The 57,671-nt window shown below is 43.4% G+C and carries 51 protein-coding genes (1 of these 51 running past the window's edge); 26 read left to right on the top strand and 25 right to left on the bottom strand.

From position 1 onward, the window contains the following. Nucleotides 1–274: 274 nt before the first annotated feature. Genes AB6735_RS20850 through ileS form a run of 3 tightly spaced genes read right to left on the bottom strand, consistent with a single transcriptional unit; the run spans nucleotide 275 to nucleotide 4,657 of the window. Nucleotides 275–880 (bottom strand): lipoprotein signal peptidase, encoded by a 606-nt coding sequence (locus AB6735_RS20850; RefSeq protein WP_370997992.1) that lies wholly within the window; start codon nucleotides 878–880, stop codon nucleotides 275–277. Beyond that, a complete protein-coding gene (locus AB6735_RS20855; RefSeq protein ID WP_166092596.1) occupies nucleotides 881–1,264 on the bottom strand; it encodes a TraR/DksA C4-type zinc finger protein in 384 nt (127 codons plus the stop codon). Continuing rightward, entirely contained in the window at nucleotides 1,265–4,657 is a 3,393-nt protein-coding gene (ileS, locus tag AB6735_RS20860) for an isoleucine--tRNA ligase (RefSeq protein ID WP_370997993.1), read from the bottom strand. Between the two features lie 72 nt (nucleotides 4,658–4,729). On the opposite strand from ileS, the gene AB6735_RS20865 reads away from it, so the two are divergent. Continuing rightward, entirely contained in the window at nucleotides 4,730–4,933 is a 204-nt protein-coding gene (locus tag AB6735_RS20865; protein WP_370997994.1) for a hypothetical protein, read from the top strand. 60 nt (nucleotides 4,934–4,993) lie between these two features. After that, the gene (locus AB6735_RS20870) at nucleotides 4,994–5,194 is read left to right on the top strand and encodes a hypothetical protein (protein ID WP_370997995.1); all 201 of its coding nucleotides are present in this window, start codon (nucleotides 4,994–4,996) and stop codon (nucleotides 5,192–5,194) included. On the opposite strand, the gene AB6735_RS20875 is transcribed toward AB6735_RS20870, so the two are convergent. Next, nucleotides 5,191–5,967, bottom strand: a complete 777-nt coding sequence (locus tag AB6735_RS20875) for an SDR family oxidoreductase (protein WP_370997997.1) — start codon at nucleotides 5,965–5,967, stop codon at nucleotides 5,191–5,193. The two genes, AB6735_RS20870 and AB6735_RS20875, sit on opposite strands and share 4 nt — an antisense overlap. A 286-nt stretch (nucleotides 5,968–6,253) precedes the next feature. Continuing rightward, entirely contained in the window at nucleotides 6,254–8,590 is a 2,337-nt protein-coding gene (locus AB6735_RS20880; RefSeq protein ID WP_370997998.1) for an RND family transporter, read from the bottom strand. Between the two features lie 596 nt (nucleotides 8,591–9,186). On the opposite strand from AB6735_RS20880, the gene AB6735_RS20885 reads away from it, so the two are divergent. From AB6735_RS20885 to AB6735_RS20895, 3 genes are read left to right on the top strand one after another with little or no spacing between them, the layout of a single operon-like run. Further along, nucleotides 9,187–9,804, top strand: a complete 618-nt coding sequence (locus AB6735_RS20885; RefSeq protein ID WP_370997999.1) for a hypothetical protein — start codon at nucleotides 9,187–9,189, stop codon at nucleotides 9,802–9,804. 11 nt (nucleotides 9,805–9,815) lie between these two features. Further along, on the top strand, nucleotides 9,816–10,460 hold the full coding sequence (locus tag AB6735_RS20890) for a hypothetical protein (RefSeq protein ID WP_370998000.1): 645 nt from the start codon (nucleotides 9,816–9,818) through the stop codon (nucleotides 10,458–10,460). A gap of 5 nt (nucleotides 10,461–10,465) precedes the next feature. Next, nucleotides 10,466–11,047 (top strand): hypothetical protein, encoded by a 582-nt coding sequence (locus tag AB6735_RS20895; RefSeq protein WP_370998001.1) that lies wholly within the window; start codon nucleotides 10,466–10,468, stop codon nucleotides 11,045–11,047. Between the two features lie 420 nt (nucleotides 11,048–11,467). Here the strand turns inward: AB6735_RS20895 and AB6735_RS20900 are convergent, their stop codons facing one another. Then, nucleotides 11,468–12,253, bottom strand: coding sequence for a lytic transglycosylase domain-containing protein (locus AB6735_RS20900; RefSeq protein WP_370998002.1), 786 nt, complete (start codon nucleotides 12,251–12,253; stop codon nucleotides 11,468–11,470). Between the two features lie 231 nt (nucleotides 12,254–12,484). Here AB6735_RS20900 and AB6735_RS20905 point away from each other — a divergent pair, with 231 nt between their 5' ends. Then, the gene (locus AB6735_RS20905) at nucleotides 12,485–13,918 is read left to right on the top strand and encodes a pseudouridine synthase (RefSeq protein WP_370998003.1); all 1,434 of its coding nucleotides are present in this window, start codon (nucleotides 12,485–12,487) and stop codon (nucleotides 13,916–13,918) included. Nucleotides 13,919–14,283: 365 nt separating this feature from the next. Next, the gene (locus tag AB6735_RS20910) at nucleotides 14,284–15,420 is read left to right on the top strand and encodes a lactonase family protein (protein ID WP_370998004.1); all 1,137 of its coding nucleotides are present in this window, start codon (nucleotides 14,284–14,286) and stop codon (nucleotides 15,418–15,420) included. 100 nt (nucleotides 15,421–15,520) lie between these two features. On the opposite strand, the gene AB6735_RS20915 is transcribed toward AB6735_RS20910, so the two are convergent. The 3 genes from AB6735_RS20915 to AB6735_RS20925 form a co-directional block, all read right to left on the bottom strand. Beyond that, nucleotides 15,521–16,006 carry a hypothetical protein gene (locus tag AB6735_RS20915; protein ID WP_370998005.1) on the bottom strand — a complete coding sequence of 162 codons (486 nt, stop codon included), beginning with the start codon at nucleotides 16,004–16,006 and terminating at the stop codon, nucleotides 15,521–15,523. A gap of 158 nt (nucleotides 16,007–16,164) precedes the next feature. Then, nucleotides 16,165–16,752 (bottom strand): non-canonical purine NTP diphosphatase, encoded by a 588-nt coding sequence (locus AB6735_RS20920; protein ID WP_370998006.1) that lies wholly within the window; start codon nucleotides 16,750–16,752, stop codon nucleotides 16,165–16,167. Between the two features lie 75 nt (nucleotides 16,753–16,827). Next, on the bottom strand, nucleotides 16,828–17,451 hold the full coding sequence (locus AB6735_RS20925) for a hypothetical protein (protein ID WP_370998007.1): 624 nt from the start codon (nucleotides 17,449–17,451) through the stop codon (nucleotides 16,828–16,830). Nucleotides 17,452–17,632: 181 nt separating this feature from the next. Here AB6735_RS20925 and AB6735_RS20930 point away from each other — a divergent pair, with 181 nt between their 5' ends. Next, nucleotides 17,633–19,102, top strand: a complete 1,470-nt coding sequence (locus tag AB6735_RS20930; RefSeq protein WP_370998008.1) for a peptidylprolyl isomerase — start codon at nucleotides 17,633–17,635, stop codon at nucleotides 19,100–19,102. Between the two features lie 10 nt (nucleotides 19,103–19,112). After that, on the top strand, nucleotides 19,113–20,075 hold the full coding sequence (locus AB6735_RS20935) for an AAA family ATPase (RefSeq protein WP_370998009.1): 963 nt from the start codon (nucleotides 19,113–19,115) through the stop codon (nucleotides 20,073–20,075). A 548-nt stretch (nucleotides 20,076–20,623) separates the two neighbouring features. Here the strand turns inward: AB6735_RS20935 and AB6735_RS20940 are convergent. Then, a complete protein-coding gene (locus AB6735_RS20940) occupies nucleotides 20,624–21,487 on the bottom strand; it encodes a hypothetical protein (RefSeq protein ID WP_370998010.1) in 864 nt (287 codons plus the stop codon). 290 nt (nucleotides 21,488–21,777) lie between these two features. On the opposite strand from AB6735_RS20940, the gene AB6735_RS20945 reads away from it, so the two are divergent. After that, nucleotides 21,778–22,452, top strand: a complete 675-nt coding sequence (locus AB6735_RS20945) for a hypothetical protein (protein WP_370998011.1) — start codon at nucleotides 21,778–21,780, stop codon at nucleotides 22,450–22,452. 1 nt (nucleotide 22,453) lies between these two features. Here the strand turns inward: AB6735_RS20945 and cysS are convergent, their stop codons facing one another. The 5 genes from cysS to mutL all read right to left on the bottom strand — a co-directional run bounded on the left by cysS (nucleotide 22,454) and on the right by mutL (nucleotide 28,665). Continuing rightward, nucleotides 22,454–23,917: a cysteine--tRNA ligase gene (gene cysS / locus AB6735_RS20950; protein WP_370998012.1), complete on the bottom strand. Its 1,464-nt coding sequence runs from the start codon at nucleotides 23,915–23,917 to the stop codon at nucleotides 22,454–22,456. A gap of 134 nt (nucleotides 23,918–24,051) precedes the next feature. After that, nucleotides 24,052–25,164: an endonuclease/exonuclease/phosphatase family protein gene (locus AB6735_RS20955; protein WP_370998013.1), complete on the bottom strand. Its 1,113-nt coding sequence runs from the start codon at nucleotides 25,162–25,164 to the stop codon at nucleotides 24,052–24,054. After that, nucleotides 25,154–26,032 (bottom strand): rhomboid family intramembrane serine protease, encoded by an 879-nt coding sequence (locus tag AB6735_RS20960; protein ID WP_370998014.1) that lies wholly within the window; start codon nucleotides 26,030–26,032, stop codon nucleotides 25,154–25,156. Before AB6735_RS20960 ends, AB6735_RS20955 begins: the two co-directional genes overlap by 11 nt. Before the next feature lie 35 nt (nucleotides 26,033–26,067). After that, entirely contained in the window at nucleotides 26,068–26,784 is a 717-nt protein-coding gene (locus tag AB6735_RS20965) for a rhomboid family intramembrane serine protease (RefSeq protein WP_370998015.1), read from the bottom strand. Nucleotides 26,785–26,808: 24 nt separating this feature from the next. Next, a complete protein-coding gene (gene mutL, locus AB6735_RS20970; RefSeq protein WP_370998017.1) occupies nucleotides 26,809–28,665 on the bottom strand; it encodes a DNA mismatch repair endonuclease MutL in 1,857 nt (618 codons plus the stop codon). Nucleotides 28,666–28,902: 237 nt separating this feature from the next. Between mutL and AB6735_RS20975 the strand changes: the two genes are divergently transcribed. From AB6735_RS20975 to AB6735_RS20990, 4 genes are all read left to right on the top strand, one after another. Beyond that, the gene (locus tag AB6735_RS20975; RefSeq protein WP_370998018.1) at nucleotides 28,903–30,534 is read left to right on the top strand and encodes an amidohydrolase; all 1,632 of its coding nucleotides are present in this window, start codon (nucleotides 28,903–28,905) and stop codon (nucleotides 30,532–30,534) included. After that, a complete protein-coding gene (locus AB6735_RS20980) occupies nucleotides 30,521–32,344 on the top strand; it encodes a serine hydrolase domain-containing protein (protein ID WP_370998019.1) in 1,824 nt (607 codons plus the stop codon). The genes AB6735_RS20975 and AB6735_RS20980 overlap by 14 nt, the downstream gene beginning before the upstream one ends. A gap of 55 nt (nucleotides 32,345–32,399) precedes the next feature. Then, entirely contained in the window at nucleotides 32,400–32,813 is a 414-nt protein-coding gene (locus tag AB6735_RS20985) for a hypothetical protein (protein ID WP_370998020.1), read from the top strand. Between the two features lie 144 nt (nucleotides 32,814–32,957). Then, on the top strand, nucleotides 32,958–33,473 hold the full coding sequence (locus AB6735_RS20990) for an OmpH family outer membrane protein (protein ID WP_370998021.1): 516 nt from the start codon (nucleotides 32,958–32,960) through the stop codon (nucleotides 33,471–33,473). Nucleotides 33,474–33,634: 161 nt separating this feature from the next. On the opposite strand, the gene AB6735_RS20995 is transcribed toward AB6735_RS20990, so the two are convergent. Next, nucleotides 33,635–35,614 carry a thiamine pyrophosphate-dependent enzyme gene (locus AB6735_RS20995; RefSeq protein ID WP_370998022.1) on the bottom strand — a complete coding sequence of 660 codons (1,980 nt, stop codon included), beginning with the start codon at nucleotides 35,612–35,614 and terminating at the stop codon, nucleotides 33,635–33,637. Nucleotides 35,615–35,673: 59 nt separating this feature from the next. Here AB6735_RS20995 and AB6735_RS21000 point away from each other — a divergent pair, with 59 nt between their 5' ends. Further along, nucleotides 35,674–36,525: a DUF4198 domain-containing protein gene (locus tag AB6735_RS21000; RefSeq protein ID WP_370998023.1), complete on the top strand. Its 852-nt coding sequence runs from the start codon at nucleotides 35,674–35,676 to the stop codon at nucleotides 36,523–36,525. Nucleotides 36,526–36,644: 119 nt separating this feature from the next. On the opposite strand, the gene AB6735_RS21005 is transcribed toward AB6735_RS21000, so the two are convergent. Further along, a complete protein-coding gene (locus tag AB6735_RS21005) occupies nucleotides 36,645–37,688 on the bottom strand; it encodes a hypothetical protein (RefSeq protein ID WP_370998024.1) in 1,044 nt (347 codons plus the stop codon). A gap of 534 nt (nucleotides 37,689–38,222) precedes the next feature. Between AB6735_RS21005 and AB6735_RS21010 the strand changes: the two genes are divergently transcribed. From AB6735_RS21010 to AB6735_RS21045, 8 genes are all read left to right on the top strand, one after another. Then, complete coding sequence (locus tag AB6735_RS21010; RefSeq protein WP_370998116.1) at nucleotides 38,223–39,182, top strand: AAA family ATPase; 960 nt, start codon at nucleotides 38,223–38,225, stop codon at nucleotides 39,180–39,182. Between the two features lie 134 nt (nucleotides 39,183–39,316). After that, nucleotides 39,317–40,198 (top strand): DUF58 domain-containing protein, encoded by an 882-nt coding sequence (locus tag AB6735_RS21015; RefSeq protein WP_370998025.1) that lies wholly within the window; start codon nucleotides 39,317–39,319, stop codon nucleotides 40,196–40,198. Next, nucleotides 40,195–41,175, top strand: a complete 981-nt coding sequence (locus tag AB6735_RS21020) for a BatD family protein (RefSeq protein ID WP_370998026.1) — start codon at nucleotides 40,195–40,197, stop codon at nucleotides 41,173–41,175. Before AB6735_RS21015 ends, AB6735_RS21020 begins: the two co-directional genes overlap by 4 nt. Further along, nucleotides 41,172–42,173: a VWA domain-containing protein gene (locus AB6735_RS21025; protein ID WP_370998027.1), complete on the top strand. Its 1,002-nt coding sequence runs from the start codon at nucleotides 41,172–41,174 to the stop codon at nucleotides 42,171–42,173. Before AB6735_RS21020 ends, AB6735_RS21025 begins: the two co-directional genes overlap by 4 nt. A gap of 76 nt (nucleotides 42,174–42,249) precedes the next feature. After that, the gene (locus AB6735_RS21030; RefSeq protein ID WP_370998028.1) at nucleotides 42,250–43,290 is read left to right on the top strand and encodes a VWA domain-containing protein; all 1,041 of its coding nucleotides are present in this window, start codon (nucleotides 42,250–42,252) and stop codon (nucleotides 43,288–43,290) included. Continuing rightward, nucleotides 43,287–44,048, top strand: a complete 762-nt coding sequence (locus tag AB6735_RS21035) for a tetratricopeptide repeat protein (protein ID WP_370998029.1) — start codon at nucleotides 43,287–43,289, stop codon at nucleotides 44,046–44,048. Before AB6735_RS21030 ends, AB6735_RS21035 begins: the two co-directional genes overlap by 4 nt. 205 nt (nucleotides 44,049–44,253) lie before the next feature. Beyond that, entirely contained in the window at nucleotides 44,254–46,077 is a 1,824-nt protein-coding gene (locus tag AB6735_RS21040) for a BatD family protein (RefSeq protein ID WP_370998030.1), read from the top strand. A gap of 106 nt (nucleotides 46,078–46,183) precedes the next feature. Next, the gene (locus AB6735_RS21045) at nucleotides 46,184–46,933 is read left to right on the top strand and encodes an SH3 domain-containing protein (protein ID WP_370998031.1); all 750 of its coding nucleotides are present in this window, start codon (nucleotides 46,184–46,186) and stop codon (nucleotides 46,931–46,933) included. A gap of 150 nt (nucleotides 46,934–47,083) precedes the next feature. On the opposite strand, the gene AB6735_RS21050 is transcribed toward AB6735_RS21045, so the two are convergent. After that, nucleotides 47,084–47,974 carry a PfkB family carbohydrate kinase gene (locus AB6735_RS21050; protein WP_370998032.1) on the bottom strand — a complete coding sequence of 297 codons (891 nt, stop codon included), beginning with the start codon at nucleotides 47,972–47,974 and terminating at the stop codon, nucleotides 47,084–47,086. 321 nt (nucleotides 47,975–48,295) lie between these two features. Between AB6735_RS21050 and AB6735_RS21055 the strand changes: the two genes are divergently transcribed. After that, nucleotides 48,296–48,697 (top strand): EthD family reductase, encoded by a 402-nt coding sequence (locus AB6735_RS21055; RefSeq protein ID WP_370998033.1) that lies wholly within the window; start codon nucleotides 48,296–48,298, stop codon nucleotides 48,695–48,697. A gap of 129 nt (nucleotides 48,698–48,826) precedes the next feature. On the opposite strand, the gene AB6735_RS21060 is transcribed toward AB6735_RS21055, so the two are convergent. The 3 genes from AB6735_RS21060 to AB6735_RS21070 all read right to left on the bottom strand — a co-directional run bounded on the left by AB6735_RS21060 (nucleotide 48,827) and on the right by AB6735_RS21070 (nucleotide 52,321). Next, complete coding sequence (locus tag AB6735_RS21060; RefSeq protein ID WP_370998034.1) at nucleotides 48,827–49,564, bottom strand: heavy-metal-associated domain-containing protein; 738 nt, start codon at nucleotides 49,562–49,564, stop codon at nucleotides 48,827–48,829. A 105-nt stretch (nucleotides 49,565–49,669) separates the two neighbouring features. Further along, on the bottom strand, nucleotides 49,670–50,230 hold the full coding sequence (locus AB6735_RS21065; protein WP_370998035.1) for a helix-turn-helix domain-containing protein: 561 nt from the start codon (nucleotides 50,228–50,230) through the stop codon (nucleotides 49,670–49,672). 150 nt (nucleotides 50,231–50,380) lie between these two features. Further along, nucleotides 50,381–52,321, bottom strand: coding sequence for a von Willebrand factor type A domain-containing protein (locus AB6735_RS21070; RefSeq protein WP_370998036.1), 1,941 nt, complete (start codon nucleotides 52,319–52,321; stop codon nucleotides 50,381–50,383). 160 nt (nucleotides 52,322–52,481) lie between these two features. Here AB6735_RS21070 and AB6735_RS21075 point away from each other — a divergent pair, with 160 nt between their 5' ends. Then, nucleotides 52,482–53,054 carry an RNA polymerase sigma factor gene (locus tag AB6735_RS21075; protein ID WP_370998037.1) on the top strand — a complete coding sequence of 191 codons (573 nt, stop codon included), beginning with the start codon at nucleotides 52,482–52,484 and terminating at the stop codon, nucleotides 53,052–53,054. Next, complete coding sequence (locus AB6735_RS21080) at nucleotides 53,044–54,468, top strand: carboxypeptidase-like regulatory domain-containing protein (protein ID WP_370998038.1); 1,425 nt, start codon at nucleotides 53,044–53,046, stop codon at nucleotides 54,466–54,468. The genes AB6735_RS21075 and AB6735_RS21080 overlap by 11 nt, the downstream gene beginning before the upstream one ends. 129 nt (nucleotides 54,469–54,597) lie before the next feature. Here AB6735_RS21080 and AB6735_RS21085 read toward each other — a convergent pair whose 3' ends face one another. The 4 genes in view from AB6735_RS21085 to AB6735_RS21100 are tightly spaced (at most 47 nt apart) and all read right to left on the bottom strand, a layout consistent with a single transcriptional unit that may run on beyond the window. Continuing rightward, nucleotides 54,598–55,332, bottom strand: coding sequence for a DUF4197 domain-containing protein (locus tag AB6735_RS21085; RefSeq protein ID WP_370998039.1), 735 nt, complete (start codon nucleotides 55,330–55,332; stop codon nucleotides 54,598–54,600). Nucleotides 55,333–55,367: 35 nt separating this feature from the next. Continuing rightward, complete coding sequence (locus AB6735_RS21090) at nucleotides 55,368–56,378, bottom strand: anion permease (protein ID WP_370998040.1); 1,011 nt, start codon at nucleotides 56,376–56,378, stop codon at nucleotides 55,368–55,370. Between the two features lie 20 nt (nucleotides 56,379–56,398). Next, complete coding sequence (locus AB6735_RS21095) at nucleotides 56,399–57,049, bottom strand: DUF47 domain-containing protein (protein ID WP_370998041.1); 651 nt, start codon at nucleotides 57,047–57,049, stop codon at nucleotides 56,399–56,401. Between the two features lie 47 nt (nucleotides 57,050–57,096). Next, nucleotides 57,097–57,671, bottom strand: partial view of a sensor histidine kinase gene (locus AB6735_RS21100; RefSeq protein ID WP_370998042.1) — the 3' portion only. 490 nt of this gene lie beyond the right edge of the window; the window shows 575 of its 1,065 coding nt (coding positions 491–1,065); the start codon falls outside the window, past its right edge; its stop codon occupies nucleotides 57,097–57,099.

Genomic DNA, 57,671 nt, shown 5'->3' on the forward strand with positions numbered 1-57,671 from the left:
TGTAGAAAATAATTGTAAAAATTTGGTGTGCCCCGTAGCGGGCTACCCCTCCTGTCATTTGATGGGCTATTACTCTCTTGAGGGAGGGAATCGCACGGCTCCGCCTTTTTTTTACCTCCTTGTTGTCATCTCGAAGGTACGAGGAGAGATCTTCTACGCGAAGTAATTGAGCGCAAAAGATTTCTCCCTCCGGTCGAAATGAAATTATTAGAGATATAAATAACAAAAAAGCCGCGTTAAGCGGCCTTTCATATTCTTAGTAAAATTTAAATCTCTATTCTTCTACCATTTCACTGTTAGGGCTGTTCACTTCGGGTACTTCATGTTTGAAATAGTGTTTCTGAAATATCAGGATCATAATAACACCTACACAAATAGAGGCATCGGCCAGGTTAAATATTGGTCTGAAAAACTCAAACGGTTCATTACCCCAAACAGGTACCCAAGCCGGGAATGTACCCTGGAACAATGGGAAGTAAAACATATCAACCACGCGCCCATGAAATAAGGGGGCATAATTGTACATGATACCATAAAAGGTCGAGTCGACGATATTTCCTACGGCACCGGCCAAAATAAGCGCCACATTCATGATGAGGCCGCGGTGATATTTATGCTTTATTAAGTAAATAAGCGTATAAACAATACCGCATACCGCAAAAATGCGAAACAGCGTCAGTGCCAGTTTACCTGCATCTCCTCCCCATTCTATACCAAATGCCATACCGTTGTTTTCGGTATAGCGCAGCATACCATGGCTCCCAAAAAAATGGATCTCTTCACCCATGATCATATGTGACCTTACCCAGGTTTTAATGATCTGGTCAAAAAGAACAATAAATATAGCCGTTAGAAAAGGTTTGGTATAAGCAGCCTTCATTTATTGCTTTAATTTAGCTTCCATGGTCAGGGTAGTGTGCGGCACGGCGCGCAAACGCTCCTTTGGTATCAGTTTACCGGTTTCGCGGCAAATACCATAAGTTTTATTTTCAATACGCACCAGGGCGGCTTCTAACTGGTCAATAAATTTTTTCTGACGAGCGGCTAACTGGTTAATCTGTTCTTTTTCCAGTGTGGCCGAGCCATCTTCCAGTGTTTTATAAGTACCGGCAGTATCATCAGTTCCGTTCGCGTTTGGCGAGCTTAACGAAGTTGCCAGCGAGTTTAACTCTTCTTTGGCAATACGCAGTTTATCAAGAATAAGAGTTTTAAACTCTTGCAGGTCTGATTCAGAATATCTGGTTTTTTCGTTTTCTACTTTCATTTATACTTTACTAATAACAATAAAAATTTCATTTCCGTCAATCTCTACTTTGTCACCTTCATGTAACTGAGCGTCAAGCACTATGCTGTCTGCTAAAATTTCGGCGCAAATATAGGATAAATTATTTTTTACCGCTTCGCTGATATAAGGATGTTCGCTAATGCGAACGTCAATTTTATCAGTAACCTCAAAACCTTTCGTTTTACGCAGGTTCTGGATACGGTTTATCAACTCTCTCGCAATCCCCTCCTCTTTTAATTCATTGGTTATGGTAACATCTAAAGCCACAGTTAGTTTTCCTAAATTTGCAACTTGCCATCCGGGAACATCTTCTGCAATAATTTCTACATCTGCAACCTGTATTAAGTACTTGTTTTCAAGTACATTAACACCGCCATCGCTTTCCAGCCTGGTTATGTCATCCTGTGTAAAATTATTTATAGCCTCGGCCACAGCCTTCATATCCTTCCCTACTTTTTGGCCCAGCGCCTTAAAGTTTGGTTTTATTTTCTTTTTAATGAAGCCTGCAGTGTCGGTAATGTACTCAATATCCTTGATGTTGGTTTCAGACAATATCAATTCCTTTACCTGCTCCACATGTTGCTTAAAGCCCTTGTCCAATATAGGTAATAATATTTTGCTGAGGGGCCTGCGAACAGGGATCTCGATCTTTTTACGTAATGATAACACCAACGACGATACATCCTGTGCCAGCTGCATACGCTCTTCCAGGTCGGCATCAACCAGTTCATCATGGTAGCTTGGGAAATACGCCAGGTGTACCGATTCAAATTCCTCTTTACCGGTAACCTTGTTCAGATCTTTATATAAACTATCGGCAAAGAACGGCGCTATCGGCGCCATTAATTTACTGATGGTAATTAAGCAGGTATATAATGTTTGGTAAGCCGACAACTTATCGTCGGAATTATCTGATTTCCAGAAACGGCGGCGGCTTAAACGGATATACCAGTTGCTGAAATGCGCATCGACAAATTCCTGTATAGCACGGGCAGCTTTGGTTGGCTCATAATCGGCATAAAAACCATCAACCTCGCGGCTCAGGGTATTGAGTAGTGATATCACCCAACGATCAATTTCCGGGCGTTGCGCCAATGCTATCTCGGGCTCACTGTATTTAAACTGATCGATATTGGCGTACAGTACAAAGAACGAGTAAGAATTGTACAGCGTACCAAAAAACTTACGACGCACCTCATCAATACCTTCTTCGTTAAATTTCAGGTTATCCCACGGCGCGGCATTGCTGATCATGTACCAGCGGGCCGCATCAGCGCCATATTGTTCAATGGTCAGGAATGGATCAACGGCATTGCCCAAACGCTTTGACATTTTGTTGCCGTTTTTATCCAGCACCAAACCGTTTGAAACCACGTTTTTGAACGCGATACCTTTGTTACCCACCTTAGCATTTACCGCCTTTACCTCGTCGCTGCATTCGCTCAGCATTACGGCTATGGCGTGCAGGGTAAAGAACCAGCCGCGCGTTTGGTCAACCCCTTCGGCAATAAAATCGGCCGGGTAGGCGGCAGCAAACTCTTCCTTGTTTTCAAAAGGAAAGTGCCATTGCGCATATGGCATAGCGCCCGAATCGAACCAAACGTCAATCAGATCGGGCTCGCGGAACATTTTATTGCCGGCAGCCGAAGTCAGGATCACATCATCCACATACGGGCGGTGCATATCTTCCAGCTTAAAGCCTGCGGGCATAAAGCCTGCGGCTATCGACTTTTCGATCTCGGCGTTCAGCTCTGCTATAGAACCTATACATTTTTCTTCTGAGCCATTTTCCTCGCGCCAGATAGGTAATGGTGTACCCCAGTAGCGTGAACGCGACAGGTTCCAGTCCACCAGGTTTTCGAGCCAGTTACCAAACCGACCTGTTCCGGTTGATTCCGGTTTCCAGTTGATGGTTTTGTTCAGCTCCACCATTTTATCCTTTACCGCGGTGGTACGGATAAACCAGCTATCGAGCGGGTAATATAATATCGGCTCGTCTGAGCGCCATGAGTGCGGGTAGCTGTGCTCATATTTCTTTACGTCAAACGCTTTATTATCTTCTTTCAGTTTAATAGAGATCAGTACATCCGTTGCCTTAAAACCTGGCTCGGCACGCTCTGCATCACTATAGTATTCTTCTTTTACATAGCGACCTGCAAAATCGGTCACTTCATCAACAAAACGACCTTGTTTGTTAACCAGTGGAACTTCTTTGCCTGTTTCATCCAATACCATCACCGATGGTACATTTTGTTCTTTACAGGCCCTGAAGTCATCCGCGCCAAAAACAGAAGCGGTGTGTACTATACCTGTACCGTCTTCGGTAGTTACAAAGTCGGCAGGGATCACGCGGAAGGCGTTTTTCTCCAGGTTCTCATTGCTCACATAAGGCATCAGCTGGTGATAACGCAAACCGATCAGCTCAACGCCTTTAAACTCAGCTCTTACTTCCCAGGGGATAACCTTATCACCACCCTTATAATCCTGGAATGATGTGTTTTCGCCTTCAGCTTTAAAGTATTTGCCAACCAATGCTTTGGCCAGTACTACACTAACCGGCTCATAAGTGTAAGGATTAAAAGTGCGGATCTTTACATAGTCGATATTTTCGCCAATGGCCAGCGCGCAGTTTGATGGCAGTGTCCATGGAGTGGTGGTCCATGCCAGTATCGCGGTATCCTCATTTACATCCTCAAATAAAATAGGGATCAGGGGGTGCTGCTGGTCGTTCTTTAAATGGAACTGGGCCACAATCGAAGTGTCCTTTACCATTTTATAAGTCCCCGGCTGGTTGAGCTCATGCGAGCTTAAGCCGGTACCTGATTTTGGCGAATAAGGTTGTACCGTATAACCTTTGTATAAAAGATCATTTTTATAAAACTCCTTCAGGATCCACCAAAGGCTTTCAATATATTCGTTTTCGTAGGTAACATACGGGTCGTCAAGGTCAACCCAATAACCCATTTTTTCGGTCAGGTCGTTCCAAACGTCGGTATAGCGCATTACTTCCTTGCGGCAGGCATCGTTATAATCCTTAACGCTTATCTTTTTACCAATATCATCCTTGGTTATCCCTAAAGCTTTTTCAACGGCAAGCTCAATAGGCAGGCCATGGGTATCCCAGCCGCCTTTGCGCTTTACCTGGAAACCTTTTAGCGTTTTATAACGGCAAAAAATATCTTTGATAGAACGCGCCATCACATGGTGAATACCGGGCATACCATTAGCGCTCGGCGGCCCTTCGTAAAACGTGTAGGGGTTACTTGCCGGACGACTGCTGATACTTTTGCCAAATATGTTGTTCTGCTTCCAAAACTCCAGTATCTCTTTGCCTGTTTGCGATAAGTTTAACTGCTTATATTCCTTATACATGTATATAGTTCACCTCAATTTTAGAGGTTGCAAAAATACGGAAATTATAAATGATTTTTTTAATTTGGACGAATGAAAAATAAAGTAAGGCGTACGGTATTGATGTTGTTGGTTGCCGTGATCCTGTTTTCGGCGTCAATGGCTATCCCTGCCTTATACCATTCCAAGTGGAAAGACCTGGTTCAGGGCGCCGCGCTGGGCTTAACCATAGCCGGTATCATTAGTATTATCACATTGATTATTGATTATCTGCGCGAAACAAAAAAAGGCGCCTGACCTGCTATTTTTTAAGCGACAATAAAATTATATCTTTATACATACTTATAAAAGCACCAAATGAGATCTAAAATATATATCATTATTTCGGGAATTGTATTTATCACCGCTTTAATCATCAGTCTGCAAAGCGCAGATCACTCAACCACCGACAAATGGGCCAGCCTTGTGATGGGCCTTACCGCTGTTACGTTTATAGGAGGGCTGATATCGATTTTTAAAAAAGGCAAGTCCGCCAAAAACGAACAAGCGCTGAATTAAAAGATACTCCTGCTCGCCCCACCATCAACCTGTATAGTTGTGCCGGTGATGTAAGCCGCCTGCTCCGATGCCAGGAAGGTAACCAGTGCGGCCAGTTCTTCGGGTTTACCGAGACGCCCAAGCGGGATGCTTTTAGCCCTGTCTTTAATCGCCTGCTCGGGGTCTATGTCTTTTGGCAGCGTATGTTTTATCCTGTCGGTCAGGATCAGTCCCGGGGCCACATTATTTACGGTGATATTGTACGGACCAAATTCATCTGCCATCAATTTGGCCATCCCCACCACGCCCATCCGCATAGTGGTTGACAGCACCGAGCCGCCCAGCACCGCCTTTACCGAAACACTCACAATGTTAATGATACGCCCGCTGCCTGTTTTTCGCATATGCGGCAATACCAGCCTGCTCAGGCGGGCAACGCTCAGCAAATTAAGGTCAAAGGCTTTTTGCCATTGTTCATCGTCAAAGTTCTCGAATTTATCAAAGGGAGGACCACCGGCATTGTTCAGCAATATATCAATCCGCCCGAAAGCGTTTGCGGCTTTGCTAACGAACGCTTCTATCTCGTCGGCCCTGGACACATCAACAGGTATAGCGATCACCTCATTGCCGGTGATATGTTTTATTTCGGCAGCGGTTTTATTCAGCTCCGCCCCATCGCGCGATCCAATGATCACTTTTGCTCCTTCGGCAGATAAAGCTGTGGCTACTGCTTTACCTAATCCTTTGCTGGCTGCTAATACTACAGCTACTTTGTTGTTGAGTTTCAGATCCATAATACCCCTCCCTGCCCTCCCCGAAGGAGAGGGTTCTTTTAGTTAATTAGCATGTTTATAAAAATCAAACGCAATATCGACTCACCCCGACATCGCTGCGCTCGTCACCCCTCTCTACGCGCAGCGTAGAGAGGGGTTTCTTTACCCTCTTTGCGGCAAAGCCGTAGAGAGGGTGGTCCAGCGAAGCGTAGACCGGGTGAGTCGGCTATGCGACTTGTTTTAACCTTGTAAGTTTAAACTCCGCCTTTTCACGGGCTATTACTCTTTGGAGAGGGCCAGGGTGAGGCTACTCCTCAATATCCGGTCCTTTTATTTTCTTTCGGTCAACACCGCCATCCAGGCTCAGTAAAAAAGCAGGAAGCAGCGTAAGATTGCTGATCATAGCCACCAGCAATGTTATGGATAACAAAATCCCCAATGCTACGGTTCCGCCAAATTTGGATACCGCGAATATGCCGAAACCAAAAAACAATACCGTCGCGATAAATATCATGCTCACACCGGTTTCGCGGATAGTATCCGACACTATACGTGATATCCCTTTACGGGTATAGCGTAACTCATGACGGTAACGGGTAATAAAATAAATAGTTTGATCGGACGAGATTCCCATCGCTATACTGAATATCAGTATGGTTGATGGTTTAAGCGGGATACCAAAAAAGCCCATGATACCTGCTGTAATGATGAGCGGCACCAGGTTGGGCACCAGCGAAATGGCTATCATTTTCACCCCCCTAAACAATATCCACATCACCCCGGCTATCAATACAATAGCCCAGGCCAGGCTTTCGTACAGGTTTGTAAGCAGGTAATTGGTGCCTTTTATAAAAATGATGCTGGAGCCGGTAAGCTCCACATGAAACTTTTTGGGGTTAAATATCGAGTCGATACGGGGTTGTAGTTCGGCAAGTACCACGTTCATTTTTTTGGAGCCGGCATCAACCATCTCAAAGGTTACCCGGGTTATGCGGTGATCTTTATCCAGGTAGGTATTCAGCGCGCCCGACGAGCTTTTGCCCGAATTGGCGGCGTAGTTTAGGATGAAATTCTGCTCCAAACCGTCGGGCAAACGATAGTACTCCGGACTGCCGCCATAAAACGCCTGGGTTGAGAATTTTAATACCTGGATGAGAGAAATAGAACGGCTGAATTGCGGATACGAGGAGATCAGCTTTTCCAGTTTTTCTACCTTGCGGATCACCGTTTGGTTCACCACACCATTTTTTCGTTTGGTATCGATACTTACCTCCAAAGGCAGTACCCCGTTAAAGTTCGATTCAAAAAACTTCAGATCCTCCAGCGTATTGTTATGCTGCGGCAAGTCATCAACCACATAACCATTAATATTGATACGATAAATGCCCACGGCCGAAATAGCCACCAGCACCAGTGTGGTAATATAGATAATTTTCCTTTTTTGATGAACCAGGGTATCCAGCTTAATCAATAAGGCTTTCATCCATTTACTATCCTTAATACCGGTTTGTTTTGCTTTTGGAGCGGGCAGGTAGCTGAATACAATAGGTACCAATATCAAACTCAAAGCAAAGGTAGACAGGATGCCCAGCGAAGCTACCAAACCAAACTGGGTAAGCAGTTCGCTGTTGGTAAAGCACAATACACCAAAACCAATAGCAGTAGTAATGTTGGCTATAAAAGTGGTGATACCAGCCTTTTCGAGCGCGATGGCAAGGGCCTCCATTTTATTGCCCGATATGTCAAACTCGTGATAATATTTATTGAGGATAAAAATAGTGTTCGGGATGCCGATAACCACCACCAGCGGCGGAATGATGCCGGTTAAAATGGTCATTTCATAATGCATCATATACAAAATGCCCAAACTCCATACTACGCCCAGCACCACAATAAGCACCGGGAATATCACCGGGAAAAACGACCGGAAAAAGATAAGCAGAATAACAGCCGTGATCAATATAGAAAGCCCCAGGAACATGGAAAACTCATGTGCCACCAGGTCGCCCACAACGGTACGGATGAGCGGCAGGCCCGAGTAATGTACCTTGATGCCATGCTTCTGCTCAAAAGCGTGCCCCAGCTTAAGCATTTTGTTGATGATAGGCACACGTTTGGGCGTATTGATGATCTTATCGTCAAAAGTGATCGCCATTAAGGTTGATTTGCCATCGTTGCTTAGCACCAACCCTTTATAAAATGGAAGGTTTAAAAGCTGCTGCTTTACGCTATCAACCGCCTCCGCAGAAGGCAGTACGCCGGTAACCAGCGGTTTTACTATAAAACGATGCTGCAGGGTATCTTTTTCTAAATTGTACACATTAGCTGCCGAAACCACGGCTTTAACTCCTTTGATCTGTTTAAGCTGGGTGCCTATCAGGAACCAGTCATTAAACACATCTTTATCAAATATCTTCTCAGATTTGATCCCCAAAACCATCGATGAGGCATCCTGGCCAAAGGTTTGTTTAAACTGATTATAGCGGATATAGGCCGAATCGGTAACAGGCAGTACTTTACCTCCGTTAAAGGTTATTTTTACTTTCGACGCTTCAAAACCCATAAAAGCACTCAGTGCCAAAACGCAGATAAGTACGATGAGTCTGTTTTTAAGGATAAAAGAGGCGGTATGTTTCCAGAACATTTGAGTGACATTAAGGGCGCCGCTAAACTACGAAATTTGATTTACCCACCGGCTCAAGATATTGATATTGTGACAAAGTGTTAACTTGTTGCCTCATTTATAGCGGGCGGGAGGGGGCTTTGCTGTTGGGATTTAACCTATAAACATTTCACCTCGGGTTATATAGCCCCCCTCAAAAATCATTAAAGCCCGGGCGTCCGCCCTTTAGAGGTTTTCATGCTTCACATATCGGTGTTTTCACCTATTGCTTCGCTAAAATATTAACTACATATTAGGTATATTATTTAGTTAGGAAATAAAATTTCAGACCCTATGCCTAAACCTATGTTAAAAAAAGCGTCATTGCTATTACTTGTCGCCTTCTGTTTACTTGCAGTTATAATTAACAGCTGTAAAAAAGATCTGCACACAGATCAACAAAATACTATATCGGATCCGGTCATTGCACAGGCTAAAAGCTGGTACGAAAGCACCCCAGAAGTAGTACTAAGACCAGTATCCAGGCCACAGGTACAAATTCTGACCTAAGTCAGATTATTAAGCCCGACTGGCAGCACAATGCCAGTTATGCCCGGTTCAACAAAAAAGTAATTGAATTGCCTTTGGATCCCTCATCAAAATTTAACCCGGCTATAAAAAATATGACTACCGGCCGCAGCAGTAATAATACTTATAGCCGAAGCTCGTTTATTTTAATAAATAACGGCAGTGGTTATGACGCCTATGTTATGACCCTGATTGCCGATTCGGCCTATCTGAAAAATGATCTGAGCAAGCTTGATCGCAATAAATACAATAAACGTGATGCCAATTACAGTGGTCTGGTGCTATATTTTACCCCAAATGGTAAATATATTGGAGGTTGGCGCTATAAAGATGGGCATATTGTTGTGCCGGGAAATCCGGGCATTTCATCCGGAGTAAAAGTACAAAATGTAGGTACTTCAAAGTTAAAACCAATGTCTGAGGATTGCTATGATTATTGGTTAACCAGCGACCCCGGTGTAATGATCTATCTTTTTACCTTATGCTCGAGCGGTGATGGCGGGGCGAGTGGTCCTGGAACCGGATCGGGTGATATCGGCGGGAGCTCAGGCGGGGGGGCGGTAGCGGCCCTGGTGATGGAGGCTCATCTTCAGCAACTCCACCGCCACCTTGTAATGATGCTGTTCATCCAGGCCCTGTTCCTATCATTAATTCAAGCGGAAAACTAACCGTAAATGATGTGCCTCCAGATGGTGGTGATGGATTCCCGCCGCCACAAGGGCCTTGTTATGTTGAGACACCTACCGTTATCACCAATAATGTGAAAGATCCTTGTTTGAAAACAGCATTAAACGTAATGATCGACAAAAATTTAACTGGAAGAATTGCTTCAATTATTAATGATGTTTTTAATAGTAGTGATAAGGTTAATATAACGTTTCAAGAGTTCAATGACCCTAACGCAAAACCAGCTAAATCAGAAATTCCCACAACAAATAATGGAGTTTTTAATGAAACTATCAGTCTGAATTTAGCTCAAATAAAAGATGCAAGTATGGAATTTAAAACCATCATTTCAGTACACGAGATTCTACATGCCTATATGAATTATAATAATCAATATTTTATGCAACAGTTTCAACAACACAAGGAAATTGCGAAAAAGTATGTAGATGATATAAGGGGATTTGTACAGCAAATATATCCATCTATGGATACTGATGCCGCTAATGCAATTATATTAAATGGAATTGCAGATGTTTATCCTAAAGGAATTAAGGATGATAGGTATATAGATCTATTGAAAAGTTATGGCGTAACAGATGCATTAGGAAACTATGAATTAGAACGAGCAGGAGTTACTGGATCGTCGTGCCCTAAATAACATATATGAAATATTTAAAAATTAACTTGGTTATTTTAACAATACTAATAAGCCATGCAAGTTTGCCCGCACAAACAAATAAGTTATCCATTAATCAGATAGGCTCGCATATTGGTAATGGTATATATCATAATTATCATCCGGATTCTATTGAAGTATCAAAACTGTGTAGGCGTGCTTGTGTTTTTATAAAGTTTAAAGTAGACCAAAAAGGGCACATCGTCGATTTGGATTTTAGCAAAGATTCAATTTCATTTATTAAGGAAGCTTTAACTAAGGCTGTTTACTCCTTGCAAAAAGATTCGGAGCTGATGGAAGCAGTAAAAAAAGCTAACAAAACGATCATCCTGCCTGTTCTTTATTATTACCAGGCGGGATGTAATTTCCCGACTTCTCAACCTACCGAAGCATCAAAAGAAGAGACAAATGGTGATAAGCGTAAAGAATCTTATCTTTCAATATATGCGGATTCGGAATTTTTTGGGGCAACTATTTGGGATATGCTAAACTTTAATAAAGGGAAACTAGAAGTGATAGATTGTCTTTTACTTGGCCCCAGTAGGGTTGGTGCTGGCTCACTGGAGTAAACAAGAATTTTTATTGTCGATATGCTCCGTTAGGAGCTACCTGTTTGTAGAAATACAAGACAAAACATTTTTTTGCTCCGTAGGTGCAACCCTAAATGAGTAGGTAAATTGTATAAGGGTAGCCTCTACAAGGCATAAAAGAGGGGGATGCGGTGCTATAAACAGGTAGCTCCTAACGGAGCAAGCTTGTTTCAGATACTTTATAAAATGTAATGTTGCAATTTATTCTTCCGAACACTTGTAGTGTTATCACCGCACCATAGGCTTGTAGTTACCCACACGTGGGACGCTTGCGCTAACGAATCACTAATTCAGTCATTCACTAACCCACTAATTAAAAACAAAAAAGTCCTGCTTTCCATCTGGGAAAGCAGGACTCGGGGTGCTCCGTAATGTATTCTTTAATTAATTAAAGATCAATTAATTAAAATTCAGCAATTGTGATGTAGGCGGGGTCATGGCGAAATAATCGTCGTACCCGTACTTTTTAGGTTGCTGGATAATTGCTTTCATGGCAATAAGCTTGTAAACGTATGAACCGGTTTCGCGGTTCAGGCTCATGCGGAAGTAATTATCTTCATTTTGTTTGTTAATAGCTCTTTCCAGCTTAATTGAGCCGTTATTGTACGCGGCTGCGGCCAGTGTCCAGTTATTAAACTCACCGTATAGTTCTTTGATATACTTGCAGGCTGCAATGGTTGATTTGCGCAGGTTAAGGCGCTCGTCGACCCCATGGCCCACTTTAAGCCCGTAAGTACGTGCGGTACCCGGCATAAACTGCCACAGGCCGCGTGCTCCCTTGGGCGAAGTGCCTTCGCAAAGGCCCGACTCCACCAACGGGATGTACTTAAAATCATCGGGGATACCATAAAGCCTCAAAAGCGGTTCAATAACAGGGAACCATTTTTCGGCTTTGCGATGCAGAATGGTTGACTGAACGGTTTTGAAATTATGCTGTTTAAGCGATATTTTCAGTTTCCGTGTCACCCGCGCATCGTTTACAGGTAAAGCTTCGTTTGCAAAATTGTATGCATTTGCATTGCTTTTTATAAAAATAAATTTCGAGTTCCGATGGCTAATATCTCCAGTGCTCACAACCTTTTCATTGATGGTTGTGCTGAAAATATTGAGCTTTGAAATGAGAACCAGCACCAGCATTACGGAGCACGTAATTAAGTGTTTTTTGATCATTTCTTTCTTTATCATTAACTATACATTTGGTTAAAATGTGCAGCAAAGGTAGTTTATACAGGTCACATAATCAAATACTTAGCAAAATACTAAAAATTTTAGCTGTGGTTTTCGGTCCAAAAACAGGCTTTAAAACTGTTTAAACCGGGTTTTTGAACCGATTAAAATTTTTGCTTTTTTTGATTAAAAATTGCCAAAAAAGCGTATCTTTGACCCTCACGCTGCGAAAGCGCAAAACAAAAAAATATGGTATTTAAGAGACCAAACGGTAGTCGCGACGACAAGCCAAAAAGAACAGCAGGCCGGAGCTCAGGAAGCGACGAAAAACCCAAAAGACCTGCAACCGCGAAAGGCAAAGCCACGCCAAACGGAGAGAAAAAGAAATTCACCAAACCCGAACCCAAAACTTTTCAGAGCAACAGGTTTAGCGACGACAAACCCAAAAGCAATTTCAGGGACGGCGCTTCATCGTCGGGCGAAAGAAAATCCGGCGGAAGATCAAAACCTTATTCAGGCCGCCCATCGGGTGATAGCTCATCATCATTTTCACCGCGCAGTAAGCCATACTCTGGCAGGCCAACCGGTGGTGATGAAGAAAGACCGAAAAGAAGTTTTGGATCAAATACCGCTGGCGACAGGAAGCCATACTCTGGCCGTCCGTCATCCGGAGAAGATGAAAGACCAAAAAGAAGCTTTGGCGGCGGTGCAGCCGGCGACAAAAAGCCATACTCATCTCCGCGTACCCGCTCATCAGCAGGTGCCGAAGGCAAACCCAAAAGAAGTTTTAGCGAAGGCGGCGACCGTAAGTTTGGCAACAGACCAACCGAAGGTGGCTTTAAAAAACGCGATGACGCTTCATTTAAAGATAAACCGTACCGCGATAAACCATCACGTGATCAGGATGCTCCTGCTAAAACCATGCGTGGCCGTAAAAACCCCGCTGCGCCAAAAGCCAAAGACGATAGCCTTATCCGCCTCAACCGTTATATTTCAAACGCAGGTATCTGCTCACGCCGTAAGGCCGATGAGTTGATCATTGCCGGTGTAGTTTCGGTGAATGGTGTAGTGGTTGATGAACTGGGCGCTAAGGTTGACCCTACAAAAGACGATATCAAATACAACGGCGAAACCCTTCGCCGCGAAAAAATGGTTTATGTGTTATTAAATAAGCCAAAAGACTATATTACTACTACCGAAGATCCGCAGGAACGCCGTACCGTAATGCACCTGGTTGAAAAAGCCACCAAGGAGCGTATTTACCCTATCGGTCGTTTAGACAGGAATACGACAGGCTTATTGTTAATGACCAATGACGGTGAACTGGCCGACAAGCTGTCGCACCCGCGCAGCAACATCAGCAAGTTATACCAGGTGGAGCTAAGCAAGGCTTTAACCCAGGGCGATTTGAACAAAATTGGTTTTGGCGTTGAACTGGAAGACGGCGTAATAAAACCCGACGCGGTATCATACGTAGCCGGCGGCACAAAAAGAGAAGTGGGCATACAAATACACAGTGGTAAAAACCGGGTGGTGCGCCGTATTTTTGAAAGCCTGGGTTACGAGGTTGTAAAACTCGACAGGGTGGTTTATGCCAACCTCACCAAGAAAGACCTGCCCCGCGGCAAATGGCGTTTCCTTGACGAAAAAGAAATTATCCAACTGAAGCACCTGATCAAATAAGATTAGTAGATGTGCGGATATGCAGATTTCAGATGTGTAGATGATCCGCCGACTCAGGAAAAATATATTTTGAAAAAACAAAAACAGGGCTATTTTTAGCCCTGTTTTTGTTTAAATATACTTAATGTCAATAGGTGCTTTTTAAAGCTTTCAAAACTCATCAAAAATTTGTTAAAAAGTGTTAAAATCGATGATTTCGATTCAATTTCAACGGGTTTTTAACGTGTTTTTTATCGCTTTTTGATCAGAAAAGTGTTAAAATAACAGGTTTAAAAAGTTTTTGTTTCGGGTTGATGCCCTTTGGATGAAGGACGATTTTTTTAGCAATTTTATTAACTTGCGGTCGTAACCCAATTTCATCTCTCATGAAAAAAATCGCATTGTTCATTGTCCTATTGCTGCCTTTGTTTGTGCAGGCGCAAAGCAAGCAAAACAAAAAGAAAGGCCCCTCAACTTATGACCTCGTTATTGGTACCTATACCACAGGCACCAGCAAAGGCATAGCTGTTTACCGCTTTTATGCCGAAAACGGCAGGCTGGCCTATCTGAGTCAGATCGACGGCGTTGTAAACCCTTCCTATGTAACCGTAAGTGCCGATAATAAGTTTATCTACGCTGTAAATGAGTTACCCAAGGGCGAAGTAAGCTCCTTTTCATTTGAGGCCAAAACGGGCAAAATGCAGTTTATCAACAAACAATCATCTCTCGGTGCCGACCCTTGTTATATAGCGGTGGATAAGGCGCGTAAAAACGCTTTTATTGCCAACTATTCAAGCGGGCAGGTTACGGTAATGCCTATCAATAAAGATGGCTCTTTAGCCAATGGAGTAGAGACAGTGAAAAATGATGGCACAGGTCCTAATAAAGAACGCCAGGAAGGGCCGCACGCGCACATGAGTATCCTATCTCCAGATGAGAAATATGTGCTGTATAATGATCTGGGGACGGATAAAATACATATCTATCGTTTCCGCTCAGGTAAAAGTTCACCCTTAACCGATCCAACATCGGTAAGCGTAACTCCGGGCGATGGTCCGCGCCACCTGGATTTTTCGCCGGATAAAAAACACGCCTACCTGATCACCGAAATGGGATCGAACGTTTACGTGTTTGATTATGACAACGGGAAGCTTAAACAAAAACAAACTATAACCCTGCTTCCGGAGGGTTTCAAGGGGCAAACCGCGGGAGCTGCCATCCACATATCGCCAAATGGTAAATTCCTCTACGCATCCAATCGTTTAGAAACCAACGAGATCATTGTATATGCCATTAACCAGGAAACCGGCGAACTTACTTTTGTGCAGCGCCAATCATCCATGGGTAAAAACCCCCGTGACTTTGCTATCGATCCAACAGGTAAATTCCTGCTGGTAGCTAATCAAAACAGCGACAGCATTTTTGTATTCCGGATAGATCAAACTACCGGCCGTATATCACCAACCGGCTTTAAACTGGAAATCGGTAATCCTGTGTGTTTGAAATTTGTACCTGCTGAATAAGCGCAAAGCTTAAGGCAGAAAGCCAAAAGCTATAAAAATAAAAAGCTTAAAGCTATAAAGGAAGTCCTTTTAAGCTTTAAGCTTTTAGCCATAAGCTTAATTAATTGCTTTTTGTAAACGAGTAAATGATATACCCGGTACCTCCTGTACCAATGGCCACCGGTGATTTCAGGGTCATGGTTGAACCATCATTGCTGGCTATATCTAAACGATAACCTTCGGCTACGTTTTTAGCCTTATCGCCCTGGTACAGTTTTTTAAATTGGAATTGTGTGCCTGTAGTACCTCCGTTATAAACCGACCAGAAGATAGTTTGTGAAGTACCGTTCGATAAAGTATACACACCATTGCCGCTATTGGTTAGTTTCCAGGTACTGCCTGCAAATGCTTCGGGAGGTGCCTGGTCAAATACATTTTGAACAGCATTTTGAACCAGGCCATCATAACTTACGTTGTTTAACGTCCAGGTACCCACAAATTTGCCGCGTGATACGTTACTAGAGACTGTGCTTTTTTGTCCGGAGCAAGCCGATAAAACAAGAATAACGGATAAGATTGCGATTGAGGTTTGAAATATCTTTTTCATGATTTGGGTTATTTATGGCATAAGAGCATAAATCCTGCCAAACATAGTTAAACTCAACAGTTTTTTAGCTTAAGCTTTTTCTGCATTTCGCTTAATCGCTTATTAATGGACTCTGCTATTATGATTAAGGCTATTAACAAATCGATGATCGTTTTTTCTTAAAGTCCGGCCGCCGTACTTAAAAAATGAATAAGCTTATCCATGGCTTTGGCACGGTGACTTATTCTGTTCTTTTCTTCCAGGCTGATTTCGGCAAATGTAACCCGATAGCCATCGGGTTCAAATATGGGGTTGTAGCCAAATGGATCATTGCCACTGGGTTCGGTGCGAATGCGGCCTTCAACAGTCCCATCAAAAAAATGTTCCTCTCCGTTCCATATCAATGATATCACGGTACGGAAACGTGCTTTGCGATTGGTTTCGCCCGCTAAATTTTGCAATACCTTATTAATGTTCGCCATTTGGTTGCCATGCTCGCCGGCATATCGTGCGGAGTAAACACCCGGCTCGCCGTTTAAGGCGTCTATTTCCAGGCCGCTATCATCGCCAAAGCAGTTCAGTTTATATTTCTGGTAAATATAGCGGCTTTTTATGGATGCGTTTTCGCGGAAGGTGGTGCCGGTTTCTTCAATATCATCGGTACAGCCGATATCATCCAGGCTCAATAGCTCAAACCGGCCTTCTATTTTGGCCGATACTTCTTCCAGTTTATGGCGATTATTGGTTGCAAAAACTAATTGCTGCATTTTTTTGATTAATGGATAAATGGATCAAAGATTTTTGGACAAAAGACTAAGGACTAAATACTTCGGACTATAGACTTATAAAGCCTTCATTAATTCCCAGAAAATTTTCTTATTGTCAACACTATCCATCATCTCATCAAAGCCGAAACTGTATAGTGCCGTACGCGTGCCTGATGTTTTTGGTGTGTTGAGCGCAAGCGGAGTCATACCTTGCGGAATGGCTGCCTTACCTAATAACAAGAGTTTTACAGGCTTAAAAAAAGCGGCCAGCTGAGCAATTGTTATGTTACGATGTTGAGCCATGTTAAGTATAACCACATCATCAAGCTCCAGCGCCTTGCGCTTCAGTATATTTTGCAGTGCAGCCAAATGGGTTTCGGCAATAAACTCCTGATCGGGATAATGAACCAGGATCAAAAAGTTTTTTAAATTTTTACCCAGATAATTAAAAGCAGGCTCCGGCGTTTTAACCTCAGGCTTAGCTTCTTGAGGTATTTTATCTATGGCGGGGGTTTTTATTTCGGTTTGAGATTCCTGAATAGCTGGAGAACTAACTTGCGCTCTTATTTCAGACTCGGATATTTCTTCAACTATAGGTGGAAGTATTTCTCTTTTTTCGTAGAAGGCTTTGTCTGTATTTAACAGGTAAAGTTCATCCTGTAATATAAAGCGCAGGGCAACCGGGTTTTCAACTTTCACTTTAACAAATTTTAACCAAAAGTAGTTAAACGGTTTCAAGCTTTATAGCCATATTAGCACAATTATAGGCAGTTATATATAATTGCCGTTTTTTGTTCGGCTATAATTAATAAATTTTACCGAAATTCGAAGTTTTTAACGGATTATTGATCCGTATTATATTAGAGTATAAGTGCATTACATGAGAAAGTTAGGGATATTCATTTTAAGTTTTGTTTTGATCATATCAGTTGCCCGGGCGCAAACCAAAGTTGATTCCACGGCAAAAGCAGTTAAGGTTGATTCAGCTGCAAAAACAACGGCTAAGGCCGATTCAACAGTGGTGCCATCGGGTCCGAAGCGTACTTTAGATAAAATTGCAGCCATTGTAGGCAACAGCCCCATATTACAATCAGATATTGAAACACAGTATGCCAGGTTCCTGTTTGAAGGAAACCAGCCAGACGCAAGCGTAAAATGCCGTGTCCTGCAATCTTTATTAACACAAAAACTATTGGCACAACAAGCCGCTATTGATAGTATTGAAGTAAAAGAGGACGAGGTTGATAACAACGTTGACCGTCGCATGCGCGAAATGACTCAAAGAGCCGGTGGACAGGAGAAACTGGAAGCATTCCTGGGGAAATCTGTTATTCAGTATAAAGACGAGATCCGTCCGGACCTGAAAGAGCAGATGGTTGCGCAGAAAATGCAGCAACATATTACTGAAAAACTAAATGTTACCCCACAGGATGTTAAAAGCTATTATGACAAGATCCCGAAGGATAGTTTACCTTCCTTTAATAAAGAAGTAGAAGTTGGCGAGATTGTATTTCAGCCGAAATTAAATAAGGAAGAAAAAGAGCTATACAAGGAAAAAGCCGAAGAACTGCGCCAACGTATAAAAAAAGGCGAAGATTTTGGAACGCTTGCCCGTTTATACTCCCAAGACCCTGGCTCGGCGCCAGATGGCGGTGATCTGGGCTTTGCCGATCGTACCACCTTTGTAAAAGAATTTACAGCGAATGCCTTCAGGCTTAAAGCGGGTGAAATATCACCGGTGTTTGAAACCGATTTCGGCTTTCACTTTTTACAGGTGATAGAGCGCAGAGGCGAACAGGTGCATGTTCGGCACATATTAATAGCACCGGTAATTACCCAGGCCAGTTTAGAAAGGGCGAAAGTAAAAGCCGATAGTATCTATACGCTGATGATGACCAATAAAAAGATCGACTTTTCGAGCGCGGCCGCTTATTACTCTGATAACAAGGATACCAAATTCAATGGCGGCATGATGCTGAATGCCGAAAACGTACAAAACCGTACAACCTTTATTCCTACCGATAAACTTGATCCTAAAGTTGCCCTTACGGTTGATACCATGAAAGTTGGCAGCATATCAAAACCCGATGTGTTTACCGGCCCCGATGGTAAAAAAACATATAAAATATTATACCTTAAGTCGGCAACAAATGCACATAAGGCCAACCTGGAGCAGGATTTTCCTAAACTAAAGGATATGGCTTATGAAGATAAAACCAATCGTGCGGTAACCCAGTGGTTTGAAAAACGCAGAAAAGAAACTTTTATTAGGATTGACCACGAATATCAATCCTGTGATATATTGAAAAAATGGATCACCGCTCCGGCAATCACCGCGCAAGCTAAATAAAACAAACTATATGCAACACCGATCTGACGTGGAAGCTGCCGATGCTTTAAGGCAGGCATATCAGCAAATACGCTCCGAAATTGGCAAGGTTATTATCGGGCAGGATGAAGTGGTGAAATTTGTACTGGTATCCATCTTCAGCAACGGTCATTGTTTGCTGGTTGGTGTGCCGGGCCTTGCCAAAACCCTGCTGGTACAAACTATTGCCCAGGTGCTTGATCTTGATTTCAAACGCATACAATTTACGCCCGATCTGATGCCCTCAGACATTATTGGGTCTGAAATACTGGGCGAAGACCGTAACTTTAAGTTTATCCCTGGCCCGGTTTTCTCCAACATTATCCTGGCCGACGAGATTAACCGTACGCCGCCTAAAACACAGGCTGCCCTATTAGAAGCCATGCAGGAAAAAGCGGTTACGGCTGCCGGTATTACCCATAAACTTTCGCAGCCGTTTTTTGTACTGGCTACGCAAAACCCGATTGAACAGGAGGGCACTTATCCCTTGCCAGAGGCGCAGCTTGACCGCTTTATGTTTAGCGTAGCGCTAAACTATCCTTCTTTTCAGGAAGAGCTACAGGTGGTTAAAAATACAACCAGCTCTACCCAAACCGGGGTTAATAAAATATTAAATGCCGCACAGATCATTTATTTTCAACAACTGGTACGCAATATACCGGTTACAGATCATGTGTTGGAGTATGCCGTTAAGCTGGTGTCCAAAACCCGGCCCAATGGTGAGTTTGCAACGCCACAGATCAATCGTTTGCTAAGCTGGGGCGCCGGACCAAGGGCATCGCAATTTCTCATCCTGGGTGCTAAATGCCACGCCGTGATCAATGGTAAGTATTCGCCCGATATTGAAGATGTACAGGCGATTGCTAAGCCTATTTTAAGCCACCGTATAGTACGCAGTTACCATGCCGAGGCCGAAGGGTTGTCGGCTGCCGATATTATTCAGCAGTTGTTTTAATCCTCTCTGCTTGTTACCCTGAGTTATAAAGTCCGCTGGATTCTGAAGGTGAAATGACGTATCTGGCGCTGGCGCCAGACTTACCTCCTATAGCGCAAGTCTTGTGTGTGGGCCCGCGGGGTGATGACTTGTGCTTATACCATTGAAGTCACAAGTCAGCCTTTGCCCGCAAATTCGCTACACAAGACTTGCTCCAAAAAGGGGAACGTAGTGAAGAAGGATCTATTGATGAACTTTGCTCGTTACAGAATGGATTTTTCACTTTGTTCAAGAGATAGTTCTTCCCCCTATAGCGCAAGTCTTGTGTGTGGGGCCACGGGGTGATGACTTGTGCTTATACCATTGAAGTTACAAGTCAGCCTTTGCCCGCAAATTCGCTACACAAGACTTGCGCCAAAAATGGAGGGTCATCCTAAGCGGAGCGAAGGATCTATTCATAAATACATATCGCTTAATAAATGCTTCACTACGTTCAGCATGACAAATATTATAAAACAAAAAGGCGCAATTCTTAGAACCGCGCCTTTTTGTTTTATGAGTAAAAACTCTTATTCGTTTTCAATTGCTGAGAATACTTCCAACAGGATATCCCATTTTTTAGTTTTATCCAGTTCCCAGATCCGCACATAGTTGTAATTACTTACCACATTACCTTTTGTTATACGGGCATGGCCATAAGTATAAGCCAAATCATTACTGGCAGAACGGCCACCGTCTGTAGTTTCGGCGGTAATACTGATGGCCTGGTTATTAATAAATTTCATAATCACATCCGGACCTGTCATCGGGTCGAAACCTGGGAAATAATAACGGGCCTCGGGGCTTAAAAACTCCTTATAGCTGGCCAGGGCAGATATAGTTAAGGAGTGATTAAATATCTTGTCGGTATTTACAATGATGCTTTTTGCGGTAAACGGATCTTTGCTTGGCGCTGTACGGGCGGCAGTAGGCTCTTTAAAATCGGGTACTTCTTCCTGTTCAGGCTCCGGGTGCTGTATACCCAGGTCTATCAGCAGCTTTAGTTTACCTTCGGCATCAGAACGCCAAACGGAAACATAATCACCAAAAACTTTGTCGTCCTCGCTTTTACCATTGGTATAAATATAAGGCCCGGCAGTAAAAGCTAAATCACCATTTGCTGATATACGGCCAAATTTAGGGGTCCAGCTTAGCTTACCTGCCTGTTTATCAATATTTGAATAAAAGTCGGTTATTTTAACAGCGTTTGGTTTAAAAATAATGCCTTCAGGATCGGCAACAGACAAAAAGCCATCTTTTATGCCTTTGCGCTCTACTAATTTATTAAAAGCTTCTTCGGCACTAACTACTTTATTTACTTGTGCGGGAGCAGTTTGCGCAAAGGCAAATGCACTGTAACCAATAAATGTAGCAGCTAATAGTATTTTCTTCATGATCATATTAGATTTTGGGGCAATTTAACAATTAATTTTAAGTCGGGAATGTAATTTGAATTAAGGTGATAAGTAAATAACTCCGCAGCATCGTAGCTAAACAGGTTCATATCTGAAACGAAAGGGTTGATATTTAATTGTAACTGAGCGGAGCTAATCATGCAAAAACTGATACCTAAGGGCAAAATATTAAGTAAATGCCTTCAATTTAAAACTTATTAACCCCATAGCGCTGATTATGTTTTGATTAAAAAAAGCATTATGTGCATATTTATAAAAATTACGTTGCAATGAACAAATTTATCGCTTGTTTAATAGCTATGGTGTCGGCTTGTTTAGCAGCCCATGCTCAATATATACATGACCTGCAGGGTAAACCATATATGGAGCAATCCTATACTGAAGTTGAAGGCAATCCATTCCTGATCAATAGCTGGGCCGATGGAAATATTGACTTTGTAAATGGAAAAAAAGCAACCATCAGAGTGAAATATGACCTGGTGAAGGATGTGCTTTTATTTCAGCATAAAGGTGATTCGACTGCCATGTATTTTGTTGATCCGGTTAAAGGGTTTACACTAACCAATTCATTCATTAATGAAAGTAACATCCTCCCTTTGGTGTTTAACAGCGGTTACCCGGCTATTGATGTGCAAACAACGACCTCATTTTACCAGGTAATTGCTTCTGGCAAAATGCAGTTATTAAGGCACTATCGGAAAGCAATACGTACCGATCAGGCTTTTAATTCGGCAACAGTTACCAAAACATTTGCATTTACTGATCTTTATTATCTATATGCTGATAACAAGATCGTCCGTATAAAGCCAAGCCAAAAAAGTATCCTCGCCGCTATGGCCAATAAAAGCACAGAGATACAAGCTTATTTGAAAACTAATACCGTTGACTATAAAAATGATGCGGCCTTAGCTAAGTTGTTTAACTATTACAATTCGCTTTATTAGCTCAGGATTTGCTCCAGTGTGTACCGTCTTTACTGTCCTTGAGCTGAAAACCTATGCGGGCCAGGCCATCGCGTATTTTATCAGACATGGCATAATCTTTATTGATCTTAGCCTCGCCCCGGAGCTCAACTATCAGGTTTAGTACATTCGGCAGGTCATCATTGGCGGCTTGTTCATCCTTTAATCCCAATACATCTAGCACAAAAGTGTTCATTAAGGTTTTAAGCAGCTGCAAATTGGCTTCATCTATCTTCATCTTGCCATCATGAACCGAATTAATAATGCGTGATGCCTCAAACAGCTCGGCAATAAGCACAGGGCTGTTAAAATCATCGTTCATGGCCGCGTAGCAACGCTGTAACAGGGGTTCTATTTCAATTTCGGTGGTGCTGCTTGTCTTTAAGCCGTTAAGTAGTGCAAAGGCATTCATTAAGCGTTTGAAGCCTTTTTCAGACGCTTCCATAGCTTCGTTACCAAAATCAAGCGTACTGCGGTAGTGGGCTTGCAGCATAAAAAACCTCACGGTCATGGGGCTGTAGCCTTTATTCAGGATAGAATTATTACCGGTAAAAAGCTCATGCGGTAAAAAACTGTTGCCTAATGATTTTGACATTTTTTGCCCGTTCACCGTAAGCATATTGGTATGCACCCAATAATTGGCTGGGTTTACACCGCAGCAGGCCTCATGCTGGGCAATTTCATTAGTATGGTGGGTTGGCACCAGGTCAATACCGCCGCCGTGTATATCAAACTGGTTACCCAGGTATTTCTGGCTCATGGCCGAGCACTCCAGGTGCCAGCCCGGGAAACCAACGCTCCAGGGTGATGGCCACTTCATCAGGTGCTCCGGCTTGGCTTTTATCCACAGGGCAAAATCAAGCTTGCCATGTTTTTCGTCCTGACCGCCAAGGGTGCGGGTATTGTTTAACAGATCTTCAAGATTACGGCCGCTCAGTATGCCATAGTTTTTGCTTTTGTTGTATTTCTCCACATCAAAATACACCGTACCATCAACCTCATAGGCATATCCTTTTTCAAGTATCACCTTTACCATTTCTATCTGCTCAATAATATGGCCGGTAGCGGTTGGTTCAATGCTGGGTGGCAGCGTATTAAATATTTGCATAACATCATGAAAGCCAACGGTGTACTTTTGTACAATTTCCATGGGTTCCAGCTGTGCTATTTTTGCTTTTTTTGATATTTTGTCTTCTCCTTCATCGCCGGCATCGCCTTCCAGGTGACCGGCATCAGTCACATTACGAACGTAACGTACCTTATACCCGATTTGAGTAAGATATCTGAAAATAAGGTCGAAAGATATATAAGTACGACAGTTGCCCAGGTGCACATCACTGTAAACAGTAGGGCCACATACATACATGCCCACATGGGGCGGGTTAAGTGGCTTAAATTTTTCCTTTTTACGGGTTAAAGTATTGTAAACAAACAAATTTTGTTGCATGAGCGCAAACTTACGATTTTTTCAATTTCATGGTAACTTATAGAAGCAAGAGATTAGAGTCAAGAATCAAGAGGATGTAAAATAATCCTGGGATTTTCTTAAATCTTGATTCTTGACTCTAATCTCTTGCTTCTTTACTTGAGTACTACATCGCTGCGCAGGGGGTAGTGATCAGATAGTTTTTTCTCAATGATCTTGTAAGTGGCTACGTCGAACTGCGGGCTGGCCATAATATAATCGATCTGGTAGTTCGGAAAATCGCCATTATAGGTGCGACCGAACCCTGATCCTTTCTGTCGGAACGCGTTTTTTAGTCCCTTAGCCATCTGATTAACCGCAAACGAAGTTGGTGTATCATTAAAATCGCCCGAAATAAGATAAGGGTACGGGCATTTGGCGGCATGTTCTTTGACCTTAAAAACCTGCTCGCTTCTTTTTCCAAAAGCAATTTTCAGCTTGCCTCCCAAACGTTTGGTTGATTGCATATCCGTTTTTCCTTTTTTGGATACACTGTCCAGGTATTTATAGTCCTCGGGATCAAAGCGGATGGACTGCAGATGAATGCTATAAAAGCGAAAGATCTGCTTCCCTTTTTTTACATCAACAAATAAGCACTGGTTCTCGGAGTGGGTGTCTGTAAGTCGGATCAATCCTTTGTTCACTATCGGGAACCTTGAGAAAATAGCCATACCAATAGCCTCGGTACTATTAAAGTTAAAAGGTTCGAAATAAAAATTGCTGGCCCCTATGATCCTGATCAGTGAATCGCGCATCTCAAACTGGCCCTTGTTTTTAGTATAAAACTCCTGAAATCCAATAATATCGGGCTGCTGCTGACTAATAAGTGTCAGAATTTGATGCTTGGTTGATATATCGTTGGAAGCCCCGTATCGTTTAAAGTTATGCACGTTATAGGTCATTACCCTAATGGCATTTTCCGCGGCGGGCTTTGCAGTCTCCTCAGCGCTTAATCTGAAACCAATATTGTTGAACAAAACATTGTAGCCCAATAGAATAGTAATAAAAGACAACAGGAACTGCCAGCGACGACGTAACAGCCAGTATGCAAGCATAATCAGGTTAAAGATAAGTAGTACAGGGTAGGCCAGGCCAAAAAAAGCGAAAATCCAAACCTTTCTGGGGTCAACATGAGGCGCCAAATAACTCATCAGTAAAGCAACACATAACAATAGGTTTATCCATAAAAGTATTTTACCTATAAAGCTTTGTTTGCGTTTAACTTTCATTATTGCTTGCGCGAAATAAAATTTCTTTTTCCTGCTTGGTCAGGCTGTCATAACCCGATTGTGATATTTTATCTAAGATACGGTCAATTTCATCCTGACGGGGATACTCAGGGCTGTTTTTATTGAAGTTTTTAGCTGCTACTTTCAGTTTGGGCCTGGCTTTAAATAGATTGCCGATACTGCCTATCCAATCATGCCCCTTTTGTAATTGTTTAATATAAACAAAGCCCAGCAGGGCGCCGCCCAGGTGGGCTATTTCGCCGCCCGCGTTAGGGCCAACAACACCCAAAAAATCAATCACCAGGATAACAAATACCAGCCACTTTAACTTTACCGGGCCAAACAGGATTAATGATATAGTGTAGTTGGGCAACAGCGTGGCGGTAGCCACTACAATAGCCATAACGCTGGCAGAGGCCCCCACAATTAAAGCAGAGTCGGCAGCGTGCAGGCTGGTAAACGCTGGTAATAGATTATAAGCCAGCAGATAGAATAATGCACCCGCAAGGCCCCCCATAATATACAGGCCGATGGTGCGCTTATTGCCCAGGTACTCTTCAAATATCTGCCCCATCCAGTAAAGCCAAAGCATGTTAAACAAGATGTGCAAAACGCCATCATGCATGAACATGTAGGTAATGGGTGTCCAGAAGTGGGCAAGCAATTTGGGAAAAGAGGCCGGCATACGCAGGTATTCGATCGCGAATATTAATATTCTACTATTACCAAAACCCGTAAAAAGTAGTTGTTCCAGGATAGCCGAAACATTGATGAGTAAAAAAACGGCTACGTTAATACCAATGAGCAGGTTGAGCTTATTGCCCGACCGCAGCATCTTGTACTGAATATTTTGCCAAAGGGTACTCATAAATTATACTTCCGTTTATTGGATAACTACCGATATTAATAAAAATTGTTTGGTCTTTGCAAACGCCATACTTTTACCATAATATAACCGATCAGTGCTCCGCCTAAATGCGCGAAATGTGCTACCGAATCGCCCGAATACTGTTTTACACCCAAAAATAGCTCTAATACCACATACACCGGTATAATGTATTTTGCTTTAATAGGTACCGGGATAAACATGATCATCAATTCCATATTGGGATAAAGCATGCCAAAGGCAATTAACAACCCAAATATGGCACCTGATGCGCCAACTATAGGAACATAATATATTTCGGCTAACTTTTGACCCTGGTCTCCATATGCTGCAAAAGATTCTGGCAGGCTGGGGTGACTTATGGTGAATGCGCCCGTTATTGCATGTACCTCATAAGCCTGAACCAGTGTTTGAAACACAATAGCTCCAATGCCGCAAATGAAATAAAAATTAAGAAATCTTTTTGAACCGATGGAATACTCCACAATAGGGCCAAAAGAAAATAGTGCAAACATGTTGAAGAAAATGTGTGCGAATCCTCCATGCATAAACATGTAGGTTATAACTTCCCATAATCTGAAATTTGGTGAGTTAAAGTAATACACCGGCAGATATTTAAACACATCGGGGATGAATTTTTCCAGTGTGAGAGAACCTATAAAAAATATGATATTAATAATGAGCAGGTTTTTTACAACCGGCGGTATATTGGCAAATGGTGATTGACTGTTCATAGTATAAATAAAAGCCGTGTCGGGCTATTTTTCAAATCGTTCTAAAAGCTCGGCCATGGTAAAGGTACTGATTACGGGCTTACCGTTCAATGCCTGGTTTGGTGTTTCGCAGGCAAAAAGCTGATCGATGAGCTGGTTCATCTCCTCCAATGATAATTTGGTGCCGGTTTTAATGGCCCCGTTGCGGGCTAATGACCGGGCCAGGTTATCTCGCTTGTCCAGTTTTAAAATGGCCATATTGTTTTTAAAGCCTTCCAGCAAATGCTCCAGCAACTCATGCTCACCCACATTGCTCAGCTCGGCGGGTATCCCTTCTACCACCACGGTATTTTTACCAAACTCACGGATGTCAAAGCCCAGTGAGCGGATATCAGGCAAAAGCTCTTTCAATAACTCAAAATCGGCACCGTTTAGTGTTACCGATTGGGGGAATAAGCTTTGCTGGCTCACGCCCGAGTGATTTTGCAGTTGCTGTAAAAAACGCTCGTACAAAATACGTTCATGCGCGGCCTGCTGTCCAATGAGCATAAAACCTGATTTAATTTGCGACAAGATAAAGCGGTTATGGATCTGGAACAAAGCCCGTTCGCTTGATTTAGCTACTTCCTGCTCATTAACCGCAATGCGCTCTTCCTGGTGCAGTTCATGCTGCAGGTTATCCTCTTTTTTGCTGATCTCGTACAAGGTATCCCAGTTTTTGGGGATAGGGTTGTTTCTAAAACCACCATCCTCCCTTAAAAAAGGATGTTCGCGTACCGGTTTTTTCTCAGAGGCAAAAGGGTTAAAATCGGGGTTGAAGGATATCGTCGGCGCCACTATCTCCTCAAATGGCTTGGGTGTTATCAGGTGTTCAATGCTATTTTCCTGGTCAAAATCAAGGCTTGGGGTAATGTTATACCGCCCTAATGAGCGCTTTACCGCCGAGCGGATAATGGCATAAATAGCCTTTTCGTCCTGGTACTTGATCTCGGTTTTGGTAGGGTGCACGTTGATATCTATATGTGATGGATCGATATCAATAAACAGCACATAAAAAGGGAAACTATCATCAGGCAGCAACTCTTCAAAAGCAGTAAGCACCGCGTGGTTCAAATAAGCATCGCGGATAAAGCGGTTGTTTACAAAAAAGAACTGCTCGCCCCGGGTTTTACGCGCAAACTCGGGTTTGCCTACAAAACCGCGCAGGTTAATAATAGTGGTATCTTCCTCCACAGGTACCAGGCGTTGGTTATAGTTATTGCCAAACAAGTGTACTATACGCTGCTTTAATGCGGCTCCCGGCAAGTGGTAAACCTCCTGCCCGTCATGGTGCAGGGTAAAAAATATTTGTGGATTAGCCAGTGCCACCCGTTGAAACTCGTCGATAATATGGCGCATCTCTACCGGGTTACTTTTTAAAAAGTTGCGGCGGGCGGGTGTATTATAAAAAAGATTTTTAACCGATATAGAGGTACCGGTATCTGCCTGGCAAGCCTCCTGGCTTACTACTTCGGAGCCTTCGATAAAAATGCAGGTACCCAGCTCGTCCTCATGGCGGCGGGTTTTCATTTCAACCTGGGCAATAGCGGCTATAGAGGCCATAGCCTCGCCCCGGAAACCCATGGTGCGTATAGCAAACAGATCGTCGGCCTTGCGTATTTTTGAGGTGGCATGGCGCTCAAAACACATGCGCGCGTCAGTAAGGCTCATGCCGCAGCCATCATCAATAACCTGTATCAATGATTTACCCGCGTCCTTTACAATGAGCTGAATTTTTCCGGCCCCGGCGTCAATAGCGTTCTCCACTAATTCCTTTACGGCAGATGCGGGGCGTTGCACCACTTCGCCAGCGGCAATCTGGTTGGCAACGGCATCCGGTAAAAGCTGTATGATATCTGACATCTAAAAAAAATCCCTCCAATTTCGAATTCGATGCTAAATTAAATATTTGAAGGCATAACTTTATGATTTGATAATTGTATATGAAAAGGATGACGGAATAAAGATTTTTGGATTAAGGACTTTTAGGATAAAGATGAAGGAATAAGGGGCAAAAATATGGCAATCTTGTTCTTTTCTCTAAAATCTTTGTTCCTTGCTCCAAAAATCCTTATTCTATCCTTTACAAAAATTTAGTTTATGAAGAAATTATGGCCAGCACTGCTCCTTTTCGCGGTAGCCTGCAAGCAAAAAGAGTACAATGCCGACCTTTTGGTTAAAAACGCCGTAGTTTATACGGTTGATAGTTCCTTTACCACTGCCAATACCATTGTGGTAAAAGGAGGAAAAATACTGGCGGTGGGTGATGCTGATACGCTGGAACAAAAATACCTGGCCAAAGAAGTGGTTGATGCGCAAGGTGCGCCTGTATATCCTGGTTTTATTGATGCACATGCACATTTTTATGACTACGGATTGGGTTTGCAGGAAGTTAACCTGACAGGTACACACAGCTGGAATGAAGTGATCGATTCGGTGCAGACCTATTCGGTTCGGAATACCGATGGCTGGATAACCGGACAAGGTTGGGATCAGAATGATTGGACTCTGAAACAATTCCCCAACAAAGCTAAGCTCGATTCGCTGTTCCCGGTAAGACCCGTGATACTGAGCCGCGTTGACGGGCATGCCGCCATAGCCAATCAGGCAGCGCTGAACATTGCCGGTGTTAAGCCTGGCCAAACCATTAACGGTGGTGAAATAGAAACTATTAATGGTAAACTTACTGGCATCCTGGTAGATAATGCCGTGGGGATAGTAACCCGAAAAATCCCTGAGCCAACCGGCCAGGTAACAGAGGACGCCCTGCTGGCAGCTCAAAAAAACTGTTTTGCCGTGGGATTAACTACCGTGGACGATTGCGGCCTACCTTATACCATGATAAATACCATTGCCGAACTGCAGCACAAAGGATCATTAAAAATGCGCATGTACGTTATGCTGGCCGATAGAGAAGAAAATTACGAATACCTGTTTAAGCGTGGTGCCTATAAAACGCCAGGTTTGAATGTAAGGGCCTTTAAGGTTTATGCTGATGGTGCATTGGGTTCAAGAGGGGCTTGTTTACTGCAACCCTACAATGATCAAAAAAACTGGAAGGGCTTTTTACTAAGCAGTCAAAAGCATTTTGAAGAGGTAGCCAAAAAAATTTATGACAAAGGCTTTCAGATGGCTACCCATGCCATTGGCGATTCGGCCAACCGGGTGATGCTGAAAATATACGCCTCTGTACTGAAAGGGAAGAACGACCGTCGCTGGCGTATTGAACACGCCCAGGTGCTCTCGCCCCAGGATATTAAACTATTTGGGGACAACAGCATCATCCCTTCGGTGCAGCCCACTCATGCTACATCCGATATGTACTGGGCGGGTAAAAGATTGGGAGAGGAGCGTTTAAAATCGGCTTATGTGTATAAACAATTATTAAAACAAAATGGTTGGATACCTTTGGGAACAGATTTTCCGGTAGAGAATATAAACCCCATGTATACGTTTTATGCAGCAGTGGAACGTAAAGACATGAAGGGTTTTCCTGAAAGGGGTTTTCAACCCGAGAATGCCCTAACCCGTACCGAGGCATTAAGGGGTATAACCATATGGGCTGCCAAAGCCAATTTTGAAGAGAAAGAAAAAGGCAGCCTGGAGCCTGGTAAATATGCCGATTTTGTGATACTGAATAAGGATATCATGAAAATAAAAGGCGCCGAATTGCCAAAAGTTAAAGTGACCAGTACTTATATAAACGGAGTTAAAGTATATGATAAAAAATAAATGGGGCTGTATCCCCTTTGTGTTGTTTGGGTTTACCTTATTAAATACGGCCTGCGCACAAATACCACCAATTATACCAACCGGGCAGGCATATATAAACGAAGAACGGCTGGTTGAACACTCCACTGTTTTATTTAACAACAGTAAATACCTGCTGCCGCTGAAAGACCTTGATCAGTTAAAAATAGCCAGCGTTCATTTCTCTAATCAGTACGCTGGTGTGTTTGATAGTTTGCTTAATAAATACAGCAAAGTGCAGGCGTTTGATGGTCGTACTTACAGCGGTGCAAAAACATTGGCCGATCTATCTGCCGATCTGAAATGGTATAACACCATCATCCTGCAGGTAACCGATGCTGATCTGAACAATCCGCAGGTTATTGATTTTATCAACAGTACCCAAAAACTCAAAAATGTGATCGTGGCGGCGTTTGGTGGCGGCGCTATTTTAAATAAGCTAAACACTGTTGCCGCACCCATTTTATGGAGCGAGCGCTTAACAGCTGTTGCCGCGTTATACAGCGCACAGGCCATTTTCGGAGGTTTACCTATAACGCAAAAGCTCACCCGTACCTATTCGCCGCAATTTGCAGCAGGCATGGGTTTTATTACCGATAAGATCAGGCTGCAATATACCGTTCCGGAAGATGCCGGTATTAACGCTAATAACTTAACTGGTATCGATGACATTGCCCGCGAAGCTATTGCCGAACATGCTACCCCAGGCTGTGTGGTGTTGGTGGCCAAGGATGGTAAGGTGATATTTAATAAGGCTTACGGCTATCATACCTACGACAAAACCATTCCCGATCAGATAACGGATATTTTTGACCTGGCATCCATGACCAAAATAACCGCTACCACTGTAGAGGCTATGAAACTCACAGATGAGGGTAAGCTAAACCTGGAGGCCACCCTGAGTGACTATCTGCCCCAAACTAAAAATAGTAATAAGAATAATATCCAGATAAAGGAGTTGCTGATGCACCAGGCAGGTCTGATACCGGATATAAAAGGCTTTGACATAGTGAAGCCGGCAGATCATAGTACCGATTCATCCGCGGCTTACCCAACCCGGGTATCGGATCATTATTTTTTGCGGAAAGATTATTATAAAGACGTGATGTTTCCGGAAATGCTGAGCTCGCCATTAAAAACACGCGGACAATACGTGTACAGCGATGTGAGTATGCTGTTTATGATGGAGGTGCTGGAAAATATTACATCGGTGCCCGAGAATGTGTATGTACAGCAGCAATTTTACAAACCGCTGGGGATGCAAACCGCAGGATTTTTACCGTTGTACCGTTTTAACCAAAACCAGATACCACCTACCGAGAACGACCAGGAATACCGCCAGAGCTTGCTGGATGGCTATGTGCACGACCCAACTGCGGCCCTCATGGGTGGGGTAGCTGGCCATGCCGGGCTTTTTGGCAGCGCCAATGATGTAGCTATTATGTACCAGATGCTGCTGAACCGGGGTACTTATGGCGGCACTCAGTATTTTAAACCCGAAGTAGTTGATCTGTTTACTTCCAAGCAATCGGCGGTGAGCCGCCGGGGGCTGGGTTTTGACCGCTGGGACCCTATAGCCGACAGGCATTACCCATCTAAACTGGCATCACCGCAAACCTACGGACATACCGGCTTTACAGGCACCTGTATCTGGGTCGATCCGAAATATAACCTCGTATACGTATTCCTAAGCAACCGGGTACATCCCAATGTAAGCAACAAACTGGGCAGCCTCAACATCAGACCAAGGATACAGGATGTGATTTATGAAGCGATCAATAAGGGGATGTAAATATACATAGATGCTTAGCAACAATACATTTGAACCAAAATAATAGAATGAATACATGCGATTTGTAAGTGAGCTTACCATCGACTGGTATGATAATATTTTAAAATCTTTTTGTACAAATGACGATAATGAGATTTTCTACTGTTGCATAGTAGCACTTGACCCGACAAACGATGAAAAAATATACCTGTGTACAGATATAAAATATCTGAAAGGATATAAAGAATTGATCGGAATTATTGAGACGGATTCTTTTAAAGAAAACTGGAACCGACTTTCTAAATTGCTAAAGCTTAATAGAGTTAATAAAACCTATCTTATCCGGACAAAGAACCTTCGGGGAGATCAAAATAAAATAATTCCCTATAAAGTTAATTACAGTTGCCCAAAAAAGATATTGTGGGGCGAAGAACTACCAGAAATATTAGATTTTGCCACTGGTATTGATAACTGGTGGGCGTTAATATAAACATAAGGATGCTAAGGAACGGGTGCGTATTCGATCTTCTTTATTATCGAATTCACTCACATAGATTCTATGTTTTAACTTTAAGTAAAACAATTTTCTAATCAATTCGTTTCAGTTTTCTCTAATAAATAAAAATTACTGAACATGAGAAAACTATTCAAAGTTACCCTGCTTGCTTTAAGCCTATTGTTTATTGGTCAATTTTCAAATGCGCAATCCAAGATCGGTTATGTTGATTTTCAGGCAATTGTTAGTCAGATGCCCGAGGCTAAAACTATTAAGCCCCAGATGGATGCCTATCAAAAGCAATTTGTTACCCAGTTAACCGCTATGAACAATGATTTGCAAACCAAGGGAAAAGCTTATCAGGATCAAAGCAAAACCATGAGCGACGCCGATAAGACAGCAAAGCAGACGGAACTGCAGGGGCTGCAAAAAAAGATGCAGGATTACCAGGCCAATGCACAGCAACAGGTAGAAGCTAAATCAAACGAATTGATAAAACCGATAACCGATAAGGCCCGCGCCGCGGTTAATGACGTAGCCAAAGAAAAAGGTATTACCTATGTATTTGATTCTTCACAAGGCTCAGCGTTGCTTGTTTCTAATGAAGGTTCCGATCTTACGGCTTCGGTTAAAACCAAATTGGGTATTAAATAAAATACCTACCAGTCAATTCGATACAAAAAACTATAAAAAGCGTCATTGCAATGACGTATTTTTTTAGCCATGAAGGCCTGTCACCCTGAGCCAGTCGAAGGGTCGTGCGCAGAGGCCTGCCCACTATGCTTTGACGAGCTCAGCATGACATCCGGTGTCGGCTAATAGCTCAGCAGCTTCTCCATCGTTTCATCCAGCCTTGCTTTTGCCAAAAACTGGTCTTCCAGGGCTTTGTTCATGGGGATGGCGGTGTCCAGGCTGCCGCAGCGCATTACGGGTGCGTCCAGGCATTTAAAACAATGCTCGGCTATGTGGGCGGCTATCTCGGCCCCGAAACCGCTGGTAAGGGTATCTTCATGTAATACCAGTGCCCGACCTGTTTTCTTTACGCTTTCTTCTACCGCTTCATGATCCCATGGCAGCAGGCTGCGCAGGTCAATAATTTCGAGGGATCGCTCAGGATGTTTTTCGGCATATTCCAAAGCCCAGTGTACACCCAGACCAAAGGTGATGATGCTGGCTTGTGTGCCTTGCTTTACCACATTGGCCTTGCCTATTTCTATCAGCACATCATTGTCGGGCACATCGCCACTGATGCTGCGGTACAGGTATTTGTGTTCAAAATAAATAATCGGGTTTGGGTCATCAATAGCGGCCAATAATAAACCCTTGGCATCTGCCGGGAAAGCGGGGTAAACTACTTTAAGTCCTGGAGTTTTAGTAAACCAGGCCTCGTTGCTTTGCGAATGGAATGGCCCTGCTCCTGTTCCGGCTCCTGTAGGCATCCGCACCACCACATCAACCGCCTGCGCCCAGCGATAGTGTGTTTTGGCCAGGTTGTTAATAATCTGGTTAAAGCCGCAGGTAACAAAATCAGCAAACTGCATTTCAACAATGGCCTTATAACCATTCAGTGCCAGACCCATGCCTGCACCTACGATGCCCGATTCGCAAATAGGCGTGTTGCGCACACGGGGCTTGCCAAATTCCTCCACGAAGCCCTGGGTTATTTTGAAGGCGCCGCCATACTCGGCAATATCCTGACCCATGATCACCAGGTTGGGGTGTTTGCGCATGGCCTGGCGCAGGCCATCGCTTATGGCATCAATATAGCGCTTATGTGTTACGGGAGTGGCTGCCGGTTGTGCTGCCGGGAACTGGTAAGGCTGGTACATGTCACGCACTTCGGTTGCTATATCCGGTACTATATCTGCCTCGTTATAAACCTTTTCAAATTCTGTTTCAATAAGCGTGGTGATCTCTTTTTTGAATACCGGGATCCATTCCGGGCGGATCACGCCTTCGTCCAGTAAATACTGCTCGAAATTAGCCACCGGGTCTTTACCGGCCCACCATTCAAACAAATTCTGCGGAACATATTTGGTTCCCGAAGCCTCCTCATGCCCGCGCATCCGGAAGGTCATACACTCCAGCAGTACCGGCCTTGGGTTTTCACGGATACTCTCGTTGATCTCCTTGATAGTATGATAAACCTCCAGGATGTTGTTGCCATCAATGCGGCGGCCTTCTATACCGTATCCTACAGCCTTATCAACCAATTTTAAACAATTGTATTGTTCGTTTACCGGGGTCGAAAGACCGTAGCCGTTGTTCTCGATTAAAAATACAACCGGCAGTTTCCAAACCGATGCGATGTTGAGGGCCTCATGAAAATCGCCTTCGCTGGTTGCGCCCTCGCCGGTAAATACCAGGGTTGACCTTTTCCGGTCTGCTAAAACATCGGCCAGGGCAATACCATCTGCCAGGGCCAGCTGCGGCCCCAGGTGCGATATCATCCCGATGATCTTATATTCCTGCGTGCCGAAATGGAAAGAGCGGTCGCGCCCCTTGGTAAAACCCGAAGGCTTGCCCTGCCATTGTGCCATCAGCCGGGAAAGCGGGATATCCCGGGTGGTAAAAACACCCAGATTGCGGTGCATGGGCAATATATACTCATCGTTTTGCATGGCCAGCGTACTGCCCACGGCAATAGCTTCCTGCCCTATTCCCGAAAACCATTTGCCAATGCGGCCCTGGCGTAAAAGGATCAGCATCTTCTCCTCAATGAGGCGAGGCAGCAACAGTTTTTTGTAAAAAAATGTTAAATTTTCGTTATTCAGGCTTTTGCGGTCAAAAATCATAGTGTAAAACTACTGAAGTTTTTAAAACTTTGTATGTTTGGTAATCCTATCTAATAACTATGAAACGAAACGGACTTTTACTCCTCGCGCTCTTGCTGATCATTGGGTTTGCCGCCAGCTCACAGGATTATTTTTTGCTGCCGGAATCCTTTAACATGAAAAAAGGCGACAAGCTCAGCCTGCACCTGTTAAGCGGTAATGATTTTCAAAAAGACGCCGAATACCGGTATAAAGATGCCAAGGTTTCTAAGTTTATGCTTTATGAAGGATCAAAAAAAACCGACCTGAGTCAGGCCCCAAAAGATACATCGGCAAATGTGTTGAATTACAGGTTGGAGAATAGCGGGTTAGCCCTCATTGAGATGGTGAAAAGCGAAAGCATTGAATCGGAAAGAAATAAATTCCTGAAATATCTGGATAACGAAGGTTTGGATAAAATAGCCGAGGATGCTAAGAACAGCAATCAACAATACTTTGTCGAAAAAACAAACCGGTATTTAAAAACGCTGATAGCGGTTGATAAACCCAACGGCAAAGATTTTGATAAACCGCTGGGCGAAACTTATGAAATAGTGATACAGCAAAATCCATATAAAGCCAGCTATGGCGATGATGTAACCGCCCAGATATTATTTAAAGGGAAACCATTAAAAGATGCGGTGGTAATTGTGTACACCCGTACTATAAATGGTAATGTATTCCCGCAAAAACTAAGCTCTGATGCCCAGGGACAAGTCTATTTTAAACTGAGCCGCGAAGGGGTATACATGATCAGCTCGGTACACGTAGTAAGATCGACCGATAAAAATGCCGATTTTGAAAGCTGGGGTGCCACATTCACCTTCGCCTTTAAAAATGCGGATAGTGCACCCAATACCTATAAAGAGTTTGGCTTTGGCGATAAGCATTGAAGTTAGATGTGCGGATTTCAGATGTGCAGATATGCAAATGTTTTTTTAAGAAGAATATTTAAATTATTTGTTAATCTGATATCCTTTATCTGCACATCTGAAATCCGCACATCTGCACATTAAAATTTCACATATCCAAACGTAGTCAACTGTTTGTTGCTTCTGTTAGCATCAGTAATAATCAGCGCGCCGTCACGGTAAAGTGCTATACCCTCCCAGTTATTTTTTGGTGCGGGGAATGCCGAGGTTACCTGTTTCCAATGTTTATCCTTCCGGTTTTTAAGCACTACGATACGACCATAGCTGGTGCTTTTCTTTTTCAGGTAATCCGGGTTTTGGGTGATGTTATCCTTCAGGTCGGGAATGGTTGTTTCTATATTTTCTTCCTGATTTTTAAGCTGGTCGTTATTCAGGTAAGCATCATAATCACCGTTCCAGAAGTAATTGATGCCATAGATATTATCCTTTTTGGTAGCGGTGATATCCGTTATCCTGAAATAAAGAAATGGTACTTTTATAGCTTGTGGCGCTCTCTGAAAAGAGGTATCAATTAAATAACCCTTACCGCCGCTGGTCATGCCGTTGTACTCGTAATAAGCCAGTAGTTTTTTCTCTTTAGGCAGCCAGGTAACGCTTTCAAAACCGGCGTTGTTGATACGCAAAGGTCTTTTAAGCGTTGCAAAATGCAGGGGATCAATAGTGATGGTGTTTTGCAGGGTGTCCAGGACTCCCCGGAGCAGAAAGCAATAGTCGTAAGTATCGTTGGTTTCGATAGACAGGTATGCTATATTATTGACAATGGTTATCGCCTCAAAACCTTCATAATAAGTTTTTACAGAGTCGGGCAATTTATCCAGGTTTTTAACACGGACGGGACGGTAAGCGGTTAACGCGGTGTCTTTACCGTCAATCACACGGCCAACGCTATCAGCCAGCAGGCTGTAAATAAAAAAATCACCATCGAGTTTGGTTTCCTTATGACTACCGTATTGCGGTTCAAGGTAAACCCTGCCGGCGTATAGGGTCATGCCCGAAAATTCTTCGTTCACACTGCTGATGTTCGGCGGAAGAGGGATGTTTTTGAATGCGGTTTGACTGTAAGCGATGCCTGAGAAAAATAGGGTGCCAAGAGACAGGATGAAGGATAAATATTTTTTATACATGGATATTCTTAAAATGGATTTTAAAGTTAGCCAAATCGTTCTGTTTTAAAAAACACAGCAAAACGGGTGCAATTCAAATTTCCGCGTGGTGTCGACTCACCCTGTCATCGCTGCGCTCGACATCCCTCTCTCCGCCTTCGGCGCAAAGAGGGTATATGGAAAATATAAAATCCGTCATTGCGGGGTTAAAAAAATGATGCTGGGGTGAATCGATTACGCGCAGCAATTTGATTTGCATTCAACTAAACAAGTCGATAGATGTCATTAAAGCTTCTTTTTATATAATAATGGCTTTAGGCTTTGAGCTTTAGGCTGACAAAAACTTATATATTTACCGCGAACGACAAAGATTTAACAATTTTTAACATTTAAGCGGGCATTTTTTTTGGCGAAAAAATGTTAGTGTGAGTAAGTTTGCCTACCGAACAAAAAAGAAGCATGGAAGAATTAAAAAGTAATACTGAAAACGTTTCATCAGGCACTGTACCTGGTAGCTTATCGTATTCAACCGATATCAGGGCGCTGAATGAAATGATACAAAGAGAAAGCGCTTTTATCGACCTCCTGAAACTGGAGATGGATAAAGTGATCATCGGGCAAAAATATATGGTGGAGCGATTACTGATCGGTTTGCTTGCCGATGGGCACATCCTTTTGGAAGGTGTTCCGGGACTGGCAAAAACGCTGGCCATCAATACGCTGGCCAAAGCCATACAGGCCGATTACAGCCGGATCCAGTTTACCCCCGATCTTTTACCCGCCGATTTGCTGGGTACGATGATATACAACCAGAAAAAAGAAGAGTTCATTGTGCGTAAAGGTCCGCTGTTCTCCAACTTTATCCTGGCCGACGAGATCAACCGTGCGCCTGCCAAAGTGCAAAGCGCGCTGCTGGAAGCGATGCAGGAACGCCAGGTAACTATTGGCGACAATACCTTCCCATTGCCAAACCCTTTCCTGGTACTGGCTACCCAGAACCCGATTGAGCAGGAAGGTACCTATCCGCTGCCCGAAGCACAGGTTGACCGTTTTATGCTGAAGGTGGTGATCAACTATCCGGATAAGGAAGAAGAGAAACGCATCATCCGAGCCAATATATTGCCAGGCGGCATGCCAAAGCCATCGCCCATCATCAAACCGGAGGAAATTGTGCGCGCCCGAAAAATTGTAAGGGAAGTATATATGGACGAGAAGATAGAGCAATACATTATTGACATTGTTTTTGCTACCCGTTTCCCCGAGCAGGCCAAGCTTGCGCACTATAAAAACCTGATCACTTTTGGAGCGTCGCCAAGGGCCAGCATCAACCTGGCGCTGGCTGCAAAAGCCTACGCGTTCATCAAACGCAGGGGCTATGTGATCCCCGAGGATGTGCGCGCTATTTGTCATGATGTACTGCGTCACCGTATCGGTCTAAGCTATGAGGCCGAGGCAGAGAACATCACCAGTGAAAATATTATTACAGGGATATTGAACGTGGTAGAAGTACCTTAAGAAAAGAATCAAGAGATAAGAGTCAAGAATCAGGAGATAAGAATCAAAAAACAAGAATGTATTACGACAAGAATTTAAATTTTTGTCTTGATTCTTGACTCTTACCTCTTGATTCCATCCTCTCCCCAAACACTATGGCTAAGGATACCAAAGAACTGCTGAAAAAAGTAAGGAAGATCGAGATCAAGACCCGCGGGTTGAGCAATCACCTGTTTTCGGGCGAGTATCATTCGGCTTTTAAGGGCCGTGGTATGGCTTTTAGCGAGGTGCGCGAATACCAATTGGGCGATGAGATCCGCACGATCGACTGGAACGTGACCGCCCGTTTTAACCACCCTTATGTAAAGGTTTTTGATGAGGAGCGCGAGCTTACCTTTATGCTGCTGGTTGATGTAAGCGGCTCCGAGAACTTTGGAACGCAAAATCAGCAAAAGCAGGATATAGCCACCGAGCTTTGCGCGGTACTGGCATTTTCGGCCATACAAAATAATGATAAGGTGGGTGTGCTGTTTTTTAGCGATAAGATCGAAAAGTTTATTCCGCCAAAAAAAGGCCGCAGCCATATCCTGATGATCATCCGTGAGCTGATCGATTTTAAGCCCGAAAGCAAGGGAACCAACGTTGCCGAGGCTTTAAAATTCTTTACCCGGGCCATCAAGAAAAAGTGTACGGCCTTTATTATTTCCGATTTTATAAGTCCGGCTTTTGAGGATGAGTTAAAGATCGCCAATAAAAAGCATGACCTGATTGCCCTGCGCCTTTATGATAAGCACGAAGAAGAGTTCCCGAACCTGGGCCTCATCCCGATGAAGGATGAAGAAACCGGTGAACTGCTTTGGGTGAATACTTCTGACGAGGCGGTACGCACTGCCTTTAAAGCCGAAGGGCTAAGAAGGAACGGTCAGCTAAGGGAAACCTTTAGCCGCTCGGGTGTTGATTTTACCAGCATTGGTACTCATGAATCATACGTGAAACCATTAATGACATTATTTAAAAAGCGGGAAGGCAAAAGATGATAAAGTGCTTTATTAAACACCTGCTACTGTTAACCATACTGCTTACCGGATTTGTTTACGAAAGCAGTGCGCAAACCGCGGAGGTTGGAGCCACGCTCGATCGTAAAGCTATTAAAATAGGTGAGCAAACACAGCTGCACCTTACTGCCCGCATGCACATAAAGGATAAGGACAAGGTTGAATTCCCGGTACTGGCAGACAGCATAGCCAATAGAATTTTGATCGTAGGCAGTAAAACTGATACCATAGTTGATAAGAATGATGCAAGTATCGAAACTATTGGGCATCATTACCTCATAACCGCGTTTGATAGCGGGGAATATGTGATCCCGGCATACGCCTTCCATACCGAGGGTGCTGAGATTAAAACCGCGCCATTGAAACTGATAGTAGCCACCGTTGCAGTGGATACTACCAAAGCCGCTTATGACATCAAACAGCCGCTGGTTGTCCAGTATACTTTTTTAGACTGGCTGATGGATCATCTAACCCTGGTGATCAGCATAGAAGCAGCCATCATAATCGGAGGGCTAATTTTTCTGATCTATTACCTGAGGAAAAAGAATAAAAAAGAAGTGGTTGTTGAGGAGCTCAAGCCCGTTGTGCCTGTTCATGTGATAGCGCTGCAAAAACTAACCGAACTGCGCAACAGAAAGCTATGGCAGCAGGAGCAAACAAAGCAATATCATACCGAACTTACTGACATTATGCGTGATTATCTGGAAAGCCGTTATATGATCAAAGCACATGAGCAAACCTCTGATGAGATCTTTGCCAATCTGCGGTATATGGATATAACTGAAGAGAACCGCAACGCGCTGCGCCAGGTACTGATACTGGCCGATTTGGTGAAATTTGCGAAAGAAAAACCATTGCCACAGGATAATGAACAAAGCATGGATAATGCCGTTGCCTTTGTGAACAGAACGCAGCAAGCCATTCAATTACCCATTGAAAAGCAAGAGGATAACAAATGAGCTGGTTTAAAGGAATAGAATTTGCCCATCCGGGATTTTTCTGGTTGTTTTTAATCATACCCTTAATGGTGGCCTGGTACGTTTGGAAACAGCGCCAGCTGCAGGGTACGCTGGGTGTGCCTACTTTGAAGAGCTTTACTTTCAAAAAAAGCTATACAGCCCGTTTCAGGCATGTGGGTATTGCGATACGGTCGCTGGCTATAGCTGCCTTAATTGTGGCTCTTGCCAGGCCGCAGTCGTCATTAAGTTGGCAAAATAGCAGTACTGAGGGTATCGATATCATGATAGCATCCGATATTTCGGGCAGTATGCTGGCCGAGGATTTTAAACCTAATCGCCTGGAAGCCGGCAAAAATATCGCTATTGATTTTATCAAGAACCGCCCCGACGATCGTATCGGCCTGGTGATCTTCAGCGGTGAAAGCTTTACACAGTGTCCGCTCACGATTGACCATGATGTATTGATCAATGTATTCTCTGATATCAAGAACGGGATGATCGAGGACGGAACCGCTATAGGCATGGGCCTGGCTACAGCCGTGAACCGTTTAAGAACCAGCACCGCCAAAAGCAAGGTGATCATTTTGCTTACCGATGGTTCAAACAATTCAGGCTCCATTCCTCCTATTACCGCCGCCGAGATAGCCAAACAGTTTGGGGTTAGGGTTTATACCGTAGGTTTAGGTACCAATGGTTATGCACCTTATCCGGTGCCTACACCAATGGGGATACAATATCAGCGAATGAAGGTTGATATCGACGAAGGCACGCTATCAAAAATAGCCAATATAACCGGTGGCAAATATTTCAGGGCAACCAATAACGAAACACTGAGACAGATATACACACAGATTGATAAGCTGGAAAAAGCCAAGATCGATGTAACCCAGTACCGCCGGAAAACAGAAATGTTTTTGCCCTGGGCTATCATCGCGCTGGCCTTATTGTCGCTTGAGTTTTTATTAAAAAATACCCTGTTTAAGGGAGCGTTAACTTAGGGAGTGGTGAGTAGTAAGTGGTGAGTGCGCTTGAAAACTTAGGGTTTAGAATTTAGAGTTTAGAATTTACAAGAAGATGCTACGTTTTGCACATACAGATATTTTATGGGGGTTGCTGGTTATTCCGGTATTTATCCTGCTGTTTATTCTGGTAAGCCGCTGGAAAAGGAAAGCCATTGCCTCATTGGGCGATAAAACCGTGGTGCGCCTCATGATGCCGCAGGTTTCATTCTCCAGGCCATGGCTCAAGTTCATCTTTTTTATAGTAGCCTATGCCTTTGTGATCATCGGCATGGCCGATCCGCAGCTGGGTTCAAAAACGGAGGAGGTAAAACGCAAAGGCGCCGATTTGATGATACTGCTCGACGTATCCAACAGTATGCTGGCGCGTGACCTGGCGCCAAACCGTCTGGAAAACGCCAAACGAGCTATCTCACAGCTGATTGACAGGATGCATGATGACCGTATCGGTTTGATTGTTTTTGCAGGCCAGGCCTATGTACAATTACCCATGACCACTGATTATTCTGCAGCCAAGCTGTTTTTAAATACCGTGAGTACAGGAATGGTACCCACACAAGGCACGGCTATAGGCGCTGCTATTGAGTTGGGCGTAAAATCGTTCGATTTTAAGAATGGAACTGGTAAAGCCATGATCCTGATAACCGATGCCGAAAACCATGAGGATAACGCCATGGAGGCCGCGTCATCAGCAAAAGGCAAGGGAGTGATGGTGAATGTTATAGGCGTGGGTTCGGCAGAGGGCGCTCCTATCCCGCTTTATCCGGATGAGGCTAACAGCACCTTTCGTGTCGATGAAACCGGTAATAAAATCATCACCAAGCTGAATGAACAAATGGGTAAGGATATAGCCGCCGCGGGCGGTGGTATCTACGTAAGGGCCAACAATTCCAACAGCGGCTTAAATATTGTAATGGATCAGGTAGCTAAGGTTCAGCGCAAACAATATGATAGCAAATCGTTTAAAGATTTTGAAGATCGCTTTCAGTTTTTCCTGGCTATAGCGTTGGGCTTATTGGTGGCGGAATTTTTTATATCTAACCGTAAAAATATGCGGTTAAGCGCGTTAAAATTATTTGAAGTAAAAAAGTCATGAAGCAATATATCATCGTAGTTATATTAGTGCTGCAGGCTTCTGTCCTTTTTGCCCAGCAGGAAAAAAAGTATATCAGGCAGGGTAATCAACTGTATCAGCAGCAAAACTATAAGGATGCCGAAAACAACTACCGGGTATCTATTGGCAAACAGGGTAAAACTGTAGCCGGTAACTTTAACCTGGGCGATGCCTTGTATAAACAAAAGAAATATGCCGATGCCGGGCAACAGTTTGGCAAGATAGCGGCATCAAGCAAGAACAAAGAGGTATTGGCCAAAGCCTACCATAACCTGGGTAACTCCATGCTGGAGTCAAACAAACTGGAAGAAAGTGTAACAGCGTATAAAAAATCATTGCTCAACAATCCGGAGGATGAGGAAACCCGCTACAACCTGGCCTATGCGCTGGAAAAGCTGAAGCAAAAACAAAATAAGGATAAGAATAATAAGAACAAAGACAAGAATAAAGATAAAAACAAGGATAATAAAGACAATAAGGACAAGGATAAGAAGGATCAGGACAAAAAGAACGACGATAAGAACAAGGACAACAAAGACAATAAGGATAATAAAGACGGGCAGGATAAAAACGATCCGAATAAAAACAACGCTGGTCAGAAACCCGATCCAAATAACGTGTCCAAAGAGGATGCCGAACGTATGCTGGAAGCCCTGAATAACGACGAAAAGCAAACGCAGGATAAGCTGAAAAATAAAAAGCAAAAAGGTGCTAAAATGCACATAGAAAAAGAATGGTAAGGTTAAGTCTTAAGTTTGTAGTCTTGAGTTCGGAGTCTGCGCTGTTCGAAGTCTTTGACTTCGGACGACTATGTTCGTAGTCTTCAGACTACAGATTTTGATTATGTAGTTGCAAACTACAGGCATAATGGTCCGAAGTCGGAGACTTCGGACAGCACGTAACCCGAACCTCGATCCTCGCCACCCGAACCAGATAAATGAAAGAATGAAAAGGAAATACTTCATATTGTTACTACTACTGCTGAGTACAAGCGTGCTTTTTGCTGCCGATATTCATTTTACGGCTTCGGCAAGTAAAACAGAAGTGGGTACAACAGAGCAGTTCGAAGTAACTTTTACCATCAATAATAATGGCGACCGTTTTACACCCCCTTCCTTTACCGGTTTCCTGGTAGTGTCAGGCCCAAACACGTCAACCAGCATGGAAGTTATCAATGGTAATGCTTCTTCGAGCATAGCTATTAGTTATGTGCTGGTTGCTGTAAAAGAAGGTACTTACACCATTGGGCCGGCAACCATTTTTTCGGGCGGACGGCAGCTGAATACTAAACCGCTGAAAATAAAAGTAGTAAAAGGCGCCACTGCCCCGCAGAATAATGCTGTAGCAGCAGCACAGTCACAAAGTGCTCCCGATAGCCGGGTTACTATGAAAAGACCTGGTACTGATATTAATAAATCACTGTTCATCAGGGCCGATGTGGACAAAAGTAATGTGTATCTGGGCGAGCAGATCACTTTAACCTACAAATTATATACCCGGGTAGCTATTGTAGGCAGCGAACCGGATAAACTCCCCGATCTGAATGGCTTTTTCAGCCAGGAAATCAAAAATCCAAATCAGAACCCGAATTGGCATGTGGAAACTTACAAGGGCGTAAAATACAACGTGGCCGATATGAAAAAGAACATCCTGTTCCCCGAGCATACCGGTAATATCAACATCGATCCCATATCCATGCTTTTTGTGATACGGGAGGCCGCTAAAGCAAGCGACGACGATATGTTCGGACAGTTTTTTGGTACCTATAACGATGTTAAATACAAGATTAAAAGCGCGCCGACCATTATTCACGTAAAACCACTACCACCGGGAAAACCAGATGGCTTTGGTGGCGCGGTAGGTAAATTCTCTATCAGTACTTCCTTAGATAAAAAAGAGATCAAGGCTAATGAGCCGATCAACTATAGCATTAAAATTTCGGGAACCGGGAACCTGAAACTGTTAAAACCTTTAAGCCCCGTTTTTCCGGCCGATTTTGAAAAGTACGACCCCAAAACCGAGGATACCATTGCCGAAAAAGAAAGCGGCGAAACAGGTACCCGTATCTATAACTATCTGCTGATACCACGGCACGAAGGTAATTTTGCTATCGACCCGGTTAAGTTTTCGTATTTTGATCCGGCTACCGGCAAATATGTATCGCTGCCTACCGAGGGCTTCAAAATAAAGGTGAACAAGGGGACACTGGAAAATAATGTAACCGCTTTTTCAGGTGCCGATAAGCAGGATATAAAACTGCTGAATAAGGATATCCGCTATATTAAAACCAGTGGCGATATCACCAAAAATGGCGAAGGTTTTTACGACTCAACCCTATATTATAGTTTACTGGCTTTTGGTCCGCTTTTGTTTTTGGGCGCGTTGATATACGGCAAATGGTACGAGAAGAATAACAGCGATATTGTGGAGGTAAAAAAGAGGAAAGCGGGTAAAATAGCAGCCAAACACCTGGCCAGCGCTCAGGCGCAGTTACAAGCCAATAACTCCAAAGCTTTTTACGAAAATGTATTCAGGGGCTTGTATGGTTATTTAAGCGACAAGTTGAACATCGCCGCGGCCTATCTTAACCGCGAAAAAATAGCTTCGGAGCTAAAAGCACGTTCGCTGGATGAAGGGCTGATCAACGAGCTGCTGAATACGCTTGACCTGTGCGATATGGCACGCTATGCACCGGTATCGGGTATATCAGAGCAGCAGATGTTTGACAAAGCAAAAAACATGATCAATGATATCGAAGATAAATTGTAAAATGAGGATGTGCAGATGTGCGGATGTGCAAATGTGCAGATGTGCGAATTTTAGATGTACAGATGTGTCTGGCAACACGAAACCGGCAACACGCACTCTATTACGCATGATGTATTTGTTATTGCTCATCATATCGCCGCTGTTAGCATTTAGCGATGATGCTACCATGGCGTTATTTAAAAAAGGAAATACAGAATATGCCAAAGCCCAATATCCGGCGGCCATAGCCTCCTACCAGAAACTGGTTGATGGCGGTTACCGCTCGGTAGCGGTTTACTTTAATTTGGGTAATGCCTATTACAAAAACAACGATATCCCATCGGCATTGCTGTATTACGAAAAGGCGCACAAGCTTTCGCCAGGCGATGAGGATATCCGTATCAATATCCAGCTTGCCAACTTAAAAACAACCGACAAACTGGAAGCGGCACCAGAGTTTTTTATCACCAAATGGTGGCATGGTTTTATCCTGGCCTGCTCGCTGGGCACATTGGCAGTGCTAAGCGTGCTGCTGATATTAGCGGGCTCGCTGCTGCTGATCCTGTATCGCTTCACCCTATCGGTAACCATTAAAAAAGCATCTTTTTACTCGGCTTTAGCGCTGGTATTTTTAGGCCTGGTTTGCATTTTTGTGGCCGGTAGGCAAGCCGATTATTTTGACAGTCATCACGAGGCCATTGTTTTCAGCGGTTCGGTTACCATCAAAAGTGAGCCCACATTAAAGTCGAAAGATTTGTTTGTACTACACGATGGCACCAAGGTAGATATCCTGGAGCATAACAATGATTGGGTAAAGATCAGGCTCTCCAACGGCAACGAAGGATGGATAAGTGCTACGGATGTAAGGGAAATATAAGGTGGTGGTTGTTTTAGCATATAGTTCATGGCTCATGAATTATAACGAAGAGTTATATCAGAAGAGTTGTTTATAGATTTTAACCTTGATTGCAGCAGCTTCTATGAACCATGATCCATGAACTATGATCTATGAATCACCGCCCATTAACTATAAACAGCAAACGTTTTTCTCGCCTACTTCCAGTAAATTCAGCACATCTTCTTTAGTGCCAGTGAACGGCCCTGATGATTCTATTTTAAAGCTGGCCATAGCTGCTGCAAACTCGCCTGCTTCCTGGAACGAAGCGCCTTTGATACGCTGGTATAAATATCCGGCCATATAAGTATCGCCGCAACCCGTAGCATCAACAACAGCTGTGGGGATATAGGCAGGCACATTGTAAAAAAGACTATCGGCATAAATTACGGAGCCCATGCTGCCCAGGGTGATCACTACTTCTTTCACGCCCCAATCGGCCAGTACTAATGCACCTTTTTTGATATCTGTTAGTCCGGTCAAAGCTTCCAGTTCGTGCTCGTTAACCTTTAAAATATCAATGTATTGCAGCGCTTCTTTTTTGGCGGGCCAGTCAACGGGGATCACGTTCTTATCTTCCACCTTGCGTAAGTAACCTTGCGCATCCAACGATACCCTGCCACGGCCGCTTAGTTCTTTGATAAGGCTAACCGGGATATCATCGGCCAAAAGCGGACCTAAGTGAAAGATCTGGGCATCAATGCCCTGCAATTGTTCTACGGTAAAAGGATCAGCTTTCTGGAGCACACGCTGGGTGCGGTGGTCCTGGTTGCCGGAGTAAATATTTTCGAAATATACGGTATGGGCGCAGGTAGATGCATGTACTTCGATGCCTTTGGCGCGTAAAGCTTCAACGGTTGGCATTTCGTTTTCGGCAAGAGAGGTTACCAAAGTATAGCTCACATCCATATTACGGATGGCGCTCGAAAAGTAAAAAGATGTGCCACCGGCCATGTGTTTAACCGCCTGTGGTGTCACCACCTTATCCAAAGTAATATGCCCTATGCAACAAATATCGTACATGAAATTCCCCTTTTATTAACCAAGGCCCCTGGTATTTTATATCCGGAGCAAACCGCAAAGTTAGGGAATAAGATGGTTTTTAAATGTATAATGCTGGTTACATGCAAAAAAATGACATATAGTGGGTAATTTTGGAATGGACCTTTAGCTGTTTAACTGGCGTATAAACCTCAACCGGGCATGGGTGTAATGTTTCCGGACGCCAGCACGTAATATGTGAAAGTCAACATTTTGCGGATCGGTTATTTTCGTTACCATCGAAAGATAGGCTGATTCCGGCTTTTTTCAATACCTTTAAATTTAACCTTAAAAGCCTATAAAATGAAAGCAAAAGCTATTTTAATGCTCCTGTTTTTGGGAATGTCTGTAAGTTGCCTGCAAGCTCAAACTACTGATGCTCCCAAAGTAAAAAAAGGCATGATCAAAGTAACCGTCCTTTACCCCAATGGTGAAGGGAAAACTTTTGACATGGACTACTACACCAAGAACCACATGCCGCTGATGGCGAAATTCTTTAATCTCAAAATTTACGCTATTGATAAAGGATTGGCAGGTGGAGCGCCTAATGTGTCTGTTCCGTTCCTGGCAATTGGTTATTTGTATTTCGACAAGCTTTCTGATTACGAGACTGCCCTTGCAAAACACGTGGACGAAATTAGAGCTGATTTCCCGAAGTACACCAATATCACACCGCTTATCCAGATCAGCGAAGTGGTACAATAGCGCCTGGATATCCTCAAAATATTGCTTATATTTGTATATATAAATAGCCCGGTTTCCGCTCAAAAAGGAAAATCGGGCTGTTTTGTTAAAATAAGCTTTAAAAAGTTTTTTAGATAGCCAATGGGTTTCTTAAAGGATGATCGCCAAAGTAACTGCGCTCATCACAATCATCAGGGCATCCTCCACAATGGTAACGGTACTCATGGGCAGGTTAAAAACTGCTCCCAGGCAGGCACACTGAATTTTGCGTTTATTGAGTACACTTTGCAACACACCTATCAGGCTTACAGTCATCACCACAAAGGTGACTGCATTTACCGCAAAAGGCTGTACATCCAGTGCGAAGGCTAAACCAAGTCCCAGTTCAATAAAAGCATATATATAACCCCATGCCCTAAAGCGTTTGGCTACAATATCATACATGGAGTAACTATCGGCAAAGCCTTGCAAATTAAGCAGTTTAAAAAAGGAAAAGGTGAGGAAAAAGCCGCTCATAAATACGCGCATGGCGGTCATGGTCATAAACCCGTGCTCCATATACCCGGCTATAATGGCTATGGTTAAAATATAGCCGAAAATGAGCAGGATAGGTTTGTAGGTGGCCAGCCAGGTACGGTTTTCGGTATCCTCCATGTCCATGCTCATGGCAGGGGTATGCTGCGCTTCGCTAAGCTGGTATTTAGGATAGTCTTTCAGCGCATCCTGTAAGGTGCTTGTAGGGATATGTTGCGCCATGCTAATGTCGGCAGTGCCTTCGGCAAGAGAGATATCTACGTTTTGTACACCTTTTACCTGCGAAAGTAGGGTTTCAACTTTATGCTGACAACCGCTGCAGGTCATGCCGGTTATTTGATAAGTATGTGTCATGATTTATGTTATTAAATTGATGACACAAATTTACCCACAGCTCAATCCGTAAGCTTTACAGAATTATGGATGGTTATTATAAGATTTTTACCGCAAAAGGGTTTGCTATACAGCGTCGATACTTTTGCGGTCATGCTTCTGCAGTCTCTTGAATTGTGATGGCGTCATGCCGGTTACCTGTTTAAACTGGGCCGAAAGATGAGCTACACTGCTGTAACCTAACTGGTAAGAGATCTCAGACAGGCTCAGTTCATTGTAGATCAACAGTTCTTTAACTTTTTCAATTTTTTGGGCGATATAATATTTTTCGATGGTGGTACCTTCTACAGATGAAAACAGATTGCTCAGGTAACTGTAATCATGATTTAGATGGTCGGCTAACAGCACCGAAAGTTTCAATGGGTTGGCCGTATCGGTATAATGCACTAATTTGATGATCTCAGTTTTTATTTGCTCAATCAGGCGGCTTTTCTGGTTATCTATCAGCTCAAAACCAAGAGATGTCAGTGATTTTTCCAGCGCTTGAAGTTGTTGTGCTTCCGGACTTTTTTTCAGCGCTACTTCACCGAGTTCCACGCTCAAAGGTTCCAGCCCGGCTTTTTCCAATTCGGTTTGTACCGCCATTTTGCAGCGGTTGCATACCATATTTTTGATGTACAGTTTCACAGATTTCAGATGTGCAAATATGTAGATGTGCAAATATGCAGATTTCAGATGTTCAAATAAGCGGATTTAAAATTTGCAGGCGAATTATGACCCCAAATCCATTATTACCACATCTGAAATTTGCACATCTGAAATCTGCACATCTAAAATCTATTCCTCAGCTGCCAAAACCTTGTTATTGGGGTTCAGTAGCCTGGCGCTTTCAACCAGTTTAATGAACTCGGCACGATAACCTTCACTGTCGTCACCCTTGGCGGCACGGGCCATTTTGATAGCCTGGTCGTAGGAAGAATGTTGTTTGAATTGCGAATCGCGCAGCAGCATGCCAAACTCAGCTACAGCCGCCGCGAACCTAAAATCGGTTGATGTAGAATTTAAGGCTACGGGTTTGTCATACACTTCCACATGGCTCATTTTACTTACCAATGAGGCAGGTTGTTTATACCGGAATTTGATGGTCAGCATTTCATCTGATGAACTGGTATAAGGCACGGGCTTTGGTTTTTGATATTTAAGCGGATCAACGCTGCCCGAGTAATCGTCTTTAACACCGGCAGGCACTACCTCATAAAAAGCCGTTACGGTATGGCCAGATCCCATATCGCCGGCATCCTTTTTATCATTGTTAAAGTCCTCTTTGTTGAGGGCGCGGTTTTCATAGCCTAATAAACGGTAAGCTTGAACTTTGCCGGGGTTAAATTCTACCTGTAATTTTACATCCTTGGCAATAGTGAAGAGGGTGCCGCCAAACTCGCTGATGAGGGTTTTGCGGGCCTCGGTAATATTATCAATGTAGGCATAGTTACCATTGCCTTTATCGGCCAGGGTTTCCATTTTACTGTCTTTATAATTGCCCATGCCAAAGCCTAAAACGGAAAGGGATATCCCGCTTTCACGTTCTTTCTCAATCAGTTTTTCCATGTCGTCGTCGCTGGATGCACCTACATTGAAATCGCCGTCGGTAGCCAGCATTACCCGGTTATTTCCGCCTTTCATAAAGTTCTCCATAGCGATTTTATAGGCCAGTTTAATACCCGCACCGCCGGCTGTTGAACCACCTGCCTGCAGGTTATCAATGGCGTTGTTAATGGTAGTCTTTTTATCGCCTGATGTTGCCGGTAAAACCACACCAGCGGCACCAGCATATACAACAATAGCCACCCTGTCCTGCGGGCGCAATTGGTTAACCAGCATTTTTAAGGACGATTGTACCAGCGGTAATTTGTTAGGCTCATACATCGACCCCGATACATCTATCAAAAATACCAGGTTTGATGCCGGCAATTTATCGTTAGCGATAGTTTTTGCTTTCAGACCGATGCGCAGCAACCGGTGATTACTATTCCAGGGAGCGGCAGAAAGTTCGGTATGTATGGCAACGGGTTCGTTATTGGTTGGGCCGGCCAGGTTGTAATGAAAATAATTGATCATCTCCTCTATCCGCACCGCATCGGCAGGGGGCAGCTGACCATTGTTGATAAAACGCCTTACATTGCTGTAGGATGCCGCGTCCACATCAACAGAAAAAGTGGATAATGGCTCACTTTCAACGGTTTTAAAACCATTTTCGTTAATGCCTTTATAGCTTTCGTTATCAGCAACAGGAGAGGGTATCATTTTTATTTCCCTCATCTGAATAGACTTGTTGTAATGCCTTACGTTTTTGCTGACTGCCACCCCGGCTACCGGTGCGGAATACATTTTATCGGCAACAGCTGAATTGACAGTAGCAACTGCGTTAGTTAAATTGCTTTTGTATTGCGTGGGGTAACCTACTACCTCCACTTCATTAAGTAACTGGTTAGATGCTTTCAGATGAACATTCAACGTATTGCTCTTGCCGATTTTGATGGTTTGTGATTCAAAGCCTATAAAACTGAACGTGAGATTGCTTTTACCTGCAGGTATGTCAATAGTATAATGGCCTTTGATATCAGTTTGTGTACCTCGATTGGTGCCTGTAATGGTTACCTGTACACCCGGCAACACCTTGTTATTATCGTCATAAACCGTTCCGCTGATATGACGATTGGAGGCAGGCGTAAACCCGGTTAGGCCCGCGAATATTAAAATGAATAGTAACTGTTTCATTTGATAATTATTGATTTAGTGAATTACTGATTTTTATACCTGCAGTCCTCATCTGCCTATTTGCACATCTGAATCTGCACATTGCTTTCATTTTAATAAGGATGTTACAGCAGCTTAATTTCCATAAACGATATAAAAAATTTATTTTGGCAGTGTTTTAATGACCAATTTTATCAAACCAAATAAACTAAGCTCATCAACTGACGCAGAATTGTTAGCTATTTACCGTGATAACGGTGATATTGCTGTTTTAGGACAGCTTTATGAGCGGTATATGCCTTTGGTTTATGGCGTCTGTTTAAAATACCTGAAGGATGAAGATTTGGCTAAAGATGCCGTGATGGGCATATTTGAAGAATTGGTTATTAAAGTAAAACAGCATGATATAGCTATATTCAGAAGCTGGCTGTATGTATTGGGGCGCAATTATTGCTTGATGCAATTAAGGGCGGGCAAAAAATTAGAAGTGGTTGCTTTGGACGAGGTTATGGAATTTACTCCTCTTTTGCATCCTGATGATAATAACCGCGAAGAAGCTTATAAAGCTTTGGAGCGTTGTATTGATAAACTGACCGGCGCGCAGCAGCAAAGCATTGATCTGTTTTACTTAAAAGAGAAGTGTTACAAAGAGGTGGCTGATATAACCGGATTTAGTTTAAATGAGGTGAAAAGTTATATACAAAATGGCAAACGAAATTTAAAAATTTGCCTGGAAAAGAGCAGTGAGCAATAAAAAAGCCGACATATCGCAGATCAGGAAGTACCTCAACGGAGAGCTTAATGATACCGCTATGCACCAGCTGGAGCGGGAGGCCCTTGACGATCCGTTTTTGATGGACGCCCTGGAAGGCTACGAAGCTACCGCGAAAAATCAGCAGGCAAACCTGAACGAACTGGCTGGCCGCCTGAAGGAACGCACAGCCGAAAAAAGAGGCCGGGTTATTTCATGGAAGGTATGGTCAATAGCGGCATCGGTTTTAATAGTATTAACCATTGGTGGATTATGGCTTAAAAATTCAGAACCGATACACTACAAAGGAAGAGAAGCCGATTTAGTACCGCAAACCAAGATGGATAAGACACAAGCGGTAGCGCCTAAAGATACAGTGATACCACCTTCACCGTCTGCCAAACCCGCCGTCCCATTGGTAGCACAAAACATAAAACCTAACGCTGTGGTAAAAGAGGCTAATAAGTCTGTTGATAAACCCAGTGACAATGCCGTCTATCAGCAGGAGATATCCTCGGCTGATAAGCAAGCTGTTACCAGTTCGGTAGCTTCCCCAGATGATTTGACTAAAAAGGTACCGCCATCGACCTCTAATTATGGCTATAATGTGTATAAGCAATCTGCTTCACCGGTTTTACGTGAAGTTAAAGCAGGTACTAATAAAACCGATAATACCCAACAGCTAAGCGAGGCTGTGGTGATGAATTATACTTCGCAAAGTAAAAAGGACAGCCTGGATAACGCTATAGCCTTGAGGAGATCAAAAGCCGTCAAAGCGTCCATATTACCCGGGAAGGTTGATGGCCTAACCGTGATCCCCGCAGATCCTAAATCACAGGCCGAAGCCAGCCGGATAACAGGTATCATTCTTTCAAAGGGCGATGGATCACCGGTTATTGGGGCTGCTATACGCATTAAGGGTACTAATAAATCAACAGTAACGGATGTTAATGGTAAATTTGCCTTGTCGGCTGCTCCGGCATCTAATGAAACCCTGGATATCGCATCCATAGGCTTTGAACGTAAACAAGTAAGCGCGAAAGTAGGCGATAGTTTAAGAGTTGAGCTTAAGGATGCTACCAATTCGCTTAACGAGGTTGTGGTAGTAGGTTATGACGGTAAAAAAGATGCCGACGGAGAACCCATTGCCGAAAGCGCTCATCCACAAAATAATTGGAGCAGCTTTAAAAAATACTTGCAAGCCAATGCAACTTTACCAGATGGTAGTACAGGCAATGTAAATGTAAGTTTTACCGTAGGTACTGATGGATCGCTAAGTGATTTTAAGATCAAAAAAAGCCTGAATAGTATCGCTGATCAAAAAGCAATCGACCTGATTAAAAATGGCCCCTCGTGGATCGGGAATAATAACCACAAGCCCGAAACAGTTACCGTAAAGGTGAAATTTCAGAAGTAGTTAGTTTTGGTTCATAGGTCATTGATCATAGTTCATGGTCAAGGTTCGTGCTTTGATATGAACTAAACACTCCGCATAAAACTATGAACCATGATCTATGAACCATAGGCCTGATCAAAGAAAAGGCTTTTACTTCTTATTCTTATCAGCAAAAGAAAATACTTTCTGTAATAGCGGTGTAGTGCGGGCACCTAAATTCTGGCGAATGTTCAATTCTTCTTTAGCTATCTCTACAAATAAACCCGAGATGGCTTTTTGAGTAGCATAATCGCTGATATCAGGGTTCAGTTTTTTTACGAAAGGAACTTTATTATAGGCTTTTGCAGCATCGGTATAATACTTGGTTGCGTTGGCCTTGTTGAGGCTGGTTTGTATAACCGGCTTAAATTTAGCAGTGAGCTGAGGGGTAGTAGCGTGTTCAAAATATTGTGTAGCAGCATCCTGGTTACCCATTAAAATATTGGTTACATCCTGCAGTGTCATGTGCTTAATGGCATCCACAAAAATAGGTTTGGCTTGCTTCGCGGCATCTTCAGCAGCACGATTAAGCGATAGTATCACATTGTCGCAAAGTTTGCCCATACCCAGGTTGCGTAAAGTTTTCTCTGCTTTCTGAGCCTCCGGAGGGAAAAGTATTTTAACCGCGGCATTACCAAAAAAACCGTTAACTGCCGATAACTGATCCGAGCTTTTGCCGGTAGCTATTTCAAGCGCCTGCTTAAGGCCCTTGCCTATTTCTAAATTGGTTGGTGTAATTTGTGCAGGTAGTACCGCAGCCTGCGCGGTCTGATTAAGGGTGTTGCTGCCGGTAAATGCTGTAAATGCCAGCAAACCGGTAATTACTAAAAACTTTGTTTTCATCATGTTTAAATTTAGTAAAAAATGCAGGCAATAAAAATTTATCCTATCAGGTGTATCAGTGCAAATACACCACCGGCAATAAGGGCAGATATAGGTATAGTAATGATCCAGGCCCAAACCAGGTTAATAGTAACCCCCCAGCGTACCGCCGAAACGCGCTTGGTTAAACCAACACCTATGATAGAACCTGTGATAGTATGCGTAGTTGAAACCGGGATACCAAATCTTTCTGTGATAAACAGGGTAACCGCACCCGCGGTTTCCGCGCTTACACCCTCTAAAGGAGTTACCTTGGTAATTTTGGAACCCATGGTTTTTACAATCTTCCAACCACCAGACATGGTTCCGGCGGCAATAGCGGTATAACAAGCCAATGGGATCCACTCGGGCATTGGCGCACCGGATTTAATTACACCTGAAGTGATCAGGGTTACATATAATATACCCATTACCTTTTGCGCATCGTTACCGCCATGAGCAAAACTTAATGCGGCTGCCGATACCAGCTGCAGCCTCTTGAACCAGCGTTCAGCAGTTGCAGGCCTGGCTCTTTTACATATATGCAGTATCAGAATGGTAATAATATAAGCTATAACCAAACCGATGAACGGAGCTAAAACAATATAAGCTATTATAGTAAGCACATAATGCATTTCAACTGCGTTTAGCGGATTAACATGCATGTAAATGGCATTGGCCATACCGGCACCGGCAAAGCCGCCTATAAGCGTATGTGATGAGCTGGAAGGTATACCAAACCACCAGGTGATCAGGTTCCAGGATATAGCGGCAATTAAGCCGGAAAGTATCACATGAATGGTCACAAAATGCTCCAATACAATTTTTGAAACCGTATTGGCAACTTTATGATCTTTGATAAAAAAGTATGCTGCGAAATTAAATACCGCAGCCATCAGCACTGCCTGAAAAGGCGTTAATACTTTGGTAGATACTATAGTGGCGATGGAGTTTGCAGCGTCATGAAAACCATTGGTATAGTCAAACAGAAGGGCAAGAACGACAACAACAACAAGTAGGGAGGTAACCATTTAGTGATGATTAAGTATGCTTAAGCGTTTTTAACTAAAATTGATTCCATAACGTTTGCCGCGTCTTCGCACATATCGGTAGCGGTTTCAAGCGCGGCAAGTATTTCTTTATATTTGATCAAACGGATAGCATCTTTTTCATACAGAAACAGATCGGCCACGGCGCGGTCAAATACATAATCGGCCTGGTTTTCCACACTGTTTATCCTGATGCAGGAATCGGCTATGTTGCGTACATTCCTAAGGTCTTTTAATTCTTTTACGGCTTTTTCCAGATCGACGCTGGCCTGTAATATCAGGTCAGACAGCTTGCGGATATGTTCATTAAAGTCATCAATCTTGTACAGGCTCATGCGATTGGCTGCCCCATGAATATAATCGGCCACATCATCAATAGCGGTGGCCAGCGCATGTATATCTTCACGATCAAACGGGGTGATAAAGTTTTTACCCAATTCCAGGTATATCTGGTGGGTTAGCTCATCACCTTTATTCTCTAACTTATCTATCTGTTTATAAAGCTCTTCCTGGGTTGCAGGATTATTGGAGTTAACAGCCTCAACCAATACGGTAGCCATGGTAACTACATTGCTTGCCGCCTGCTCAAATAAGGGAAAAAATATTTTCTTGTCCTTGGGTACAAAGTATTGGAATATGCTGTTAAGTGACATAATGCTTTAAATTGGGGTAAAGGTACGTTTGCTATGTTAAGTTAATGTTAACTTTTCAACACGGGTATATTGGGTAAATGCAAAGCTTGCTTGGCAATTTGCAGCGTAAAGCCGAAGGTTGAACCCAAGCCTTCGGTGCTGCGCACATTGATGGTTTGCTGGTGTGCTTCAATAATATGTTTTACAATGGCCAGTCCCAAACCGGAGCCGCCAATCTGCCTTGAACGACTACTGTCTGTACGATAAAAACGCTCAAATAAGCGCGGCAGGAACTTTTCTTCTATACCAATACCATCGTCAGTAACTTCAACCAACACCTGATCATGCAGTACAAAAAGACTAACCGAAGTACTGCCTTCTTCCTTGCCATACTTAAAGGAGTTGTCGATGAGGTTAACCAGTACCTGGCGTATTTTCTCCCGGTCGGCATATACCAGAATACCTTCGTCGTATTTTTGTTTAAATATTAATTTAATATGGTATTGCTTGCCTTTGATCTCCAATGATTCAAAAACCTCTTTGATGAGATCATTGATCTTGAATTTGCTGTAATTGATGGGTATTTCGCCCGATTCCAGTTTAGAGATCTCGTCCAGATCTTTGATCAGATAACTCAAACGAT

The sequence above is a fragment of the Mucilaginibacter sp. RCC_168 genome (assembly GCF_041355315.1).
GTDB lineage: Bacteria > Bacteroidota > Bacteroidia > Sphingobacteriales > Sphingobacteriaceae > Mucilaginibacter.

Excerpts from the sequence above, each read along its gene's own strand:
- AB6735_RS20875 (WP_370997997.1), bottom strand. The coding sequence starts at position 5,967 with ATGGATCTGAAACTCAACAACAAAGTAGCTGTAGTATTAGCAGCCAGC.
- AB6735_RS20975 (WP_370998018.1), top strand. The coding sequence starts at position 28,903 with ATGAAGAAATTATGGCCAGCACTGCTCCTTTTCGCGGTAGCCTGCAAG.
- AB6735_RS21060 (WP_370998034.1), bottom strand. The coding sequence starts at position 49,564 with ATGACACATACTTATCAAATAACCGGCATGACCTGCAGCGGTTGTCAG.
- AB6735_RS21020 (WP_370998026.1), top strand. The coding sequence starts at position 40,195 with ATGATAAAGTGCTTTATTAAACACCTGCTACTGTTAACCATACTGCTT.
- AB6735_RS20870 (WP_370997995.1), top strand. The coding sequence starts at position 4,994 with ATGAGATCTAAAATATATATCATTATTTCGGGAATTGTATTTATCACC.
- AB6735_RS21035 (WP_370998029.1), top strand. The coding sequence starts at position 43,287 with ATGAAGCAATATATCATCGTAGTTATATTAGTGCTGCAGGCTTCTGTC.
- ileS (WP_370997993.1), bottom strand. The coding sequence starts at position 4,657 with ATGTATAAGGAATATAAGCAGTTAAACTTATCGCAAACAGGCAAAGAG.
- AB6735_RS21055 (WP_370998033.1), top strand. The coding sequence starts at position 48,296 with ATGAAAGCAAAAGCTATTTTAATGCTCCTGTTTTTGGGAATGTCTGTA.
- AB6735_RS21015 (WP_370998025.1), top strand. The coding sequence starts at position 39,317 with ATGGCTAAGGATACCAAAGAACTGCTGAAAAAAGTAAGGAAGATCGAG.
- AB6735_RS21050 (WP_370998032.1), bottom strand. The coding sequence starts at position 47,974 with ATGTACGATATTTGTTGCATAGGGCATATTACTTTGGATAAGGTGGTG.
- cysS (WP_370998012.1), bottom strand. The coding sequence starts at position 23,917 with ATGCAACAAAATTTGTTTGTTTACAATACTTTAACCCGTAAAAAGGAA.
- AB6735_RS20965 (WP_370998015.1), bottom strand. The coding sequence starts at position 26,784 with ATGAACAGTCAATCACCATTTGCCAATATACCGCCGGTTGTAAAAAAC.
- AB6735_RS21085 (WP_370998039.1), bottom strand. The coding sequence starts at position 55,332 with ATGATGAAAACAAAGTTTTTAGTAATTACCGGTTTGCTGGCATTTACA.
- AB6735_RS20905 (WP_370998003.1), top strand. The coding sequence starts at position 12,485 with ATGGTATTTAAGAGACCAAACGGTAGTCGCGACGACAAGCCAAAAAGA.
- AB6735_RS20855 (WP_166092596.1), bottom strand. The coding sequence starts at position 1,264 with ATGAAAGTAGAAAACGAAAAAACCAGATATTCTGAATCAGACCTGCAA.
- AB6735_RS20960 (WP_370998014.1), bottom strand. The coding sequence starts at position 26,032 with ATGAGTACCCTTTGGCAAAATATTCAGTACAAGATGCTGCGGTCGGGC.
- AB6735_RS21005 (WP_370998024.1), bottom strand. The coding sequence starts at position 37,688 with ATGTATAAAAAATATTTATCCTTCATCCTGTCTCTTGGCACCCTATTT.
- AB6735_RS20895 (WP_370998001.1), top strand. The coding sequence starts at position 10,466 with ATGAAATATTTAAAAATTAACTTGGTTATTTTAACAATACTAATAAGC.
- AB6735_RS21070 (WP_370998036.1), bottom strand. The coding sequence starts at position 52,321 with ATGAAACAGTTACTATTCATTTTAATATTCGCGGGCCTAACCGGGTTT.
- AB6735_RS21075 (WP_370998037.1), top strand. The coding sequence starts at position 52,482 with ATGACCAATTTTATCAAACCAAATAAACTAAGCTCATCAACTGACGCA.
- AB6735_RS20900 (WP_370998002.1), bottom strand. The coding sequence starts at position 12,253 with ATGATAAAGAAAGAAATGATCAAAAAACACTTAATTACGTGCTCCGTA.
- AB6735_RS20865 (WP_370997994.1), top strand. The coding sequence starts at position 4,730 with ATGAAAAATAAAGTAAGGCGTACGGTATTGATGTTGTTGGTTGCCGTG.
- AB6735_RS21045 (WP_370998031.1), top strand. The coding sequence starts at position 46,184 with ATGATGTATTTGTTATTGCTCATCATATCGCCGCTGTTAGCATTTAGC.
- AB6735_RS20880 (WP_370997998.1), bottom strand. The coding sequence starts at position 8,590 with ATGTTCTGGAAACATACCGCCTCTTTTATCCTTAAAAACAGACTCATC.
- AB6735_RS20940 (WP_370998010.1), bottom strand. The coding sequence starts at position 21,487 with ATGAAGAAAATACTATTAGCTGCTACATTTATTGGTTACAGTGCATTT.
- AB6735_RS20915 (WP_370998005.1), bottom strand. The coding sequence starts at position 16,006 with ATGAAAAAGATATTTCAAACCTCAATCGCAATCTTATCCGTTATTCTT.
- AB6735_RS20980 (WP_370998019.1), top strand. The coding sequence starts at position 30,521 with ATGATAAAAAATAAATGGGGCTGTATCCCCTTTGTGTTGTTTGGGTTT.
- AB6735_RS21095 (WP_370998041.1), bottom strand. The coding sequence starts at position 57,049 with ATGTCACTTAACAGCATATTCCAATACTTTGTACCCAAGGACAAGAAA.
- AB6735_RS21025 (WP_370998027.1), top strand. The coding sequence starts at position 41,172 with ATGAGCTGGTTTAAAGGAATAGAATTTGCCCATCCGGGATTTTTCTGG.
- AB6735_RS20995 (WP_370998022.1), bottom strand. The coding sequence starts at position 35,614 with ATGATTTTTGACCGCAAAAGCCTGAATAACGAAAATTTAACATTTTTT.
- AB6735_RS20935 (WP_370998009.1), top strand. The coding sequence starts at position 19,113 with ATGCAACACCGATCTGACGTGGAAGCTGCCGATGCTTTAAGGCAGGCA.
- AB6735_RS20920 (WP_370998006.1), bottom strand. The coding sequence starts at position 16,752 with ATGCAGCAATTAGTTTTTGCAACCAATAATCGCCATAAACTGGAAGAA.
- AB6735_RS21030 (WP_370998028.1), top strand. The coding sequence starts at position 42,250 with ATGCTACGTTTTGCACATACAGATATTTTATGGGGGTTGCTGGTTATT.
- mutL (WP_370998017.1), bottom strand. The coding sequence starts at position 28,665 with ATGTCAGATATCATACAGCTTTTACCGGATGCCGTTGCCAACCAGATT.
- AB6735_RS20945 (WP_370998011.1), top strand. The coding sequence starts at position 21,778 with ATGAACAAATTTATCGCTTGTTTAATAGCTATGGTGTCGGCTTGTTTA.
- AB6735_RS20910 (WP_370998004.1), top strand. The coding sequence starts at position 14,284 with ATGAAAAAAATCGCATTGTTCATTGTCCTATTGCTGCCTTTGTTTGTG.
- AB6735_RS21040 (WP_370998030.1), top strand. The coding sequence starts at position 44,254 with ATGAAAAGGAAATACTTCATATTGTTACTACTACTGCTGAGTACAAGC.
- AB6735_RS20850 (WP_370997992.1), bottom strand. The coding sequence starts at position 880 with ATGAAGGCTGCTTATACCAAACCTTTTCTAACGGCTATATTTATTGTT.
- AB6735_RS20955 (WP_370998013.1), bottom strand. The coding sequence starts at position 25,164 with ATGAAAGTTAAACGCAAACAAAGCTTTATAGGTAAAATACTTTTATGG.
- AB6735_RS20990 (WP_370998021.1), top strand. The coding sequence starts at position 32,958 with ATGAGAAAACTATTCAAAGTTACCCTGCTTGCTTTAAGCCTATTGTTT.
- AB6735_RS20930 (WP_370998008.1), top strand. The coding sequence starts at position 17,633 with ATGAGAAAGTTAGGGATATTCATTTTAAGTTTTGTTTTGATCATATCA.
- AB6735_RS21090 (WP_370998040.1), bottom strand. The coding sequence starts at position 56,378 with ATGGTTACCTCCCTACTTGTTGTTGTTGTCGTTCTTGCCCTTCTGTTT.
- AB6735_RS20985 (WP_370998020.1), top strand. The coding sequence starts at position 32,400 with ATGCGATTTGTAAGTGAGCTTACCATCGACTGGTATGATAATATTTTA.
- AB6735_RS21000 (WP_370998023.1), top strand. The coding sequence starts at position 35,674 with ATGAAACGAAACGGACTTTTACTCCTCGCGCTCTTGCTGATCATTGGG.